General features: G+C 70.2%; 51 protein-coding genes and 1 tRNA gene. 37 read left to right on the top strand and 15 right to left on the bottom strand.

Translation table 11 applies throughout. The features are described from left to right. Positions 1-10: 10 nt before the first annotated feature. Positions 11-658, bottom strand: a complete 648-nt coding sequence (locus BT98_RS23155; RefSeq protein WP_019461604.1) for a hypothetical protein — start codon at positions 656-658, stop codon at positions 11-13. A 126-nt stretch (positions 659-784) separates the two neighbouring features. Beyond that, a complete protein-coding gene (locus tag BT98_RS0103875; RefSeq protein WP_019461603.1) occupies positions 785-1,090 on the bottom strand; it encodes a hypothetical protein in 306 nt (101 codons plus the stop codon). 250 nt (positions 1,091-1,340) lie between these two features. Here BT98_RS0103875 and BT98_RS0103870 point away from each other — a divergent pair, with 250 nt between their 5' ends. The 10 genes from BT98_RS0103870 to BT98_RS23150 all read left to right on the top strand — a co-directional run bounded on the left by BT98_RS0103870 (position 1,341) and on the right by BT98_RS23150 (position 12,171). Then, the gene (locus tag BT98_RS0103870; RefSeq protein ID WP_019461602.1) at positions 1,341-2,462 is read left to right on the top strand and encodes an extracellular solute-binding protein; all 1,122 of its coding nucleotides are present in this window, start codon (positions 1,341-1,343) and stop codon (positions 2,460-2,462) included. Continuing rightward, positions 2,459-3,502, top strand: coding sequence for an ABC transporter ATP-binding protein (locus BT98_RS0103865; RefSeq protein ID WP_019461601.1), 1,044 nt, complete (start codon positions 2,459-2,461; stop codon positions 3,500-3,502). Before BT98_RS0103870 ends, BT98_RS0103865 begins: the two co-directional genes overlap by 4 nt. Then, a complete protein-coding gene (locus tag BT98_RS0103860) occupies positions 3,502-4,335 on the top strand; it encodes an ABC transporter permease (protein ID WP_019461600.1) in 834 nt (277 codons plus the stop codon). The genes BT98_RS0103865 and BT98_RS0103860 overlap by 1 nt, the downstream gene beginning before the upstream one ends. After that, entirely contained in the window at positions 4,332-5,144 is an 813-nt protein-coding gene (locus tag BT98_RS0103855; protein ID WP_019461599.1) for an ABC transporter permease, read from the top strand. Before BT98_RS0103860 ends, BT98_RS0103855 begins: the two co-directional genes overlap by 4 nt. 44 nt (positions 5,145-5,188) lie before the next feature. Then, on the top strand, positions 5,189-6,391 hold the full coding sequence (locus BT98_RS0103850) for a pyridoxal phosphate-dependent aminotransferase (RefSeq protein ID WP_019461598.1): 1,203 nt from the start codon (positions 5,189-5,191) through the stop codon (positions 6,389-6,391). Between the two features lie 113 nt (positions 6,392-6,504). Further along, entirely contained in the window at positions 6,505-7,707 is a 1,203-nt protein-coding gene (locus BT98_RS0103845) for a pyridoxal phosphate-dependent aminotransferase (protein ID WP_019461597.1), read from the top strand. Then, positions 7,704-8,723 carry a GNAT family N-acetyltransferase gene (locus tag BT98_RS26485; RefSeq protein WP_019461596.1) on the top strand — a complete coding sequence of 340 codons (1,020 nt, stop codon included), beginning with the start codon at positions 7,704-7,706 and terminating at the stop codon, positions 8,721-8,723. Before BT98_RS0103845 ends, BT98_RS26485 begins: the two co-directional genes overlap by 4 nt. 154 nt (positions 8,724-8,877) lie before the next feature. Then, positions 8,878-9,714: an NAD kinase gene (locus BT98_RS0103835; protein WP_019461595.1), complete on the top strand. Its 837-nt coding sequence runs from the start codon at positions 8,878-8,880 to the stop codon at positions 9,712-9,714. Between the two features lie 73 nt (positions 9,715-9,787). After that, positions 9,788-10,552, top strand: coding sequence for a trehalose-phosphatase (otsB, locus tag BT98_RS0103830; RefSeq protein WP_019461594.1), 765 nt, complete (start codon positions 9,788-9,790; stop codon positions 10,550-10,552). Positions 10,553-10,668: 116 nt separating this feature from the next. After that, on the top strand, positions 10,669-12,171 hold the full coding sequence (locus BT98_RS23150; protein ID WP_081798527.1) for an alpha,alpha-trehalose-phosphate synthase (UDP-forming): 1,503 nt from the start codon (positions 10,669-10,671) through the stop codon (positions 12,169-12,171). Here BT98_RS23150 and aat read toward each other — a convergent pair. From aat to aroQ, 4 genes are all read right to left on the bottom strand, one after another. After that, entirely contained in the window at positions 12,060-12,725 is a 666-nt protein-coding gene (gene aat, locus BT98_RS0103820) for a leucyl/phenylalanyl-tRNA--protein transferase (protein WP_019461592.1), read from the bottom strand. The two genes, BT98_RS23150 and aat, sit on opposite strands and share 112 nt — an antisense overlap. 184 nt (positions 12,726-12,909) lie before the next feature. After that, complete coding sequence (gene accC, locus BT98_RS0103815) at positions 12,910-14,262, bottom strand: acetyl-CoA carboxylase biotin carboxylase subunit (RefSeq protein ID WP_019461591.1); 1,353 nt, start codon at positions 14,260-14,262, stop codon at positions 12,910-12,912. Between the two features lie 12 nt (positions 14,263-14,274). Next, positions 14,275-14,739 carry an acetyl-CoA carboxylase biotin carboxyl carrier protein gene (accB, locus tag BT98_RS0103810; protein WP_019461590.1) on the bottom strand — a complete coding sequence of 155 codons (465 nt, stop codon included), beginning with the start codon at positions 14,737-14,739 and terminating at the stop codon, positions 14,275-14,277. Then, the gene (gene aroQ / locus BT98_RS0103805; RefSeq protein WP_019461589.1) at positions 14,736-15,206 is read right to left on the bottom strand and encodes a type II 3-dehydroquinate dehydratase; all 471 of its coding nucleotides are present in this window, start codon (positions 15,204-15,206) and stop codon (positions 14,736-14,738) included. The genes accB and aroQ overlap by 4 nt, the downstream gene beginning before the upstream one ends. Before the next feature lie 155 nt (positions 15,207-15,361). Here aroQ and thiS point away from each other — a divergent pair, with 155 nt between their 5' ends. The 11 genes from thiS (at position 15,362) to puuE (ending at position 25,661) form a co-directional block, all read left to right on the top strand. After that, complete coding sequence (gene thiS / locus BT98_RS28585; RefSeq protein WP_019461588.1) at positions 15,362-15,598, top strand: sulfur carrier protein ThiS; 237 nt, start codon at positions 15,362-15,364, stop codon at positions 15,596-15,598. A 5-nt stretch (positions 15,599-15,603) separates the two neighbouring features. Continuing rightward, positions 15,604-16,395, top strand: a complete 792-nt coding sequence (locus BT98_RS0103795) for a thiazole synthase (RefSeq protein ID WP_019461587.1) — start codon at positions 15,604-15,606, stop codon at positions 16,393-16,395. A gap of 476 nt (positions 16,396-16,871) precedes the next feature. Next, positions 16,872-18,002, top strand: a complete 1,131-nt coding sequence (locus tag BT98_RS0103790; RefSeq protein WP_019461586.1) for a type III PLP-dependent enzyme — start codon at positions 16,872-16,874, stop codon at positions 18,000-18,002. Positions 18,003-18,118: 116 nt separating this feature from the next. Then, positions 18,119-18,583, top strand: a complete 465-nt coding sequence (locus BT98_RS0103785) for an Lrp/AsnC family transcriptional regulator (RefSeq protein WP_019461585.1) — start codon at positions 18,119-18,121, stop codon at positions 18,581-18,583. A 168-nt stretch (positions 18,584-18,751) separates the two neighbouring features. Continuing rightward, positions 18,752-20,323 (top strand): ABC transporter substrate-binding protein, encoded by a 1,572-nt coding sequence (locus BT98_RS0103780; RefSeq protein WP_037249768.1) that lies wholly within the window; start codon positions 18,752-18,754, stop codon positions 20,321-20,323. An 87-nt stretch (positions 20,324-20,410) separates the two neighbouring features. Beyond that, on the top strand, positions 20,411-21,385 hold the full coding sequence (locus tag BT98_RS0103775; protein WP_019461583.1) for an ABC transporter permease: 975 nt from the start codon (positions 20,411-20,413) through the stop codon (positions 21,383-21,385). Next, entirely contained in the window at positions 21,382-22,320 is a 939-nt protein-coding gene (locus BT98_RS0103770) for an ABC transporter permease (protein ID WP_019461582.1), read from the top strand. The genes BT98_RS0103775 and BT98_RS0103770 overlap by 4 nt, the downstream gene beginning before the upstream one ends. Further along, positions 22,317-23,330 (top strand): ABC transporter ATP-binding protein, encoded by a 1,014-nt coding sequence (locus BT98_RS0103765; RefSeq protein WP_019461581.1) that lies wholly within the window; start codon positions 22,317-22,319, stop codon positions 23,328-23,330. Before BT98_RS0103770 ends, BT98_RS0103765 begins: the two co-directional genes overlap by 4 nt. After that, a complete protein-coding gene (locus BT98_RS0103760; protein WP_019461580.1) occupies positions 23,327-24,376 on the top strand; it encodes an ABC transporter ATP-binding protein in 1,050 nt (349 codons plus the stop codon). The genes BT98_RS0103765 and BT98_RS0103760 overlap by 4 nt, the downstream gene beginning before the upstream one ends. Positions 24,377-24,381: 5 nt before the next feature. Next, positions 24,382-24,519, top strand: coding sequence for a hypothetical protein (locus BT98_RS27120; protein WP_155985195.1), 138 nt, complete (start codon positions 24,382-24,384; stop codon positions 24,517-24,519). Between the two features lie 197 nt (positions 24,520-24,716). After that, positions 24,717-25,661: an allantoinase PuuE gene (gene puuE, locus BT98_RS0103750; RefSeq protein ID WP_051004872.1), complete on the top strand. Its 945-nt coding sequence runs from the start codon at positions 24,717-24,719 to the stop codon at positions 25,659-25,661. Between the two features lie 23 nt (positions 25,662-25,684). Here the strand turns inward: puuE and BT98_RS0103745 are convergent, their stop codons facing one another. Genes BT98_RS0103745 through mprF form a run of 3 tightly spaced genes read right to left on the bottom strand, consistent with a single transcriptional unit; the run spans position 25,685 to position 29,992 of the window. Further along, complete coding sequence (locus tag BT98_RS0103745; RefSeq protein WP_019461577.1) at positions 25,685-26,653, bottom strand: TraB/GumN family protein; 969 nt, start codon at positions 26,651-26,653, stop codon at positions 25,685-25,687. After that, complete coding sequence (locus BT98_RS0103740) at positions 26,643-27,362, bottom strand: virulence factor family protein (protein WP_019461576.1); 720 nt, start codon at positions 27,360-27,362, stop codon at positions 26,643-26,645. The genes BT98_RS0103745 and BT98_RS0103740 overlap by 11 nt, the downstream gene beginning before the upstream one ends. Positions 27,363-27,373: 11 nt before the next feature. Continuing rightward, positions 27,374-29,992: a bifunctional lysylphosphatidylglycerol flippase/synthetase MprF gene (gene mprF / locus BT98_RS0103735; protein ID WP_237719379.1), complete on the bottom strand. Its 2,619-nt coding sequence runs from the start codon at positions 29,990-29,992 to the stop codon at positions 27,374-27,376. An 867-nt stretch (positions 29,993-30,859) separates the two neighbouring features. Here mprF and BT98_RS0103730 point away from each other — a divergent pair. Then, the gene (locus BT98_RS0103730) at positions 30,860-32,437 is read left to right on the top strand and encodes a 2-isopropylmalate synthase (RefSeq protein ID WP_019461574.1); all 1,578 of its coding nucleotides are present in this window, start codon (positions 30,860-30,862) and stop codon (positions 32,435-32,437) included. Positions 32,438-32,687: 250 nt separating this feature from the next. Here the strand turns inward: BT98_RS0103730 and BT98_RS26480 are convergent, their stop codons facing one another. Continuing rightward, entirely contained in the window at positions 32,688-32,927 is a 240-nt protein-coding gene (locus BT98_RS26480) for a YMGG-like glycine zipper-containing protein (protein ID WP_019461573.1), read from the bottom strand. Between the two features lie 216 nt (positions 32,928-33,143). On the opposite strand from BT98_RS26480, the gene BT98_RS0103725 reads away from it, so the two are divergent. The 10 genes from BT98_RS0103725 to BT98_RS23135 all read left to right on the top strand — a co-directional run bounded on the left by BT98_RS0103725 (position 33,144) and on the right by BT98_RS23135 (position 43,079). Then, entirely contained in the window at positions 33,144-34,187 is a 1,044-nt protein-coding gene (locus BT98_RS0103725) for a rod shape-determining protein (RefSeq protein WP_019461572.1), read from the top strand. 48 nt (positions 34,188-34,235) lie between these two features. Beyond that, positions 34,236-35,108: a rod shape-determining protein MreC gene (gene mreC / locus BT98_RS0103720; protein WP_019461571.1), complete on the top strand. Its 873-nt coding sequence runs from the start codon at positions 34,236-34,238 to the stop codon at positions 35,106-35,108. A gap of 52 nt (positions 35,109-35,160) precedes the next feature. Further along, positions 35,161-35,709, top strand: coding sequence for a rod shape-determining protein MreD (mreD, locus tag BT98_RS0103715; protein ID WP_019461570.1), 549 nt, complete (start codon positions 35,161-35,163; stop codon positions 35,707-35,709). A gap of 25 nt (positions 35,710-35,734) precedes the next feature. After that, positions 35,735-37,639 carry a penicillin-binding protein 2 gene (gene mrdA, locus BT98_RS0103710; RefSeq protein ID WP_019461569.1) on the top strand — a complete coding sequence of 635 codons (1,905 nt, stop codon included), beginning with the start codon at positions 35,735-35,737 and terminating at the stop codon, positions 37,637-37,639. A gap of 1 nt (position 37,640) precedes the next feature. Further along, a complete protein-coding gene (rodA, locus tag BT98_RS0103705) occupies positions 37,641-38,792 on the top strand; it encodes a rod shape-determining protein RodA (RefSeq protein WP_019461568.1) in 1,152 nt (383 codons plus the stop codon). A 105-nt stretch (positions 38,793-38,897) separates the two neighbouring features. Continuing rightward, a tRNA-Lys gene (locus BT98_RS0103700) sits at positions 38,898-38,973 on the top strand. 304 nt (positions 38,974-39,277) lie between these two features. After that, the gene (locus BT98_RS23140) at positions 39,278-39,637 is read left to right on the top strand and encodes a DUF6481 family protein (protein WP_019461567.1); all 360 of its coding nucleotides are present in this window, start codon (positions 39,278-39,280) and stop codon (positions 39,635-39,637) included. A gap of 225 nt (positions 39,638-39,862) precedes the next feature. Further along, positions 39,863-40,591 carry a gamma-glutamylcyclotransferase gene (locus BT98_RS0103690; protein WP_019461566.1) on the top strand — a complete coding sequence of 243 codons (729 nt, stop codon included), beginning with the start codon at positions 39,863-39,865 and terminating at the stop codon, positions 40,589-40,591. Between the two features lie 104 nt (positions 40,592-40,695). Continuing rightward, a complete protein-coding gene (locus tag BT98_RS0103685; RefSeq protein ID WP_037249766.1) occupies positions 40,696-41,040 on the top strand; it encodes a PsiF family protein in 345 nt (114 codons plus the stop codon). Between the two features lie 161 nt (positions 41,041-41,201). Further along, a complete protein-coding gene (locus BT98_RS23135; protein WP_019461564.1) occupies positions 41,202-43,079 on the top strand; it encodes an AI-2E family transporter in 1,878 nt (625 codons plus the stop codon). Positions 43,080-43,106: 27 nt separating this feature from the next. Here BT98_RS23135 and BT98_RS27115 read toward each other — a convergent pair whose 3' ends face one another. Continuing rightward, the gene (locus BT98_RS27115; RefSeq protein ID WP_155985194.1) at positions 43,107-43,253 is read right to left on the bottom strand and encodes a hypothetical protein; all 147 of its coding nucleotides are present in this window, start codon (positions 43,251-43,253) and stop codon (positions 43,107-43,109) included. Positions 43,254-43,609: 356 nt separating this feature from the next. Here BT98_RS27115 and BT98_RS0103670 point away from each other — a divergent pair, with 356 nt between their 5' ends. Then, positions 43,610-44,158 carry a DUF2141 domain-containing protein gene (locus BT98_RS0103670; protein ID WP_157223113.1) on the top strand — a complete coding sequence of 183 codons (549 nt, stop codon included), beginning with the start codon at positions 43,610-43,612 and terminating at the stop codon, positions 44,156-44,158. 177 nt (positions 44,159-44,335) lie between these two features. Then, the gene (locus tag BT98_RS0103665; protein ID WP_019461560.1) at positions 44,336-45,505 is read left to right on the top strand and encodes a multidrug effflux MFS transporter; all 1,170 of its coding nucleotides are present in this window, start codon (positions 44,336-44,338) and stop codon (positions 45,503-45,505) included. A 13-nt stretch (positions 45,506-45,518) separates the two neighbouring features. Here BT98_RS0103665 and BT98_RS0103660 read toward each other — a convergent pair whose 3' ends face one another. Beyond that, a complete protein-coding gene (locus BT98_RS0103660; RefSeq protein WP_019461559.1) occupies positions 45,519-46,154 on the bottom strand; it encodes a DUF938 domain-containing protein in 636 nt (211 codons plus the stop codon). Positions 46,155-46,294: 140 nt separating this feature from the next. Between BT98_RS0103660 and BT98_RS0103655 the strand changes: the two genes are divergently transcribed. The 3 genes from BT98_RS0103655 to BT98_RS0103645 all read left to right on the top strand — a co-directional run bounded on the left by BT98_RS0103655 (position 46,295) and on the right by BT98_RS0103645 (position 48,717). Continuing rightward, positions 46,295-47,002 carry an SDR family oxidoreductase gene (locus tag BT98_RS0103655; RefSeq protein WP_019461558.1) on the top strand — a complete coding sequence of 236 codons (708 nt, stop codon included), beginning with the start codon at positions 46,295-46,297 and terminating at the stop codon, positions 47,000-47,002. A gap of 99 nt (positions 47,003-47,101) precedes the next feature. Beyond that, positions 47,102-48,040 (top strand): 1-phosphofructokinase family hexose kinase, encoded by a 939-nt coding sequence (locus BT98_RS0103650; RefSeq protein WP_019461557.1) that lies wholly within the window; start codon positions 47,102-47,104, stop codon positions 48,038-48,040. A gap of 38 nt (positions 48,041-48,078) precedes the next feature. Then, a complete protein-coding gene (locus BT98_RS0103645) occupies positions 48,079-48,717 on the top strand; it encodes a hypothetical protein (RefSeq protein WP_019461556.1) in 639 nt (212 codons plus the stop codon). A gap of 83 nt (positions 48,718-48,800) precedes the next feature. Here BT98_RS0103645 and BT98_RS0103640 read toward each other — a convergent pair whose 3' ends face one another. The 3 genes from BT98_RS0103640 to BT98_RS0103630 form a co-directional block, all read right to left on the bottom strand. After that, positions 48,801-51,155 carry a xanthine dehydrogenase family protein molybdopterin-binding subunit gene (locus tag BT98_RS0103640; protein WP_019461555.1) on the bottom strand — a complete coding sequence of 785 codons (2,355 nt, stop codon included), beginning with the start codon at positions 51,153-51,155 and terminating at the stop codon, positions 48,801-48,803. Between the two features lie 160 nt (positions 51,156-51,315). Beyond that, on the bottom strand, positions 51,316-54,486 hold the full coding sequence (locus BT98_RS0103635; protein WP_019461554.1) for an efflux RND transporter permease subunit: 3,171 nt from the start codon (positions 54,484-54,486) through the stop codon (positions 51,316-51,318). A gap of 6 nt (positions 54,487-54,492) precedes the next feature. Beyond that, positions 54,493-55,902: an efflux RND transporter periplasmic adaptor subunit gene (locus BT98_RS0103630; RefSeq protein WP_019461553.1), complete on the bottom strand. Its 1,410-nt coding sequence runs from the start codon at positions 55,900-55,902 to the stop codon at positions 54,493-54,495. Positions 55,903-56,181: the final 279 nt, after the last annotated feature.

Genomic DNA, 56,181 nt, shown 5'->3' with positions numbered 1-56,181 from the left:
GGCAGGGGGGTCAGAGCAGCAGGCGGTCGCCGCTCTCGGTCAGGAGCGCGCCGCCCGCCTCGGCCAGCAGGCCGGGGCCCAGGCTCACGGAGAAGGCCGGGGACAGCAGGAACAGCGCGGGATCCGCGGCATCCTCGGCACGGACGCGGTAGCCCGTGCCGATCGCCGGGCTGTCCAGGCTCGCCATGGCCCGGCCGCCGCCGACCGCCGCCGTGACGGGGCCGGAGACCGTGCCGCCGCCGGCATCGACGATCCGGAACACCAGGCTCGCGACCGGCCCTTCCACGCTCGCGCCCAGGCTGATCGCCGTGCCCCGGGGAATGGGGGAGGCGACGGCATCGATGCGGATCGCGCGCAGCACCGGCAGCGCCGTGACGCCCAGGCCAAAGCGCATCGTCCCCTGCCGCGACAGGGCCAGCGGCGCCGTGCCCGTGTCCAGCACCAGCCCGGCGCCCACCGCCCTGCCCGTCCGGACCGGCAGCAGCGAGAGCCCGTCGCCGCCCTGCAGCAGGATCACGTCGCCTTCTCGCAGCCCGGCGGCCGCGGCGAAGTAGCCGGCGGCCAGCACCGCGCTCCGCGTGTCGGCGGTCCTGTAGTACCAGAGCGTCATGCTGCCCGTGCTGGCGAGCGTGAGCAGGCTGGGGCTCGCGAAGGCCATGCGATCTCCTCTTGCGGCACAGCGAGGCGGGGCGCGCCGTGGATGGCCATGCGCCCGGACATGCGGGATGGGATGGGCAAAGCCCCAGAAGGCGTGGCGGACCCGCCGGGGATCAGTCCGGAAGGGTCAGGACATGCGGGCGGTGACCGCGATGCCGAAGCGGCCGGCTGCCGTGCGGCTCAGACGCAGGGGCGCGGAGACCGAATCCAGCACCAGCCCGTTGCCCACGGCGCCCGCCTCGCGCATCGGCAGAAAGGACATCCCATCCGCCGAATGCAGGATCACCACATGCCCCGGCAGCAGCCGGTCCGTGGCGGCCGCGAAATACCCGCTCGCCAGCACGGCGGCCCGGCTGTCGCCGGTGCGGTAGTCCCAGATCGAGAAGGAGCCCGCACTGACCAGTGCGGTAAGCGAACTGGCATCGAAGGACATCGGCGCTCCCTGGACGGAAAGCCGCGCGCCCGCGCCCCGGCCGGCGCGCGGGCGCGCTCCGTCGGAAAAGGTGGGCAGCGGCGGGTGAGGGGGGTGCCGGGCGGACATGGCTCGCCCGTTGGCTGCTTCTCCCTAGAGGAACTAAATCCTCATGTCAACGAATTTATTCCTATGACGCGCACTGTTCCGCCCGCCTCGCCGCTGTTCTACGCTCGCCCCGCATCCCCCGACCACGGAGCCACAACGCCTCATGCGCCTGCCCGTGCGCCCACGCCGCCTCGCCCTCGGCCTCCTCCTGCCCCTGCTGGCCGCGCTGGCCCTCGTCCCGGCGGCCCGGGCGCAGGAACGCGTGATCAACGTCTACAACTGGACCGACTACATCGACCCGAAGGCCATCGAGCGCTTCCAGGCGGAAACCGGCATCCAGGTCCGCTACGACGTCTTCGACAGCCTGGAAACGCTGGAGGCCAAGCTGTCCGCCGGCCGGTCGGGCTATGACGTGGTGGTCCCGACCTCGGAGCCCACCTTCGCCCGCCTCGTCCGCGCCAAGGCCCTGCGCGCGCTCGACCGCGCGCAGATTCCGAACTTCGCCAACCAGGACCCGGCGCTGCTCCAGCGCGTCGCCAGCAGCGATCCCGGCAACGCGCATGGCGCCATCTATCTCTGGGGCACGATCGGCCTGGGCCTGCGTCCGGAGAAGATCCGCGCCCTGGCGCCCGACGCGCCGCTCGACAGCCTCGACCTGCTGCTCAGGCCGGAAAACGCGAAGCGCATCGCCGGCTGCGGCATCGCCTTCATGGACAGCGGCATCGACGTCATCCCCTCGGTGCTGCACTGGCTCGGAAAGGAGCCGAATTCCGGCGCGGCCGAGGACCTCGCGGCGGCGGAGAAGACGCTGCTGGCCATCCGCCCGCATGTGCGCGCCATCATCTCCTCCGGCGCCCTCGCCGACGCGCTGGCGAATGGCGAGTACTGCGCCGTCTTCGGCTATTCCGGCGACGTCATCCAGGCGCGCGTCCGGGCCGAGGCGGCGGGCCGTGCCGAGGGGTTGACCTATGTGCAGCCGAGGCAGGGCGCGCAGCTCTGGTTCGACATGCTGGCCATTCCCGCCGACGCGCCGCATCCGGAGGACGCGCAGCGCTTCATCGACTTCCTGCTGCGGCCCGAGGTCATCGCCGGCGTCACCAACCAGGTGCGCTATCCCAATGCGGTGCCCGCCTCGCGCCCCTATCTCAGCCAGGCGGTTCTGGCCGATCCCAACGTCATCCCGTCGCCCGAGACGATCGCCCGCACCTTCACCGTCACCGCCCCGCCCCCTGCCGCCGAGCGTGCCCGCGCCCGGCTCTGGACCCGCTTCAAGGCCGGACGTTGAGCGCACCGCTGCTGCGCCTGTCCGGCCTCACCCGCCGCTTCGGCGCGCTGGCGGCGCTGGACGGGCTGGACCTCGCCATGCCGGCGGGCGAGTTCCTGACCCTGCTGGGCGGCTCCGGCTCCGGCAAGTCCACGCTGCTGCGCGTGGTCGCGGGCTTCGAGCGGCCGGATTCCGGCAGCGTGCTGCTGGACGGCGCCGACCTCACCCCGCTGCCGCCGCACCGGCGCCCGGTGAACATGATGTTCCAGTCCTACGCGCTGTTTCCGCATCTCAGCGTCTTCGACAACATCGCCTATGGGCTTCGCCGGGAAGGGCAGGGGCGTGCGGCCGTCGCGCAGCGCGTGGAACGCCTCGTGGCCCTGCTGCATCTCCAGGGGCTGGAAAGGCGCCGCCCCGACGCGCTGTCCGGAGGCCAGCGCCAGCGCGTTGCCCTGGCCCGCGCCCTGGCCCGCCGCCCGCGCCTGCTGCTGCTCGACGAGCCCCTGGCCGCCCTCGATGCCAACCTGCGCGAGCGCACCGGCTTCGAGCTCCGCGCCCTGCAACGCGAGACCGGCGCCGGCTTCATCATGGTCACGCACGACCAGGCGGAGGCCCTGTCCCTCGCCGACCGCGTGGCCGTCCTGGCCCAGGGCCGCATCGTGCAGATCGGCCCGCCCGCCGAGGTCTATGCCCGCCCGGCCACGCGCTTCGTCGCGGGCTTCCTGGGTGCCGCCAATATCCTGGAGGGGCGCCGCACCGCCGGGGGCACGCTGGACAGCCCCGCCGCCGCCTGCACCCTTCGCGCCCCGGCGCCGCTGCCGGAGGGCACCACCGCCTGCGCCCTGCGGCCGGAAAGCCTGCGCCCGACGGAACGGCAGGGCGAGAACACCGCCGCCGGCACGGTCGAGGAAGCCGCCTTCCGGGGCGGCGACAGCCTGGTCCTGCTCCGCCTGCCCGGCGGCGCCACCCTCCGCGCCGCGCTGCCCGGCCCGCCGCCGGAACGCGGTGCCTTCCTGCGGCTGGGCTGGGATGCCGCCGCCGTGGTCCCGCTGGCCGGGTGATGCGCCGCCTCTTCCTGCCGCCCGTGGCGCTCTGGCTCGCCCTGCTGGTCGCGGCGCCGCTGGCCCTGCTGCTGGTCCTGGCCCTGTCCTGGCAGAGTGAGGGCCTGCCGCCCTTCGACCCGCCCTGGAACGGTCAGGGCCTCGACACGGACAACCTCGCCCTGATCCTGGGCGATCCCTATTACCGTGCCGCCTTCCGGCAATCGCTGGAACTGGCCGGCATCACGGCAACGCTCTGCCTCCTGCTCGCCCTGCCCATGGCGCTGGCCATCGCCCGCGCCCGCCGGTCCCGCCTGCTGCTGGGCCTCGTGCTCCTGCCGCTCTGGACGGGCTTCCTGCTGCGTGTCGGCGCCTGGATCGGGTTGCTGCGGGACGAGGGCTGGATCAACGGCCTGCTGCGCGGCCTCGGCCTGATCGAGCAGCCCGTGGCTCTGCTCTACACCCCGCTCGCCCTCTATCTCGGCATGGTCCATGCCTACCTGCCTTTCGCAGTGCTGCCGCTCTACGCCGCCTTCGCCCGCATGGACCCGTCGCTGGAGGAAGCCGCCGCCGATCTCGGCGCCGGGCCGACCCGTGCCTTCCTCACCGTGACCCTGCCGCTGGTCCTGCCCGGGGCGCTGGCGGGCTTCCTGCTGGTCTTCATCCCCGCCGCCGGGGAATATGTCGTCCCGGAGCTGCTCGGCCCGCCCGGCGCCCTGCCGCTGGGCCGCGCCCTCTTCATTGAGTTTTTCCAGAACCGTGACTGGCCTGTGGCCGCCGCCCTGGCATGCGCCCTGCTGGCGCTGTTGCTGTTGCCCATCCTGCTCTTCCAGCGCCTGGGAAACCGGGAATGAGCCTCCCCGCCTGGGCCCGCATCGGCCTCTGGCTCGGCCTCGCCTTCCTCTGGCTGCCGGTCCTGCTCCTGGTCCTCTATGCCTTCAGCGCCGATCCCGTGCCCTTCCGCTGGGGCGGCCTCTCCCTGCGCTGGTTCCGCGAGCTCGCCGCCGACGAGCGGCTGCTGGAGGCCGCCCTCCTCTCGCTCCGCATTGCCGCCGGCGCCGCGACCCTGGCCATGCTGCTCGGCGGGGCCACCGGCTGGCTGCTGGCACGCGGCGGCACCTTCCGGGGCCGCGCCCTGCTCGGTGCCCTGTCCGGCGCGCCGCTGGTGCTGCCGGAGGTCGTCACCGGCCTTTCCCTCCTCCTGCTCTTCGTCGCGCTGGAGGCCGCCACCGGCTGGCCGCAGGGCAGGGGCGCCGGCACCATCCTGCTGGCCCATGCCACGCTGGGCGCCGCCTATGCCGCGGTGATCGTCCAGGCCCGCCTGGCCCGCGGCGGGCGGGAGCTGGAGGAGGCCGCGGCCGATCTCGGCGCCACGCCCGCCACCGTCTTCCGCACCGTCACCCTGCCGCTGATGGCGCCCGCCCTGGCGGCCTCCTGGCTGCTCGCCTTCACCCTCTCGCTGGACGATGTGGTGCTGGCCAGCTTCCTGTCCGGTCCCGCTTCCACCACCCTGCCGGTGGCCCTCTTCTCCATGCTGCGCCTGGGCATGACGCCCAAGGTCAATGCCCTGGCGGTGCTGATCCTCGCCGCCGCCGGCCTCGCCCTGCTGCTCGCGGCAGGCCTGACGCGCGCGCGGGTTGCCCGGGGCAGGGGTGGCGACTAGGGTTCCGCCGCCTTTCCTCCGACCCCGAAAGCTCCGGAAGACCCATGACGCTGACCGCCGAGCGGATGGACCGCATCTCCCCGTCCCAGACCATCGTCGTCACCCAGAAGGCCCGCGCCCTGAAGGCCGCCGGCCGGGACGTGATCAGCCTCAGCGTCGGCGAGCCGGATTTCGAGACCCCGCAGAACATCAAGGACGCCGCGATCAAGGCGATCCAGGACGGCGAGACCCGCTATACCGACGTCGCCGGCACCATGGCGCTGCGCAAGGCGGTGGCGGCGAAGTTCGAGCGGGACAACGGCCTGACCTACAAGCCGGAGGAGATCGTCGTCTCCACCGGCGGCAAGCAGGTGATCTTCAACGCCATGCTCGCCACGATCGACGAGGGCGACGAGGCCATCGTGCCTGCTCCCTGCTGGGTCAGCTACCCCGACATCATCGCGCTGGCGGGCGGCAAGCCGGTGATCGTCCCGGCCGGGCAGAACCAGGGTTTCAAGATCACCCCGGAGCAGCTGGAAGCCGCGATCACGCCGAAGACCAAGTGGCTGATCCTGAACAACCCCTCCAACCCGACCGGCGCCGCCTATTCCGAGGCGGAGCTGAAGGGGCTGGCCGAGGTGCTGCTGCGCCACCCACAGGTCTGGATCTTCACCGACGACATCTACGAGAAGCTGGTCTATGGCGACTTCGCCTTCAGGACGATTGCCCAGGTGGAGCCGCGCCTGAAGGACCGCACCGTCACCATGAACGGCTGCTCCAAGGGCTATGCCATGACCGGCTGGCGCATCGGCTTCGCCGGCGCGCCGCTCGCGCTGATCAAGGCGATGGACAAGCTGCAGGGGCAGAGCACCTCCAACACCTCCTCCATCTCCCAGGCCGCCGCCGTCGAGGCGCTGAATGGCCCGCAGGAGAGCGTGGAGACCATGCGCCTGGCCTTCGAGCGCCGCCGCGACCTCGTCGTGCGCCTGCTGAACCAGGCCCCCGGCATCCGCTGCGCCACGCCCGATGGCGCCTTCTACGTCTTCCCCGACATCGCCGGCTGCCTCGGCAAGACCACCGCCTCGGGCAAGCGGATCGAGACGGACGAGGATTTCGTGACGGCGCTGCTGGAGGATGAGGGCGTCGCCGCGGTCCACGGCTCGGCCTTCATGTTCCCCGGCCATTTCCGCGTCTCCTACGCGACCTCCGACGCCGTGCTGGAAGACGCCTGCAACCGCATCAAGCGGTTCTGCGAAGGGCTGAACTAGGCCCCTGTCCGGCGAGACCCGCCTTCCGTCCGGGAGGCAGGTCTCGCCCGGTCCCACCACCTCCCGCGCGTCCCTCCGTTCCCAACCCGCCTCCTGCCGAGACTGATCCGACCATGCCCGCCCTCGCCACCCGCCTGACGGAAATCCCGGTCGCCCCCTCCGTGGCCATGTCCATCAAGGCGCGCGAGATGAAGGCCCAGGGCCATCAGGTCATCAGCCTCACCGTCGGCGAGCCCGATTTCGCCACGCCCCCGCACGCCATCGAGGCCGCGAACCGCGCCGCGCTCGAAGGGCTGACCAAATATCCGCCGCAGGATGGCATCCGCGCGCTGAAGGAGGCGATCCAGCGCAAGTTCCGGCGCGAGAACAAGCTCGACTACGCGCTGAACGAGATCATGGTCGCCAATGGCGGCAAGCAGATCATCACCAACGCCTTCCTCGCCACATGTGACGCCGGCGACGAGGTGCTGATCCCCTCGCCCTGCTGGATCAGCTACGCCATGCAGGCGAAGCTGGCCGGCGCCGACGCGAGTTTCGTCTCCTGCCCGCAGAACAACGGCTTCAAGCTGCGGCCGGAGGATCTGGAGGCGGCCATCACGCCGAGGACCAAGTGGCTGGTGCTGAACTTCCCGAACAACCCGACCGGCGCCGCCTGCTCCCGCGCGGAGATGCAGGCCCTGGCCGAGGTGCTGCTGCGCCACCCGCAGGTCTGGATCATGTCCGACGACATGTACGAGCACCTCGTCTATGACAACTTCGAGTTCTGCACCATCGCCGAGGTCGAGCCCCGGCTGAAGGATCGCGTGCTGACGCTGAACGGCGTCTCCAAGACCTATGCGATGACCGGCTGGCGCATCGGCTATGCCGGCGGCCCGGCGCCGCTGATCAAGGCCATGGTGACGATGCAGGGCCATCTCACCGGCGGCGTCTCCACCGTCGGCCAGGCGGCGGCCACCGCCGCGCTGGAAGGGCCGCAGGATCTGGTGGCCGAGCGCGCGCATGCCTATCGCGAGCGCCGCGACTTCCTGGTCGAGAGGCTGAACACGATCCCCGGCATCGCCTGTCACAAGCCCGAGGGCGCCTTCTACCTCTTTCCCAACATCGGAGGCTGTCTGGGCCGCACCACGGCGGGCGGCAGGCATCTGGAAACGGACACCGACTTCGCCATGGCCCTGCTGGAGGAACAGCACGTCGCCACCGTCGCCGGCGCGGCCTATGGCATGAGCCCTTATCTGCGCCTCTCCTATGCCACGGGCATGGAGCAGCTCGCCGAGGCCTGCGCCCGCATCGACCGCTTCTGCCGGGGCCTTTCGTGAGCGACGGCGGCGCCATCATCCGTCCCGTTCGGATCCGCGAGGGCGCCGACAGCGACGCGGAGGGCTTCATCCGCCTGATCGGCGAGGCCTGGGCGGAATACCCGAACTGCATCCTGGACGTGGACGGCGAGAATCCCGAGCTTCGTGCCCTGGTCACGCATTTCGGCAAGGTGGGCGGCGCCGTCTGGACGGCCGATCAGGGCGGCGAGGTGGTCGGCATGGTCGCCGTCCGCCCGCTCGGCTCCGACAATGCCTGGGAGATCTGCCGCGTCTATGTCCGCCGCGACCAGCGCGGCACCGGCCTGGCGCACCAGCTGCTCGACCTCGGCGAAAGGCGCGCGCTCGATGCCGGGGCGGAGCGCCTCGTACTCTGGACGGACACGCGCTTCGACGCCGCCCATGCCTTCTACGAGAAGCGGGGCTATGTCCGCTCCGGCTCGATCCGCATCCTGGACGACATCTCCAACTCGCTGGAATTCCGCTACGCCAAGCCGGCCCGCGGCCTCGTCGTGGAGGCCCTGGATGCCGCGGCCGCCGCCAGCGCCGAGCGCCGCCTCGCCGCCATCCTGGTGGCCTGCGTCGCTTCCGGCGCCTCGGTCTCCTTCCTGCCGCCGCTCCCGAAGGAGACGGCGCGCTCCTTCTGGCGTAACGTTTCCTCCGACGTCGCCACCGGCAAGCGCCTTCTTCTCGCCGCCTGGTCGGAGGGGCAGATCGCCGGCACGGTGCAGCTCGTCCTCGACACGCCGGCCAACCAGCCGCACCGTGCCGAGATCGCGAAGCTGCTGGTGGACCCGGCCTTCCGTCGGCGCGGCATCGCCCGCGCCCTGATGCGCAAGGCCGAGCAGGCGGCGCGCGGCGTCGGCCGCCGGCTGCTGACCCTCGACACCCGCAGCGACGGCCCGGCCGAGGCACTCTACCGCGAGATGGGCTGGACCGAGGCGGGCCGTATCCCCGGCTATGCGCTCGATGCCCAGGGCGTGCCGCACGGCACCACCCTGTTCTGGAAGGCCCTCTGAGCTACCCGCCCCCGGCCGCCGCCTTTCCCGGCCCGGCTGGCCCGCCGCCCGGGCTTGCGGGCGCCGTCCGGGCAGCGTCCTATGTCCCTGCCGCAGGAGCGAAGGACCCCGACCATGCGCCGATCGCCGCCGCCCGGATGCCGGGGCCGCTGAGATGGGACCCGATACCGGCCTCCTGAACGCCGGCCTGCCCGGTGGCGAACCCGTCTCCCCGCTGCCGCCGGACCTGACGGGCCGCATCTCTTTTCTCTGTGCCGGGTCGGAGAAGGCGGTCGCCGCCCGGACCCGCCTGATCGCGCGCTATGGCGATGCCCAGCCCGATGAGGCCGCCGTGGTCGTGGCGCTGGGCGGCGATGGCTGCATGCTGGAAACGCAGCACAAGCTGCTGGGCCGCAACCTGCCGGTCTATGGCATGAACTGCGGCAGCGTCGGCTTCCTGATGAACGAGTTCCGCGGGGACGACCTGCCGGAGCGCCTCGCCGCTGCCCAGGCGGCGGTGCTGCATCCGCTGCGGATGCTGGCCACCGACGCCAGGGGCGAGACGCAGACCGGCCTCGCCATCAACGACGTGAACCTGCTGCGCGAAACGCGCCAGGCCGCCAAGATCCGCATCACCGTGGACGGCAAGATCCGCCTCGCCGAGCTGATCTGCGACGGCATCCTCGTTTCCACCCCGGCCGGCAGCACCGCCTACAACCTTTCCGCGCATGGCCCCATCGTGCCGCTCGGCGCCAACCTCCTGCCGCTGACGCCGATCAGCGCCTTCCGCCCCCGCCGCTGGCGCGGCGCGCTGCTGCCCTCCGAGTCCGTGGTGATCTTCGACATCCTGGAACACGAGAAGCGCCCCGTCGCCGCCGTGGCGGACTACACCGAGGTCCGCGACGTGACCCGTGTCGAGGTGCGCGAGGACAGGAGCGTGGCGCTGACCATGCTCTTCGATCCCGATCACGGCCTCAGCGAGCGCATCGTCGCGGAACAATTCACGGTCTGACCCTACAAGAATCTGTCATTCCCGCCTCATTCGCCTTGCGCCCGCCACACTTCCCTCGGAAGAGGAACGCCTCATGGCTGACGTGATTCCAGAGGCTGGCCTGCCGCCTCTCCCCGGTCCCGAATCCGCCCTCTTCCTCGATTTCGACGGCACGCTGGTCGAGATCGCGGCGCGCCCGGATCTCGTGGTGGTGCCACCCGACCTGCCCTCGGTGCTCCAGCGCCTGTCCGTCGCGCTAGGCGGCGCGCTGGCGATCGTGACGGGCCGGGGGCTGGAGGTCGTGCGCGGCTTCCTGCCCGTTCCCGGCCTCGTCGTGGCCACCGAGCACGGGGCGGTGCTCGATCCGTCGGACGCGGCCTCGCCGCCGCTGCCATCCCCGCCCGCCGCCTGGCGGGAGGCCGCCGACCGCTTCGCCGCCGCCCATCCCGGTGCCCTGGCCGAGCACAAGCGCCACGGCTTGGTGCTGCATTACCGCCTGGCGCCCGAGGCCGGCGAGGCCGCCCATGCCCTGGCGGAAGCCATGGCGGCCGAGCTGCCGGAGGGCTTCCGCGTCGTCCCGGCCCATGCCGCCTACGAGGTCCGCCCGCGCTTCGCCGACAAGGGCAAGGCCGTCCACCGCCTCATGGCCCGTGCCGCCTTCGCGGGGCGCAAGCCGATCTTCGTGGGCGATGACGTGACGGACGAGGACGGGATCACCGCCGCCTATGCCATGGACGGCATCGGCTACCGTATCCCGGAGGACTTCTCCGGTCAGCCCGCGCGCTTCCGCGCCTGGCTCGCCCGGGCCGCGGATGCGCTGGAGGCGGGGCAGGGACCGCGTCCGGCCGGCGGGGGCTGACGCACCCCCATGACGCCGCCAATGCGAAACCGCGCCTGTCCGCGCGTCGTTCTTCCCATGGGGAAGCGGTTCATTTCACCGATCGGAATGATCAGGAAGATCTGGGAGGAGGGACTGTGGGACGCCTAGTCGTCGTATCCAACCGTGTGGCCGTGCCGAAGCGGGACGACCCCCCGGCGGCGGGTGGCCTCGCGGTTGCCCTCAAGGAGGCCTTCAAGGCCCGCGGCGGCATGTGGTTCGGCTGGAGCGGCCATGTCGTCGGCGAGGAACCCGGCCCGGCCAAGACGGTCCGGCGCTCCGGGGTGGACTACACCGTCTTCGACCTGACGGACGACCAGTACCGCGGCTTCTATGTCGGCCATGCCAACGGCGTTCTCTGGCCGCTCTTCCACTTCCGCCTCGGCCTCCTGACCTACGACCGGCAGCAGGCCGAGGTCTATCGCGACGTGAACCGCGAATTCGCCCGCCGCCTCCTTCCGCATCTGCGCCCGGACGACACGATCTGGGTGCATGACTACCAACTCATCCCCCTCGGTGCCGAATTGCGGGCCATGGGGGCGAAGCAGCGCATCGGCTACTTCCACCACATTCCTTTCCCTCCCTGGGCGCTCTTCTCCGCACTCCCCGATTCCGACCGGCTTCTGCACGACCTGCTGGCCTATGACCTCGTGGGCGTGCAGTCGCGCCGCGACCTCCAGGGCCTGATCGACTGCATGAACCAGGGCACCGGCATGCAGGTGCCGGCCGACGAGACGGTCCGCTTCCGGGGCCGCGAAACACGGCTGCAGGCCCATCCCATCGGCATCGCCACCCGGGAGTTCAACGAGACAGCCGCCCGTGCTGCGCGCGGGTCGGAAACCCGCCGCCTCGTCGCCAGCCTCGGCCACCGTGACCTCGTGATTGGCGTGGAGAGGCTGGACTACACCAAGGGCCTGCCGGAGCGGCTACGCGCCTTTGCCGCCCTGCTGGCGGAATACCCGCAGCATCGCGGCCACGTCACCTATCTCCAGATCGCCGCCAAGTCCCGCGACGACATCGAGAGCTACCGCGACCTGCGGCGGGAGATCGACCGCCTCGCCGGCACGATCAATGGCGACTATGCCGATCCGGACTGGACGCCCGTGCGCTATGTCGCCCGCGCCCTGTCCCGCGACTGCCTCGCCGGCTTCTATCGCGTCTCCAAGGTCGGGCTGGTAACGCCGCTACGCGACGGCATGAACCTCGTCGCCAAGGAATATGTGGCGGCGCAGGACGCGGAGAATCCCGGCGTCCTCGTGCTGTCCCGCTTCGCCGGCGCGGCCGAGAACATGCCGGAGGCCTTGCAGGTCAACCCGCTCGACCCCGTGGGCGTCGCCTCGGCCATCCACAACGCCCTGGAAATGCCCATTGAGGAGCGGCGGGAGCGGCACGCCGCCATGTATCGCAGGCTGGAAACCCAGAATGTCGGCGTCTGGGCCAGGGCCTTCCTGGAGGCGCTGGAAGACCCCGACGCGACGCGGGCCGAACCTCAGCCGGAACCGGATCTCAGGTCGCGGACCCAGTACTCGACCTCCTCGGCGGGCAGTTCGCGCTCCCACCGCGCCAGCACCCGCAGCGAACTCGCCAGTCGTGCCTTGTAGTCCGCCTGCGGCACCTCGACCGCGCCGAAGCGGGCGAGGTGCGAGGTCAGGAACTGTGTATCCAGCAGGGTGAAGCCGCCGCGTCGCAGGCGGATCACCAGATGTACCAGGGCGGTCTTCGAGGCATCCGTCTCGCGGGAGAACATGCTCTCCCCGAAGAAGGCCCCGCCCAGCCTGATACCGTAGAGACCGCCCACCAGCCTCCCGTCCTGCCATGTCTCGATGGAATGCGCATGGCCGAGCCGGTGCAGCTCGTTGAAGAGCGCCTCCACCTCCGCATTGATCCAGGAATCCTCGCGGCCGGGGGCCGGGGCGGCGCAGCCTGCCAGCACCTCGGCGAAGGCCCGGTCCGCCGTCACCGTGAAGCGGCCGGACAGCACCGTACGCGCGAGACGGCGCGGCAGGTGGAAATTCTCCAGCGGCAGGATACCCCGCTGCTCCGGGTCCAGCCAGAAGAGCCGGTTGGATGCCCGGCCCTCCGCCATCGGGAAAAGCCCTGCGGCATAGGCGCGCAGGACAAGGTCAGGGGTGATCGCGATCCCGCGCCGGCTCATCGGCGCCCATCCTGGCACGGTCCGCGCCGCACTGCACCACCTGCCGTGCTTCCCGATTCCGGGAGCCGCCCTCCGGCGCCGTGCCGCCCCGGAAAAGTCCCGGAGCCAGGGCTCCCGGAGCGAGGGGGCGCAAAGGCCCGCCTCCCGGGCGGCACCACGCGCGGCCCGCCCGGAAGCGGAGGGGTCAGGTCCCCTCGACCTCGCGCGCCACGAACTTCTCCAGCCAATGGATCGTGTAGTCGCCGGACTGGAATTCCGGGTCGTCCATGATCTTCTGGTGCAGGGTCAGCGTCGTGTTGATGCCGTCCACCACCGTCTCGTCCAGGGCGCGGCGGGCGCGGGCGATCGCCTCCTGCCGGTTCGCGCCATAGACGATCAGCTTGGCCACCAGGCTGTCGTAATAGGGCGGCACGTTGTAGCCGGCATAGAGCGCGCTATCCATGCGCACCCCCAGCCCGCCCGGCGCGTGGAAGGTCGTGACCCGCCCCGGGCTCGGCGCGAAGGTCAGCGGGTCCTCGGCCGTGATGCGGCACTCGATCGCATGGCCCTGGAAGCGGATGTCCTTCTGCTCATAGCCGAGCTTCTCGCCCGCCGCGATGCGGATCTGCTCCTTCACCAGGTCGATGTTGCAGACCATCTCGGTGACGGGATGCTCGACCTGCAACCGGGTGTTCATCTCGATGAAGGCGAACTGCCCGTCCTGCCACAGGAATTCCAGCGTGCCGGCATTGCGGTAGCCGAGCTGCTTCAGCGCCGCCGTCACCGTGGTGCCCAGGGCTTCCCGGTCGGCGGCGGTCAACACGGGGCTGCCCGCCTCCTCCACCAGCTTCTGGTGGCGCCGCTGCAGCGAGCAGTCGCGCTCGCCCAGATGCACCACATTGCCATGGTTGTCGGCCAGGACCTGCATCTCGATGTGCCGGGGCCGGTCGAGATACTTCTCCATGTACACGGCATCGTCACCGAAGGCCGCCTTGGCCTCGGTGCGCGCCACCTGCCAGGCTTCCTCCAGCTCGTCCGCCGAACGCGCCACCTTCATGCCGCGCCCGCCGCCGCCCGCCGCCGCCTTGATCAGCACCGGGTACAGGATCTGGTCGGCGATCTCGCGTGCCTCGTCGATGGAGGCCAGCGCGCCGGGCGAGCCCGGCACCAGCGGCACGCCCAGGCGCCGCATCGCGTCCTTGGCGGCGATCTTGTCGCCCATCATGCGGATATGTTCCGCGGTCGGGCCGATGAAGGTCAGGCCATGCGCCTCCACCATCTCGGCGAAGCGGGCATTCTCCGACAGGAAGCCATAGCCCGGGTGAATCGCCTCCGCCCCCGTGATGGTGGCCGCCGCCAGGATGTTGGCGACGTTCAGGTAGCTCTCGCGCGGCGAGGGCGGGCCGATGCAGACGCTCTCGTCGGCGAGGCGCACATGCATCGCCGTGGCGTCGGCGGTGGAATGCACCGCCACCGTGCGGATGCCCATCTCCTGGCAGGCGCGGTGGATGCGGAGCGCGATCTCGCCCCGGTTGGCGATCAGGATCTTGCGGAACACGTGGCCGCGTCCTTACTCGATCACCATCAGCGGCTCGCCGAATTCCACCGGGGTCCCGTTCTCGATCAGGATACGGGTCACGGTGCCGGATTTGGTGGCCTTGATCTGGTTGAAGGTCTTCATCGCCTCGATCAGCAGCAGCGTCTGCCCGGCGCTCACGTGCTGGCCCTGGGTGATGAAGGGTGCCGCCCCCGGCTCTGGCGAGAGATAGGCCACGCCCACCATGGGCGAGGTCACCGCATTGGCATGCGACAACGGCGCTTCGGCGGCAGCCGGCGGCGGGGCGGAAACGGGGGCCGGCACGGCCTGCATCGCCGGGGCAGCCATCTGGGTCACCACCGGGGCGGCCACGGTCACCTCTCGGGCCACGCGGATGCGGCTGTCCTTCTCGACCAGCTCGATCTCGGTCAGATCGGTCTGTCGCAGGATCTCGGCGAGTGCCTTGATGGCGTCGGGGGAGAAGGAAAGGCCGCTCATGCGTCGTCGTCCAGTTCGTTCTGTGCGGTCGCCAGCATGTCCGTCATGGCCCGGAGTGCCAGGGCATAGCCCTGGGGTCCCAGCCCGCAGATCACGCCGGTCGCCGCGCGGGAAACGTAGGAGACATGCCGGAACGCCTCCCGCCGGTGGATGTTGGTGAGGTGGACCTCGATCACCGGCAGCCGGACGGCCACGAGGGCATCCAGCAGGGCGATGGAGGTGAAGGAGTAGCCAGCAGGGTTGATCACGATCCCGGATGCCCGCCCGCGGCATTCCTGAACCCAGGACACCAGCTCGCCCTCGCCGTTGGTCTGGCGGAAGTCGATGGCCAGCCCTTCCTGGTCCGCGACCTCGGCGCACAGCGCCTCGATGTCGTCGAGCGTATCGGCCCCGTAGATCTTGGGCTCACGGGTGCCGAGCAGGTTCAGGTTGGGGCCGTTCAGAACGGCGATCAGGGGCGGGGACAAGGTTGTGACCTCTTGAACCGCGCGGGGCTAGCAGGGTGCGAGGGATGGGGCAAGCACGGCCTGCATCTTCGCATATGCGAGAAACCCGCGGAGCCGCCTTCCGGGCTGCATGCGGGGTGCTTGCGTCCCGCCCGGGAGCGCGCCACATCCGACCCATGTCAGAGATCACCTCCGCCACCCGGCCGGACACGATCCGGGTCACGGTCAACGGCGAAGCACGCCACCTTCCGCAAGGAGCCAGCCTGGTCGCGCTGCTGGCCGAGCTGGGCCTCGACACCCGCAAGGTCGCGGTGGAGCGGAACGAGGAGATCGTGCCGCGCTCCACCTATGCCGCGACGCGGCTGGAGGCGGGAGATTCCCTGGAAATCGTGCACTTCATCGGCGGAGGCTGAGGCATATGGACGGTATTCGGACGGCGGATGACAGCTGGGAGGTGGCCGGCCGCCGCTTCCGCTCCCGCCTGATCGTCGGCACCGGCCGCTACAAGTCGCTGGAGGAGACGGCCGAGGCCATCGAGGCCTCCGGCGCCGAGATCGTCACGGTGGCGGTGCGGCGGGTGAACCTGTCCGACCCCGGTGCGCCGATGCTGCAGGATTTCGTGCCTCCCGACCGCTATACCTATCTCCCCAACACCGCCGGCTGCCACACCGCCAAGGATGCCGTCCGCACCCTGCGCCTGGCGCGTGAGGCGGGGGGCTGGAACCTGGTGAAGCTGGAGGTGCTGGGCCCGCCACCCTTCCTCTACCCGGACATGCAGGCGACGCTGGAGGCTGCCGCGGCCCTGATCGCCGACGGGTTCGAGGTCATGGTCTATTGCGCCGACGACCCGGTGGCGGCGAAGCGGCTGGAGGAAATGGGCTGCGTCGCCATCATGCCACTCGGCGCCCCGATCGGCTCCGGCCTGGGCGTGGCCAACCCCTTCATGATCCGCGCCATCAAGGAGCAGGCCAGGGTGCCTGTGCTGGTGGATGCCGGCATCGGCACCGCCTCCGAGGCCGCTTTCGCCCTGGAGCTGGGTTGCGACGCCGTGCTGCTGAACAGCGCCATCGCCCATGCGAAGGACCCGGTTCGCATGGCGCGGGCCATGAAGGCGGCGGTGGAGGCCGGACGCCATGCCTTCCTCGCCGGCCGGATGCCGCGCAACTACGCCGCCGACCCTTCTTCCCCGACCGGTGGCCTGATCCGCTGATCCGTGGCCGGGGGAGGGGCTGCGCCCGTCTCCCGGCTGCCCTCGCGACGCCGCCTTTCTCCCGCCTGGATTGCCTCTGGACGCCCCGATTCCCGGTCGCCCGGAACAGGTTTGCACCAGTCTCGTGACAGACCTGCGATAGGCGCCGGTCCGACCGGAAGACCCCCGGCCAAAACTATGAACGGCCGGTGAATAAGCCGGACGGCCAAGGAAAACATGGGAGGGGTTTCCGGCCCGCTAGCTCGTTCTGCGGAAAAAAAACGGCTGGGGCCGGTTTTGCCACTTGTGCCCTGTGCCCGCCGCCTCTATCTGCCCCTCCAACGCAGTACGCACGTGCCTCTGGCCCTGGGTGGTTACGCAACGACGTCAAGCGTCCTGGCAACCTTTGGTCGCTGGTTCGTTCGACCGTTCGCAACGCTGACAGGGCCGGCCGCCGGAAAGGCGGCTGCCCTGCCGCTTTCTGGGAGGGTGCCGCGATGACCCCCAAGATCGCCCAATTCCTGCGCGACGCCGCGCCGGCCACTCCCTGCCTCGTCCTCGACGTGGATCGGGTGGAGGAGAACTACCGCCGCCTGCAGGCCGCCATGCCGCAGTCCCGGATCTACTACGCGGTGAAGGCCAACCCTGCCGCGCCGATCCTGGACCGCCTGGTCGGCCTGGGCTCCAGCTTCGATGCCGCCTCCTACGAGGAGATCTCGGCCTGTCTCGACGCGGGCGCGGCGCCGGAGTCCATCTCCTACGGCAACACCATCAAGAAGGAATCCGCCATCAAGGCGGCCTTCGACCGCGGCATCCGCATGTTCGCCTTCGATTCCGAGGGGGAGCTGAAGAAGCTCGCCCGCTCGGCCCCCGGCTCCCGCGTCTATTGCCGCATCCTGGTCGGCAATGACGGTGCGGAATGGCCGCTCAGCCGCAAGTTCGGCTGCGAGATCGAGATGGCGAAGGCGCTGATGATCCAGGCCGCCGAGCTCGGCCTCGACCCCTTCGGCCTCTCCTTCCATGTCGGCTCGCAGCAGACCAAGACCACCGCCTACGAGGCGGCGATCGCCAAGGCCGCCATGCTCTTCACCGACCTTCAGGAAGCAGGCGTGAAGGTGCGCATGGTGAACCTCGGCGGCGGCTACCCGGTCCGCTACCGTGCCGAGGTGCCGGAGATCGACACCTTCGGCGCCGCCATCATGGGCGCGATGGCACAGCATTTCGGCAATGCCCTGCCGGATATCGTGATCGAGCCGGGCCGCTTCATCGTCGGCGACGCGGGTGTGGTCTCCGCCGAGGTCGTGCTGGTCTCCCGCAAGGCCGAGGACGACCCGGTCCGCTGGGTCTATCTCGACATCGGCCGCTTCGGCGGCCTGGCCGAGACAGAAGGCGAGTCGATCAAGTACGACTTCCGTACCCCGCATGATGGCGAGGACGAGGGGCCGGTGACGATCGCGGGGCCGACCTGCGACAGCACCGACACCCTTTACGAGAAGTCCAACTACCGCCTGCCGCTGGCCCTCGATGCCGGGGACCGGATCGAGCTGCTGGCCACCGGCGCCTATGTGACGACCTATGCCAGCCAGCGCTTCAACGGCTTCGCGCCGCTGGCTGAGCACTACGTCTGACGCTGGCGGGGGAGGGGCTTCCCTCCCCGGCCCAGGACCCGTGGCCCGGCCTGCCTTTGCGGCAAGCCGGGCTGTTCGTCTTTTCCGAATGTGACAAGCCGGGCTAGGCTGTGGTCATGGACGAGATCGACCGCAATATCCTTATCGCCGTGCAACAGGATGGGGCGGCCGGGCTCGCGGAACTCGCCAAGATCGCCGGCCTGTCCGTTTCCGCCACCGCCGAGCGGGTCAAGCGGCTGGAGGAGCGCCACACCATCCGCGGCTGGCGGGCCGACCTGGACCCGGCCGCGATCGGCTGCCCGCTCCTCGCCTTCGTCTTCGTCGGCATGCGCGCCGGCCGCGACGCCGCCGATTTCCGGGAGGCCGTGCAGGCCCTGGAGCCGGTCCTCGAATGTCATGCGGTGACCGGCGGCTGGTCCTGGCTGCTCAAGCTGCGCCTGCCCGATCTTGCCACCCTGGAGCAGTTCGTGGACCGCGAGATCCGCACGCTTCCCGGCGTGGAGCGGACCGAGACCATCGTGGCCACCGCCACGGCCAAGGAAACCTCCATCCTGCCGGTGGCGGAAGCCGACGAGGACTGACCCTCCCCACCGCCGGCGTTCATGTTCGTCCGGAATGTTTCGCCCTGCGATCTTTTGACGATAATTTGTCCTCATTTCGTCCGAAAGCTGGCGACAGCATTGCAGGGCTGCTAGAACCCCGCAGCATAGACACATTCGCGTCCGAAGTTGTCGGGAGCTCCCTTGGACATGACAGTTCGTCTCGTGGCGGCGGGTTTCGCCGCCCTTGTGGCATTGACGGGCCCCGGCCGGGCGCAGGAGCTGAACCTCGCGGTCGGCGCCCCGGTCACTTCGCTCGACCCCCACTACCATGCGCTGTCGCCGAACTACGCCGTGGCGGACATGCTCTTCGACAGCCTGACCACCTTCGACGCCAAGGGCCGGCTGCAGCCGCGCCTGGCCGAGAGCTGGAAGCCGGTGGCCGAGGATGCCTGGGAGTTCAAGCTGCGCCCCGGGGTGAAGTTCCATAACGGTAACGACTTCACCGCCGAGGACGTGGCCTTCACGCTGGAACGCGTGCCCAACGTCCCCAACAGCCCCTCCTCCTATGCCATCTACACGCGCGGGGTGAAGCGGGTGGAGATCGTCGATCCGCTGACGATCCGCCTGCACACGGACGGCCCCTATCCGCTGCTGGCCACCGACCTCGCCCAGGTCGAGATGCTGGACCGCGAGACGCACCAGGGCGCCGGGACCGAGGATTTCAACAGCCTCAAGGTCGCCATCGGCACCGGTCCCTTCCGCGTCACCGCCTATCGCAACGGCGACCGCATCGTCTACGAACGCAACGACAACTATTTCGGCGAGAAGCCGGCCTGGAAGAAGGTCAACTACCGCATGATCTCGAATGACGGCGCCCGCACCGCGGCGCTGCTTTCGGGCGATGTGGACTTCATCGACCAGGTGCCGACCAGCGACATCGCCAAGCTGTCCAAGGACAGCCGCGTGCGGATGAGCGAGGCGGACGGGCTGCGCCTGATCTTCCTGTTCATGGACCACCTGCACGCCCAGTCGCCGGTCATCACCGACAATGCCGGCAAGGTGCTGGACAAGAACCCGCTCAAGGACCTCAAGGTCCGTCAGGCGCTGTCGATGGCCATCGACCGGCAGGCGATCGCCCAGCGCGTCATGGAGGGCGCCGCCGCCCCGACCGCGCAGTTCCTCTCCATCGGCGCCTTCGGCACGCTCCCTGGCCTGCAACCCGCCAAGGCGGATCCGGAGGGCGCGAAGAAGCTGCTCGCCGGGGCCGGCTATCCGGACGGCTTCCACATCGTGCTGAGCGGCCCCAACGACCGCTACATCAACGACGCCCGCATCATCCAGGCGATCGGCCAGATGTGGGCCCGGATCGGCGTCCGCACCCAGGTCGATGCCCAGCCCTGGGCCGCCTATGTGCAGAAGGCGGCCCGGCGGGAGATCGCGGTCGGCCTCGTCGGCTGGGGCATCTCCTCCGGCGAGGCGACCTCGCCGCTGCGCGCCCTGCTCGCCACCCCGACGCCGGAGAAGGGCTGGGGCACCTCCAACCGGGGCTCCTACAGCAACCCCGCCATGGACGCGAAGCTGGCACAGTCATTGCAAACGCTGGATGACGACAAGCGCGAGCAGCTGCTGCGCGAAGCCAGCCAGATCGCGCTCGACGACGTGGGGATCATCCCGATTCACATCCAGAAGAACATCTGGGCGATGCGCCCCGGACTGGTGCACGAGGCGCGCGCCGACGAGCTGACCCGGGCGCAGGATATCCGCCCCTCTGCCCAATAAATGGGCGGGTCGTGCACCTCCGCACGGAACTTCCAGCCCGGCGGCGTGGTCCATCCGCGCCGTCCGGGACCATGACGAGTTGAATCCATGACCGTTTACCTCCTGCGCCGGCTGATCCAGGCGGCCCTCGTGATGCTGGCGATGTCGGTGATCGTCTTTGTCGGCGTCTATGCCATCGGCGACCCCGTGGAGATCCTGATCAGCCCCGACGCGGACCAGATGGAGCGCGAGCGGGCGATCAAGGCGCTCGGCCTCGATCTGCCGCTCTGGATGCAGTACCTCTCCTTTCTCGGCAACGCCCTGCATGGCGACCTGGGCCGCAGCTTCGTGTTCAACGAGCCCGCCCTGCAACTGATCCTGCAGCGCATGCCCGCGACGCTGGAACTCGCCCTCGGCGCCACCTTCCTGGCGCTGGTCATCGGCATCCCGCTTGGCCTCTATGCCGGGCTGAAGCCGCACTCGCCGATCTCCTCGGGCATCATGGCCGGCTCCATCCTGGGCTTCTCGCTGCCGACCTTCTGGGTCGGGCTGATGCTGATCATGGTCTTCGCCGTGCAGCTCGGCTGGCTGCCCTCCACCGGCCGCGGCCAGACGGCGGAGCTGCTGGGGGTGCAGTGGTCCTTCCTGACCCGGGACGGGCTGGCGCACATGGCCATGCCGGCGCTGAACCTCGCCTTGTTCAAGATATCCCTCGTGGTGCGCCTGACCCGCGCCGGCGTGCGCGAGACCATGCTGATGGACTTCGTGAAGTTCGCGCGCGCCAAGGGCCTGACCAACAGCCGCGTGATCTTCGTGCACGTCTTCAAGAACATCCTGATCCCGGTGATCACCGTGGTCGGGCTGGAGCTCGGCTCCACCATCGCCTTCTCGGTGGTGACGGAAAGCGTCTTCGCCTGGCCGGGTATGGGCAAGCTGATCATCGACAGCATCAACGTGCTCGATCGTCCCGTGATCGTGGCCTATCTCATGATCATCGTCTTCATGTTCATCATCATCAACCTGACCGTGGATCTGATGTATTCCGCGCTTGATCCGCGCGTCCGGCTGGAGGGCAAGGCATGAGCGCCACCGCCGCCAAGCCCGGGGCCACCGCCCCGGCCGCCGCCCCGCCCGCGCCGAAGGTCGAGACCCCCTTCAAGCGCTTCGTCCGCGACTTCGCTGCCTCCAGGCTGGCGATGTTCGGGCTGATCGTCTTCACGATCATCGTGCTGCTGGCCATCCTCGCCCCCTGGATCTCCCCGCAGAACCCCTACGACCTCGCCCAGCTCGACATCATGGACGGAAGGCTGGAGCCCGGCTCGCAGAACGCCGACGGCACCATGACCTACTGGCTCGGCACGGACGACCAGGGCCGCGACATGCTCTCGGGCATCCTCTACGGCCTGCGCATCAGCCTGATCGTGGGCGCCGGCTCGGCCATCTGCGCCGCGCTGGTGGGGGCATCGCTCGGCATGCTCGCCGCCTATGCCGGCGGCCGCACCGACACCTTCATCATGCGGCTGGTGGACCTCCAGCTCTCCTTCCCCTCGATCCTCGCCGCGCTGATGATCCTGGCCTTCCTCGGCAAGGGCGTCATGAACGTGGTGCTGGCGCTGATCATCGTGGAATGGGCCTACTACGCCCGCACCGTGCGCGGCACGGCGCTGGTGGAACGGCGGCGCGAGTATATCGAGGCGGCGCAGTGCCTCGCCCTGCCGACGCACCGCATCATCTTCCGCCACCTGCTGCCGAACTGCCTGCCGCCGCTGATCGTGGTCGGCACCATGCAGGTGGCCCGCGCCATCGCGCTGGAGGCGACGCTGTCCTTCCTCGGCCTCGGCGTGCCCATCACCGAGCCCTCGCTCGGCCTGCTGATCTCCAACGGCTACGAGTACATGCTCTCGGGCAAGTACTGGATCTCCTTCTACCCCGGCATCGCGCTGCTGGTGACCATCGTCTCGATCAACCTCGTGGGCGACCATCTGCGCGACGTGCTGAACCCGAGGCTGCAGAAATGAGCGCCGCCATCCAAGTTCCGGCCACCAGTGCCGCCGCGACGCTGGAGGTCCGCGACCTCCAGACCCACTTCTTCACCCGTGCGGGCGTGATCAAGGCGGTGGACGGCGTCTCCTTCTCCGTCGGCCGCGGCAGGGTGCTGGGCCTCGTGGGCGAGTCCGGCTCCGGCAAGTCGGTCACCGGCTTCTCCATTATGCGCCTGGTCGATCCGCCGGGCCGCGTGGTGGGCGGTCACGTCCTGTTCCAGGGCCGCGACCTCGCCACCATCCCGGAGGAGGAGATGCGGCAGCTTCGCGGCAACCGCATTGCCATGATCTTCCAGGACCCGATGATGACGCTCAATCCGGTTCTGCGCATCGACACCCAGATGATCGAGACGCTACAGGCGCACGAGAAGATCTCGCGCGAGGATGCCCGGCAGCGGGCCCGCGACACGCTGGGCATGGTCGGCATCCCGAGCCCGGACGAGCGCCTGAAATCCTATCCGCACCAGTTCTCCGGCGGGATGCGGCAGCGCGTGGCCATCGCCATCGCCCTGCTGAACCGCCCGGAGCTGATCGTGGCGGACGAGCCCACCACCGCGCTCGACGTCACCATCCAGGGCCAGATCCTGGCCGAGGTGCAGAAGCTCGCCGCCAATACCGGCACCTCGCTGATCTGGATCACGCACGACCTCTCCGTGGTCGCCGGCCTCGCCGACGACTTGGCGGTGATGTATGCCGGCCGCGTCGTCGAATACGGCGATGTGGGGGAGACGCTGGACGCGCCCCTGCACCCCTACACGGTCGGGCTGCTGGGCTCCGTGCCCTCGCGCAACCGACGGGGCGAGCCGCTGCGGCAGATCCCGGGCATGACGCCCTCGCTGCTCAGCCTGCCGCCCGGCTGCCCCTTCCAGGCGCGCTGCCCCCGCGCGGCCGAGAAGTGCCGCGAATATCCGCTCCTGGACGAGAAGCTGCCCAACCGCTGGGCCCGCTGCTTCTTCCCCCATTTCGAACGCGCGGAGGCCGCATGAGCACCACGCTCGCCCGTCCCGACGCGGCTGCCCCGACGGCCCTGGAGACACCCATCATCGAGGTGAAGGGCGTTTCCCGCCGCTTCAGCAAGACCCTCGACTTCGCCGGGCGGATCGCGAAGAAGCTCGGCGCCCCGGTGCGCGAGGAAACCGTCCATGCCGTGGACAAGGTCGATCTCACCATCCGCAAGGGCGAGGTCGTCGGCCTCGTCGGCGAATCCGGCTGCGGCAAGTCCACGCTCGGCCGCATGGTGGCCGGCATCCTGCCGCCCTCGGATGGCGAGATCCTCTGGCGCGGCCGCAACCGCAGCACGCTCTCCGCCAGGGAGGCGCGCGAGGCCAAGCTGCGCGCGCAGATGATCTTCCAGGACCCGATGTCCTCGCTGAACCCGCGCCTGCGGGTCGCCGACATCGTGGGCGAGGCGCCGCTGGTCCATGGCATGACCACACGCTCCGGCCTCGATGCCTATGTGGACGATCAGCTCCGTCGCGCCGGCCTCGACCCGGCCTACAAGCGCCGTTACCCGCACCAGTTCTCCGGCGGCCAGCGCCAGCGCATCGGCATCGCCCGCGCGCTGGCGGTGCAGCCGGAATTCCTGGTCTGCGACGAATCCGTGGCCGCGCTGGACGTCTCGATCCAGGCCCAGGTGCTGAACCTCTTCATGCGCCTGCGGCAGGATCTGGACCTCACCTACCTCTTCATCAGCCACGACCTGGGCGTGGTGGAGCATCTGAGCGACCGGGTCGTGATCATGTATCTCGGCCGGGTGGTGGAGGAGGCGCCGGCCGAGGAGGTCTTCGCCCGCGCCAACCACCCCTATACCCAGTCGCTGCTCGGCGCCGTGCCGCGCATCGAGGCGCGCAAGAAGAGCTTCGCCGTGGTCCAGGGCGAGATTCCCTCGCCGCTGAACCCGCCCAAGGGCTGCCACTTCCACCCGCGCTGCCCGCACGCCTTCGAACGCTGCCGGCTGGAGGTGCCCGCGCTGAAGGAGGTTGCGCCGGGGCATCGTTCGCGCTGCCACCTGAACGACCTTCCGGCGGCGTGACCGGCATGGCATCCCGGCTCCTGCTGGCTCTCGCTGTCCTGGCTCTGGGGGTTCTGCCCCTGGCGGCCTGCCAGCGGCCCGCCAATGACGGCACGACACGTGGCGCCTATGTCGGCGGCGGCGCCGGCTTCAACGCGCGCTGAACCCTGGTGGACGGGCGGGCAGGGGCCTTGCGCTTCCCTCGCCAGCCCGACAGGAACAGGGTCCGGCCAGGCCGCCTTCCGGGGCGCCTGGCCGCCCCCATGAACAGGGTTCCGCCACAGGATTGCGGCCATGCCGCCGGGGGATGCACCGGCGGATGGGCCGGGACCCGACGGACGAGAACCCGAAGGACGAGAGCATGAGCGACGGCAAGACCGGCGGCACCATCCTGGCCGCCGAGAGCGGTTTCCCCCGGGATTTCACGGGCTATGGCCCCAACCCGCCCGATGCGCGCTGGCCCAACGGCGCCCGCGTCGCCCTGTCCTTCGTCCTGAACTACGAGGAAGGCGGCGAGAACACGCCGCTGAACGGTGACCCGATCACCGAGGCCTATCTGCACGAGGTCCCGGGTGGCCAGCCCCGACGCGGCATGCGCGACGAGAGCACGGAAAGCCAGTTCGACTACGGCGCCCGCGTCGGCGTCTGGCGCGTGCTGCGCCTGTTCCGCGAGCGCGGCCTGCGGCTCACCGTCTATGGCGTGGGCCGGGCACTGGAGCTGAACCCCGCCGCCGGCCAGGCCTTCGCCGAGGCCGGGCACGAGATCGCCTGCCACGGCTACCGCTGGATCAACTACGCCGAGGTGGACGAGGCCACGGAGCGCGAGCACATCGCCCGCAACATCGCGGCGGTGCAACAGACCACCGGCACCACCCCGGTCGGCTGGTACACCGGCCGCATCAGCGGCAACACCCGCCGCCTCGTCGCCGAGCATGGCGGCTTCCTCTACGACTCGGATGCCTATGACGACGACCTGCCGCACTACGTGCCGGTGAACGGCAAGCCGCACCTCGTCATCCCCTACACGTTCGACAACAACGACATGAAGTTCGCGGTGCCGCCCGGCTTCGGCACCACCGACGCCTTCACCGCCTATCTGAAGGACTCGCTGGATTTCCTGCGGGAAGAAGGCCGGACCACGCCGCGCATGATGAGCGTCGGCCTGCATTGCCGCCTCGTCGGCCGCCCCGGCCGCGCCGCCGCCCTGGCGCGCTTCCTGGACCACGTCGTGGCCTGTCCCGATGTCTGGGTCTGCACCCGCGCCGAGATCGCCCGGCACTGGTGGAAGGAACACCCGCCGGCCTGAGCCGCGCGGGAATGGCTGGCGCCCTATCCGGGCGCCAGCCGCATCCGGAAGGCCTCCAGCCGGAAACCCTGGGCCTGGAGCAGCGCGAGCATCCCGTCCGACCCCGCCAGATGCGCCGCGCCCACCACCGCCACCACGGGCAGGGCCGTGGCCGCCTCGGCCAGCCGCGCCGCCATCCGCCGGCTGCGGGCGCTGATCACGATGCGGTCGAAGGCCGCACGTCCGGCCTCGTTCCCACCCATGGCCGCCACGGTCAGGCGCCGGACCTCGTTCAGGTCGCCATCCTCATAGGCGCGCTGCAGCGCCCGGTCCTCCGCCGCCACGCTCGCGGGATCGGCCAGCGCCCGGCGCAGCGCGCCCAGATAGACCGCCTCCGGCACGGCATCCGCCGCCGCCATGCTCTCCCCCACGCTTTCCAGTGCCCCGGTGCGCAGGCCCATCGCCCGGGCCGCGCCGCTCAGCCAGTCCTCCGGCGAACGGCCCGCCCGGCCGGCGCCGGGGGCGGGGCAGGCTTCCCGGGCGACGGACAGCAGCAGGATCGGTCGCAGCCGCGCCACCCCCTCCTCCAGCCCCCGGCAGGCCGCGTTGCGCCGCAAGGCCGCCCATTCCGCCGGGCTCAGCGCCGCCAGCGCGGGCCAGTCCCCTTCCGGCCGGAACAGCTCGTCGCCCGCCTCCTCGCCGGGGGCATAGCCGCTCTCGGTCAGCACCAGCCGTACCCCGGCCAGGAGCCGCTCCACCGGCAGCCGTGGCAGCCTCGGGTCCGGGGCGTGCGAACTGGGCAGGACAAAGCTCACCGGCCCCTGCGGGGTTCCGGCACGATCCGGAGCGCCTCCCGGGCTGCCTCCCAGGGGCATCATGCGGAAGGCCAGCAGCCCCGTCTCCGCCGTCTTCCCGTCCGGCGCCCCGGCCCGGACCGTCCCCAGGCGGGAGGACCCGGCCAGCAGCGCCAGCGCCGCCCCGGCCTGCCACAGGCCGCGCCGGTCAGCTCGCATCGGCCAGCCTCGCCAGGATGCGGTCCGCCAGCCTGGCGTAGTCCTCGTCGAAATGATGCCCGCCGGCGGTGCGGATCACCTGGGCCTTCTTCGGGTCGAGCAGCAGGCAGCCTGTCTCGTCCGCCTCCTCCTCTCCATAGACGCACTGGACCTTGGTCTGGTCCATCCGCGCCATCTCCGGCCCGATCGGGATCTCGTCGGAACCGCCCATGCCGATGAACCCCGAGGCGGTCACCTCGTAATCGACGTCCTTGGAGGTGGAGAGCAGGGAGATCAGCGCCACCTTCTCCTGCGTTTCGGGCGGCAGGCGGTTATAGGCGGAGGGCATCACATCGGCCCCGAAGGAGAAGCCGATCAGCACCACGCGCGGCAGGTTCCACAGCTCGGAATAGGTGCGGATCGCCTTGTCGAGATCCTGCGCCACCTCCTCCGCCTTCCGGTGCTTCCAGAAGTAGTTCAGCGCATCCCAGCCCAACACGGACATGCCGCGGCTCTGCAGGATCTCGCCGAGCTGCTGGTCCAGGTCCGCCCAGCCGCCATCGCCGGAGATGATCAGGGCGAAGCTGTCGAAGCGCACCGGATCGGCCGGGATCTCCACCAGATACGGGAAGTGGTCCCGCGTCCCCGGCGACTGGGCCTCGCCGGCCAGGAGGCAGCCCGCCAGCACCGACAGCACCAGCGCCCGCCGCTGCACCGGGTCACGCGTCACGCCACGCCGTCTCATTTGCCCACCACTCCGCGCAAGCCGCCCGCCTGAAGCGCCGCCACATCGGCCAGCACGACCCAGGGGTCGAGCCCCCCGGCCGCGCAGAGGTAGCGCGGCTCCCAGACCGGGTCGAACTTCTCCTTGAAGGCGCGCAGGCCACGGAAATTGTAGAACCGCTCGCCCCGCCGGAAGACCCAGCCGCCGAGCCGGTGCCAGAGCGGCGCCAGCCGGTGCGCGGCCAGGCCAGACAGCGGCGCCATGCCCAGGTCGAAGTTCCGGTAGCCCAGCTCCTTGGCGCGCAGCAGGAGCCGTATGAACAGGAAGTCCATGGTGCCGCCCGGCGCGTCCGGCAGGTGCCGCATCAGGTCCACCGAGGCCTCCGCCCGGGTCACCGGCGTTTCAGACAGGGTGGCGAAGGCCACCATCCGCCCCGTGCCGTCCCGCACCACCGCCACCGGCTGGGCGCAGACGTAGTGCGGCACGAAGGCCCCGAGGGAGAAGGCCTTCTCCCGCGTCTCGTGCGATGCCAGCCAGGCATCCGACACGACGCGAAGCTCCGGCAGCAGGGCAGGGACCTCTGCCGGCGGCAGCACGGTGAGCGTCATGCCGTCCCGTTCCGCCCGGTTCAGTGCGTTCCGGAGATTGGCCCGCGCCCGTCCCTTGAGGTCGAAGCGCGACAGCTCCACCCGCGCCGCCTCACCCAGCTTGATCGGGCGGAAGCCGGCATCGAGATAGAGCGGCAGGCTGTCCGCCTTCACCTGGTAGAAGGCCGCCCGCGCGCCCTGGGCGTCCGCCGCCTCCACGAAGCTCCAGATCAGGTCCGGCCAGCGGGCGCGCGGCCCGATCGGGTCGAAGAGCGCGATCCAGGAACGCCCGCGCTGCCCGTACATCACGAAGGCATCGCCAGCCTCCGAGAAGAGCAGCGACTTGTCGCCCATCCGCACCAGCTGTGCGTCGGCGCGGTCCTGGGCATCGGCGATCTCCGCCGCCCGCTCCAGCATCGCCGGGCTCGGCTCCTCCTGCCGCCCCTGGGCATGGCGCAGCAGGCTCCAGAGCCCCACCGCGCCCAGCCCCATGGCCGCCGCCAGGGTCACGCGCAGCCCACGCGGCGCGTCCTCGTCGAACTCGAAGCGCCACCAGAGCTCGTTGGAATAGGGCACGTCCCGGTTGGCGAAGAAGAGCAGCCAGACCGCCGCCGCCACCACGCAGCCCACGGCGACCAGCCAGCGCAGGGTGAAGGGTTGGGCGAAGAGCCGGGTGCGCCGGTCGAAGCGGTGCCGCGTCGCCAGCAGCGCCAGCAGCAGCAGCAGCAGCGAGCCCATCTCCAGGAGCCCGCCGCCGCGCGCGGCCGAGAGCACCAGCCCGCCGATGGCGCAGAGCGTGGTGACCCACCAGGCGGCGTCCAGCCGGTGCACCAGCCGGTCCGCGACCAGCAGCAGCACCAGCCCCGCGACGCTGGAGATCAGGTGCGAGGCCTCGAAGAGCAGCCCCGGCAGGGCAGGGGCCAGCATCCCCGGCCCGTCCTCGCCGCTGGGCGCCACGCCGCCGATCAGCAGCGCCGCCCCGGCGATGAAGGCCAGCGCCCCCAGGAAGCGCGGCGCCAGCCGCGTCGCCGCCCGCACCGGGCGGGACCGTCCGGCCAGGCTGGCGCCCCGCCGCGCCTCCGGCAGCACCAGCAGCGCCACCGCCAGGGCCAGGGGCAGCACGTAGTAGACGATGCGATAGAGCAGCAGCGCCGCCGCGACCTCGTCCAGCGAGACGGGCGAGTCGCGGAAGGCCAGCAGCACCACCGCCTCGAAGACGCCGATGCCGCCGGGCAGGTGGCTGATCAGCGCCAGGGCCAGCGCGATGGCATAGATCGGCAGGAAGGTGGACAGGCCCACCGCCCCTTCCGGCAGCAGGACCCAGAGCACCGTGGCCGCGGCGCAGACATCCACCACCGAGACGGCCATCTGCGCCAGGGCCAGCCGCGCCGAGGGCAGGCGTAGCGCGAAGCGGCCGAGGGAGAGCGTGTCGCCCCGCGCGCAAAGGCCCAGGAACCCGGCCAGGGCCAGCAGCGCCGCCCATCCGATGCCGCGCAGCAGCCCGGCCGAGGTGCCCAGCCAGGCCGCCACATGGCCCGCGCCCGCGATCAGCCCCGCCGCCCCCACGGCCACCACGCCCAGCCCGAAGGAGACGCCGATGAAGCCGATGACGCGCGTGATCTGCGAGGGCCGCAGCCCGGCCGCGGTATAGATCCGCCAGCGCACCGCGCCGCCGGTGAAGGCGCCGACGCCCACCGTGTTGCTCAGCGCGAAGCCTGTGAAGGAGGCCAGCGCCGCCACGCGCAGCGGCACCGGCGTGCCGGGCGCGCCATAGCGCAGTGCCGCGCGGTCATAGCCCACCATGCTGGCATAGCTGACCGCCGTGGCGAGGAGGGCGGCCGCCAGCACGCCCGGCCGTGCGCCCGACAGCGCCTCCACCACGGCATCGTAGTCCAGCTCGGCCGAAAGGCTTCGCACCGCGAGGATGACCAGAACCGCCAGGGCCAGGAAGACTGCGCCGAGCAGCCAGTTCCGGGCCCTGGCCAGCCGCCGCCCCCAGGCGGAGCCGGGCGAGGCCGGAGCCAGGGCGGGCGCCGTCGCATCCGGCACCACGGCCGCCTCGTCGTCCGGAATCTTTCCCCGGGCCAAGCCCCCGGACAAGGCCCCCGGGGCACCGCCGCTGCCGGCGCCCGGAGGCGCATCCCGCCCGGCGGTATCGCCTGCCGGCGGGGCCTGCGGCTCCCGACCGGGCTGATCCGTCATGGGACCATCATTCCCGGCCTCGCCCCCGTCTTTCCGGTGCTGCGCCAGATCCCCGATTCCCGCCTTGCTTCGCATCGCACTCCTGGTCCGGCCAGGCCTGCCGGGGGCCGGGCCGAGTTCTCATCCCCGCGAATCATGGACTTCGCCCGTCACGGTCCGTCCGCGTATGGCGCCCCGGTATCCTTCCGGCAGCCATGCTCCGTTGCCCGGGCTGGTCCCCCTCCTTCCCCCGGGACGGATCCCGCTTCCCTCGCGCGGCTGCATGGCCCTCGGCCTTTCCCATCGCAAGGGCGCCTGCCCCATAGCGGACAACGCCACACCAAAGTTTTCCGCCCCCATGACAACACCGGATGCCCAGTCCGGGCGGAACCGGCGGTCCGCTCCGGCGCGGACAGAAGCCGCAAGGGAAGTGGTTGTCCAGCCCGGCAAGTGCTGCTAACGCTGGCGTCATGACCGCGCGCGGCCACATCGCTGCCTTTTCCGTGGGCCTTCCGGCCTGCGATGGCGCGCGCCTCCTTCTCCTTCGACTTACCGGCCCCTGGGCGTAACCCCGGCGGGACACCGCCGGCCGCGTTCAGGGGATCTCCCCTCGGGTTCATTCCCGGGGATCAGGGGCCGGTGCGACGCGCGAGATGCCGCGTCCCGGCCCACCCGCCACCGGAAACCACGCCCCGGCGGCGGCCCAGCCACGGTAGAACAGTCGAGAATCTCCCGATGTCCATCACCCATCCCTCCTTCGGCACCATCCCGGGCGAACGGGTCATCATCTTCGACACCACGCTGCGCGACGGCGAGCAGTCCCCCGGCTTCTCCATGAACCTGGAGGAGAAGCTGCGCATGGCGGACGCCCTGGCCGAGCTGGGCGCCGACGTGCTGGAGGCAGGCTTCCCCATCGCCTCGCCCGGCGACTTCGACAGCGTGAAGTCCATCGCCGACCGCTTCGCGAAGTCCGGCCCCGTGATCTGCGGCCTGTCCCGCTCCGCGCCCAAGGACATCCTGCGCGCTGCCGAGGCGGTGAAGACCGCCGCCCGCCCGCGCATCCACACCTTCATCTCCACCTCCGAGCTGCACATGCGCGCCAAGCTGCGCATGACGCAGGAGCAGGTGCTGGAGGCCGTTGCTGCCTCCGTCACCCTGGCCCGCCAGCACGTGGCCGATGTGGAATGGTCCGCCGAGGATGGCAGCCGCACCGAGGACGACTTCCTGTGCCGCTGCGTCGAGGCCGCGATCCGGGCCGGCGCCACCACCATCAACATCCCCGACACGGTCGGCTATGCGGTGCCCGAGGACATGGCCCGCATCTTCACCATGCTGCGGGAGCGCGTGCCGGGCGCCGACACGGTGATCTTCTCCACCCACAACCACAATGACCTGGGCCTGGCCGTGGCGAACACCCTGGCCGCCATCCAGGCCGGGGCGCGGCAGGTGGAGTGCACCATCAACGGCATCGGCGAGCGCGCGGGCAATGCCAGCCTGGAGGAGGTCGCCATGGCGATCCGCACCCGGCAGAACGCCCTGAACAAGGTCACCGGCATCAACACGTCGAACATCCTCAAGACCTCGCGCCTGCTGGCCACCATCACGGGCTTCGACGTGCAGCCCAACAAGGCCATCGTCGGCCGCAACGCCTTCGCGCATGAATCCGGCATCCACCAGGACGGCATGCTGAAGGACCGCGGCACCTACGAGATCATGACGCCGGAAAGCGTCGGCTGGACCAACTCCTCCCTGGTCATGGGCAAGCATTCCGGCCGCGCCGCTTTCCGCGACAAGCTGAAGGCCCTGGGCTACGAGGTCGGCGACAACCAGCTCAACGACGCCTTCGCCCGCTTCAAGGAAATCGCTGACCGCAAGAAGGTCGTCTATGACGAGGACATCGTCGCGCTGGTGGACGACCAGATCCTGCGCACCCATGACCGCATCAAGCTGACCGCGCTGACCGTCACCGCCGGCCTGCACACCCATCCCATGGCGACGCTGAAGCTGGAGGTGGATGGCGAGGCGCATGAGGGCATGGCGGTCGGCGACGGCGCGGTGGACGCCACCTTCAATGCCATCCGCGCCGCCTTCCCGCACGAGGTGGGCCTGCGCCTCTTCGCCGTGCAGTCCGTCACCGGCGGCACCGATGCCCAGGCCCGCGTCACCGTGCGGCTGGAGGAAGGCGGCAAGCTGGTGGACGGGCAGGGCTCCGACACCGACACCATCGTCGCCTCCGCCCGCGCCTATATCCACGCGCTGAACAAGCTGCTGGTGAAGCGCGAGCGCACCGCTCCGGCAGCGATGACGGCCTGACCGGCGGCGCGCGGGCGGAGCGATCCGCCCGTGACGCCCTTTTCATCTCGGGGGGGGCTGTCCGGTCCGACATGGGTGCGGCCGGACCCCTCTGCCCCCTGGCTGCACTCGCCAGCGGGACGGTTCCGGCCGTTGAACCGCAACCGGTTCCTTCCGCATGCCAGGAAGCAGAAACGACAAAGGCACTGCCTCCGGCCGTTGGGCCGGAGGCAGTGCCTTTCTGAACGGAAGCCTGGGTTGTGGCGTTTACCTACCGCCAGACCGGCCGGCCGAGATTGACGTCGTTGCCACTGGTCGCGGCACCGCCGATCGCACCCGCGCCCGCGCCGATCAGCGCACCGGTCCCCGCATTACCGGACAGTGACCCGATGCCCGCACCAGCCAAGCCGCCCAGCGCACCACCGGACAGCGCCCTGTCTCCCGTGCTGTAGCCGCAGGCTCCCAGGGTCAGTCCCGCCAGGGCCAGGACGGTGAGGGTGGACTTACGCATGGCTTCGCTCCATCGTTGCATTCTTGCAGCCAAATCCCTGTTTGGCTTTCCGGCCCGGTAACGTGCCGCACAGTGCGCGGTTGCATTTTCGAGACACGCCGAGACGCCCTGCCATGCCGGCAATGGGTGCGACAAGGGCTTGAGCCTGGGCGCCAGGGGGGTTAGTCAGGCGCGCTTCCCCGCTACCCCCTTCCTTACGCACGAGGCGTCAAGCGCATGTTCTCCCGCATGTTCGGCTTCCTTTCGGCCGACATGGCCATCGATCTTGGGACCGCCAATACCCTCGTCTACGTGAAGGGCCGCGGCATCGTTCTGAACGAGCCCTCCGTGGTGGCCATCGCCGATCTCCGTGGCCGCAAGCAGGTCCTCGCCGTGGGCGAGGAAGCCAAGCACATGCTCGGCCGTACCCCCGGCAACATCGCCGCCATCCGCCCGATGCGCGACGGCGTGATCGCGGATTTCGAGGTGGCGGAGGAGATGATCAAGCACTTCATCCGCAAGGTGCACAACCGCCGCTCCTTTGCCTCGCCGATGATCGTGATCTGCGTGCCCTCCGGCTCCACCGCCGTCGAGCGGCGCGCGATCCAGGAGAGCGCCGAGAGCGCCGGCGCCCGCAAGGTGCTGCTGATCGAGGAGCCGATGGCGGCCGCCATCGGCGCCGGCCTGCCGGTGACCGAGCCTTCCGGCTCCATGGTCGTGGATGTCGGCGGCGGCACCACCGAGGTCGCGGTGATCTCGCTGGGCGGCATCGTCTATGCCCGTTCCGTCCGCGTCGGCGGCGACAAGATGGATGAGGCCGTGATCAGCTACATCCGCCGCCAGTTCAACCTGCTGATCGGCGAAAGCACGGCCGAGCGCATCAAGATGGCCATCGGCGCCGCCGCCGTGCCCGATTACGGCGAGGAAGGCCCGGTCATCGAGGTCCGCGGCCGCGACCTGATGAACGGCGTGCCGCGCGAGGTCTGGGTCAGCCAGCGCCAGATCTCCGAGAGCCTGAGCGAGCCGGTGACCGCGATCGTCGAGGCGGTGAAGGTCGCCCTGGAGAACACGCCGCCGGAACTGGCCGCCGACATCGTGGACAAGGGCATCGTCCTCACCGGCGGTGGCGCCCTGCTGTACCGGCTGGACCAGGTGCTGCGCGATGCGACCGGCCTGCCCGTTTCCGTGGCGGACGAGGCCCTGTCCTGCGTCGCGCTCGGCACCGGCCGGGCCCTTGAGGAAATGAAGCGGCTTCGCCACGTCCTGTCCTCGATGTATTGAGGACTCCCATCGCGGGGCCATGCCGGGCGCCCGCCAGGACTCGTGTGAATGATCCGACTGAGCATCCCGCTCCGGCAGGCCCTGTCACGGCTCACTCTGCCCGTGCTGATCGCGGCGGCCTTCGGGGCGATGCTCCTGGGCAAGGCCGATCCGCTGCTGGTGGAGCGCCTGCGCATGTCGCTGGCCGATTCGCTCGCGCCGTTCTACGCCGTGCTGTCGCGGCCGGTGGAGGCCGCGCAGGGGCTGGCGCAGGAGGCCAGCGAGCTCTGGCAGATCCGCGGCGAGAATGCCCGGCTGCGAGAGGAGAACGAGTTCCTCCTCCGCTGGCAGAATGCCGCCCTGGCGCTGGAGGCCGAGAACGCCCAGCTCCGCCGCCAGCTCTCCTTCGTCTCCACCGCCTCCGCCACCTACCACACCGTGCGCGTGGTGGCCGATGCCGGCGGCATCTATGCCCGGGCGGTGCTGGTGGCCAAGGCGCCGGGACTCGGCCTGCGCAAGGGGCAGGTGGCGCTGGACGAGCGCGGCCTGGCCGGCCGCATCACCGAGGTGGGCGAGCGTTCCGCCCGCATCCTCCTGGTCACCGACATCAACAGCCGCATCCCGGTGGTGCTGGAGGGCTCGCGCTCCCGCGCCATGATGATCGGCACCAATGGCGCCCGCCCGCGCCTGCAGCACTGGCCGGAGGGCACGCCGCCGCAGGAGGGTGAGCGGGTGGTCACCAGCGCCGAGGCCGCCGCCTTCCCGACGGGGCTGCCTGTGGGCGTGGTCCACTGGTCGGAGGATTCCGGCGCGCCGGAGGTGGAGCTCTTCGCGCAGCTCGGCCGGCTGGACATGGTGCGCATCTTCGATTTCGGCCTGGCCGGCATCCTGCCGCCGGAGGCGGTGGTCCGCCCCGAGTCCCGGCCGGAGCCCCGGAAGTAGCGCCGATGCCCGTCTCTTTCCCTTCGTCCTTTCCCGGCCCGGCCTCCCTCTGATGTGGCGGCATCCCCCCCTGGGGCAGCCGGACCCGGCGCCCGGCCTGCTGCGCCGGCTGGACGCCGTCGCGCGTGCCGCCATTCCGGTGGCCGGCACCGCCCTGGTCCTCATTCTCGCCGCCACCCCGGTCGGGCTGCCGACGCTGGGGCCCGGCCTGGTGCTGGGCTGCGTCTTCTTCTGGACGGTCTTCCGCCCCTCGGCCATGCCGGCCCTGGCGGTCTTCGGCCTGGGCTTCCTGCAGGACCTGCTGAACTTCGCCCCGCTCGGCCAGGGCATCCTGACCCTGCTGCTGGTGCACGGCACCGCCTTCCGCCTGCGCCGCTTCGTCGCCCGGCGCTCCTTCGCCACGGTCTGGCTGATCTTCTGCGCCTTCGCCCTTGCGGTGGCGGGGCTCTCCTACCTTCTTCAGACGGTGCTCAGCTGGCAGCTCTCCCCCCCCATGGCCGCCCTGGTGCAGGCCGGCCTCGCCGCCGGCGCCTACCCGGCGGTGGCGGCCATCCTGACCCGCATCCACGTGGCCATGCAGCAGGCGGAGAGCCTGGCATGAGCATCCGGCACCCGGGAGGGCAGCCATGAGCCGCCGGGGCGAGGAGGAGCGGCGGCGCTCCATCTTCACCCGTCGCGCCCTGGTGCTGGGCGGCATCCAGCTCGGCGGGCTGGGCTTCCTCGGCTACCGCCTGCACCGGCTGCAGGTGGACGAGGGCGACCGCTACGCCACGCTGGCGGAGGAGAACCGCATCTCCACCCGCCTCCTGGCGCCGCCGCGCGGCCGCATCATGGACCGCAACGGCGAGATCGTCGCCGCCAACCGGCTGAACTGGCGCGCCCTGTTGACCGCGGAATCGGCGGGCGACGTGCCGGCGGTGCTGGAGACCTTCTCGAAGCTGCTGCCCTTGCAGGACCACGAGAAGGCCCGCATCGAGCGCGACATCCGCCGCCGCCGCCGCTTCATCCCCGTCACCGTCCGCGACTTCCTGACCTGGGACGAGATGGCGCTGCTGGAGATCAACGCGCCGGACCTGCCGGGCATCAGCGTCGATGTCGGCACCACGCGCGACTATCCGGAGCACGAGCAGCTCGCCCATGTGGTGGGCTACGTCGCTCCGCCGGCGGAACGCGACATCGGCAACGACCCGCTGCTGGAACTGCCGGGCATCCGCGTCGGCCGCGCGGGGATCGAACGCTACCACGACACCATCCTGCGCGGCCGTGCCGGGTCCCAGCGCCTGGAGGTGAACGTCGTCGGCCGCGTGATCCGCGAGCTGGACCGCCGCGAGGGCGTGCCGGGCCAGGACATCCAGATCAGCGTCGATGCCCAGCTCCAGCGTAGCGTGCGCGGCCGCTGCGAGGAAGGCACCAGCGCCATCGTGCTCGACGCGAAGTCGGGCGAGGTCCTGGCCATGGCGAGCCAGCCCTCCTTCGACCCCGCTCTCTTCGATTCCGGCGTCTCCGCCGCGCAATGGAAGGAGTGGACCAGCAAGCGCTCCACGCCGCTGATCAACAAGGTGACGAACGGCCTCTACGCGCCGGGCTCCACCTTCAAGATGGTGGTGGGCATGGCGGCGCTGGACGCCAAGGTGGTCACGCCGGAGGACCGGGTCTTCTGCCCCGGCTACTACGACCTGGGCGACACGCGCTTCCACTGCTGGTCGCGCTACGGCCATGGCTCGATCAACATGCGCAACGCGCTCAAACTCTCCTGCGACGTCTTCTTCTACGAGATGGCCAAGCGCACCGGCATCGACCGCATCGCCGCCATGGCCAAGCGCTTCGGCATGGGGGTGGACCTGCAGATCGAGCTGCCGGGCACGCGCAGCGGCTTCGTGCCCACCCGCGAATGGCGCCTGAAGCAGGGCAAGCCCTGGAACCTGGGCGACACCATCGTGCATGGCATCGGCCAGGGCTTCTATCAGCTCACCCCGCTCTCCCTGGCCACGATGACCGCCCGCCTCGCCACCGGCAGGGCGGTGCAGCCCCACCTGACCCACGCGATCGGCGGCAAGCTGATCCGGGGCGTGAAGGCGGAGGACTGGCCCTCCCTGGGCATGTCCGAGCGCGACCTGCGCCTGATGCGGGAGGGCATGTACGCCGTGGTGAACGAGGAACGCGGCACCGGCGCCGCCGGGCGACTGCCCGGAGGCTATGGCATCCTGGCCGGCAAGACGGGTAGCGTGCAGGTCAAGCGCGTGACCCGCGAGCAGCGGGAGCGCGGCTTCCGGGCCGAGAACCTGCCGCGCGAATGGCGCCCGCACGCGCTCTTCGTCTGCTTCGCTCCCTATGAGGACCCGCGCTACGCCGTGGCCGTGGTGGTCGAGCACGGCCTCGCCGGCTCCGCCGCGGCCGCCCCTCTGGGCAAGCAGATCATGATGGACACCATCGAGCGCTTCCGGCAGGTGCCGACCCCCGCCGGGCCCCGCGTGGCCGATGCCGGCCCCCTGGAAGACCCCAGTCCCCGGCCCCCGGGGGGGAGACGCTGAGATGTCCGGCCTCTACGAGCGCCGCCTGCTGCGCGTCGAGCGCGGCTTCGGCGTCCTGGAGAAGCTCTGGGCCATGCCCTGGATCTTCATCCTCATGCTCTGCGCCCTGGCCGGTGTCGGCTATGTCGCCCTCTACTCGGCGGGTGGCGGCAACCCGGCCATCTATGCCAGCAAGCACGCCATCCGCTTCGCCTTCGGGCTGATCCTGATGGTCTGCATCGCGCTGGTGGACATCCGCGTGATCGCGAAGCTCTCCTGGCTCGGCTATGCCTTCGGCCTGGGCCTGCTCGTGCTGGTGATGCTGCACGGGCAGGTGGGCAAGGGCGCGCAGCGCTGGATCGATATCGGCCCGATCCAGCTCCAGCCCTCGGAGCTGATGAAGATCCTCCTGGTCCTGGCGCTCGCCTCCTGGTTCCACCGCGCCTCGTGGGAAAGGATGGGCAACCTCTTCTTCCTGGTCCCGCCCGCCATCGCCGTGCTGGTGCCGATGGCGCTGATCCTGAAGCAGCCGAATCTCGGCACGGCGCTGATCACCGGCGCCATCGGCCTGGCGATCTTCTGGGCCTCCGGCGCGCGCTGGTATCTCTTCGCCTTGCTCTTCGCCGCCATCGGCACCGCCGCGCCCATCGCCTACGACCACCTGCACGACTACCAGAAGGCGCGCATCACAACCTTCCTCGACCCCGAGAGCGACCCGCTCGGCGCGGGCTACAACATCATCCAGTCCAAGATCGCGCTCGGCTCCGGCGGGCTCTGGGGCAAGGGATTCCTGCAGGGCACCCAGGGGCACCTGAACTTCCTGCCCGAGAAGCAGACCGACTTCATCTTCACCATGATCGCCGAGGAATTCGGCTTCTTCGGCGCGATCGCCACGCTGGGGCTGCTCGCGCTGATCGTCGTCTTCGCCTTCCTTGTCGCGATCCGCTGCCGCCACCAGTACGGCCGGCTGGTCGCGATCGGGCTCGGCACCAACTTCTTCCTCTACGTCTTCATCAACATCGCCATGGTCACCGGCTCCATCCCGGTGGGCGGCGTGCCGCTGCCCCTGATCAGCCATGGCGGCTCGGCGATGATCACCGCCATGGTCGGCTTCGGCCTGCTGGCCAGCGTCTGGGTGCATCGTGACGCCGAGTTCGCGGCGGCAAAGGAATAGCGGCAAAGAATTGGGGCAGGGGGGTTGACCCTGCCGCGGAAGACGGTAAATAGGCGCCACCGACACGGACGGCACCGCTGAAAAGCGGAGCGGTTCGAAACGGTCGGGCGCATAGCTCAGTTGGTAGAGCAGCTGACTCTTAATCAGCGGGTCCTAGGTTCGAGCCCTAGTGCGCCCACCATTCCTTCCCAATCCTCGATCTGGTATTCGACCCACTGTCACTGTGGACGGCACATCCGGGGTTCCATCGGGATCCTCGCCCGGGCGAAAAGCCCCAAGCCCTGTCCTCGCGGGTCGCTGAACCGTTTCTTTTCCGGAACCGATATTCCTGGGCTATGCTGAAGCGGCATGGTCCCTCCGGCTCGTCCTATGCTTTCGCCGCCCTGTCGCGGCAGGCAGGGGCCGGAAGGCACCGCTCATCCGTGCCCGGCGGGATCGTGCCGGACCATTCCATTTTCACACAGCAAGGAGGCTGAAGCCTGAGCATGAGCAAGCATACCCCAGGAAGCCTGACCCAGCGGCTTGAGGATCAGGCCAAGGCGAAGCAGGCGATGCTGGAGGCTTTCCGTGCGCGCCCGACCCAGGATGATCCCGAACTCGCCGCCCGCCGCGCCGAACGCCTCGCCGCGGAGCAGGCCCGCGATGCCCGCATGGCCGCCCGCCGCGCCGAGCGTCTGGCCGAGATCGAGCGCCAGAAGGAGGAGCGCAAGGCCAAGGCCGAAGCCCGCGCCGCCGCCCTGCGCGAGCAGAGCCAGCGCAAGCCGATGACCCGTTCGCGCGTCGCCTCCATCCTGGCCGGCCATCAGGCGGCGCGGGATGCCCGCAAGGCGCAGCACCAGCGCTGAGTTGCTTGGTCGCCCCGGTGCTGCCGCGCAGCCCGGGAAAGACCTCCGGGGCGGTCCGGACTGGCCAGCGTGATCGGCCTGCCAACGGCGACGGCCCCGCGAAACATCGGTTTTCGTGATGGCCTGGATCGGGTTTTGGCCCGTTCCCAGGACGAGGCGGCCGTTGCATAGGGGGCCGCGTAACTTCGCGCCGGCGAAAGGCGTGGCGACGCGGACCCGGAGCCCATGTCCCTGACCGATCCATCTTCCCTGGCCGCGCCTGACGAGGACATCCCGCTCTCCGATGTCCTGACGCGAGACCTGCTGCGTTCGGGGAAGCTGGACCGGATGGTCGCCGCCGCAGTGCCTGACCTGCGCCTGATGAGCGACGCCGAGCGCGAGGCGTCGCTGCGGCAGACCCTGGCGGCACGGCCCGCGGCGGAAGAAGGAGCCTGGGTCTTCGCCTATGGCTCCCTGATGTGGAACCCCACCATCCATCATGTGGACCGGCGCGTGGCGAGGGTGGAGGGATGGCACCGCTCCTTTTGCCTTTCGACCCCGATCGGCCGGGGCACGCCTGAGAATCCCGGCCTCGTCCTGGCTCTCGACGAGGGCGGATGGTGCGACGGCGTCGCTCTTCGCCTGGACGAGGGCAATCTCCTGGACGAGCTTTCCCTGCTCTGGCGGCGGGAAATGCTGACCGGCGCCTATCGCCCTGTCTGGGTACCGCTGCACGATTCCCGGGGGGAGGTCTTCGGACAGGGCATCGCCTTCGCCATCGACCCCGCCGGACCACAATGCGTACGGCTTGGCGAGGCCGAGACGGTGCGCCGGCTCGCCACCGCGCGGGGCCAGATCGGCTCCTCCGCCGACTACCTGTTCCGCACGCGGGAGGGCCTGGAGGCCCTCGGGCTGAGCGATCCGGCCATCGAGCGCCTCGCCGCGCTGGTGGCGGGGTTCGGCGCCGCCGCCTGAAGAGCCGTTCCGCGGCCGGACGAGAAGGCTTGCCTGCCTCGGCCAAACCTGTTTCTGCTGCGCCGGACGGGTACGAGCCTGTCGCAACGGAGAATCTTCCAGCCATGCGGTTGTTCCCGACTCTCCTGGCTTCGGCGGCCCTTTTGGGCCTGTCCGGCGCCTGTTCGGCCTCCTTTGCCCAGCCGTCGGTCCCATCGTCAGCCCAGGCGGCGCAGCAGCAGCGCATGAAGGACTGCAACGCCACGGCCAAGACCCGTTCCCTGGCCGGCGACGGCCGGAAGCAGTTCATGAGCGCATGCCTCTCCGGCAAGGCGGACAGCGTGCAGAGCGCCGCCGCGCCCGCCACCCAGCAGGACCGTATGCGGAGCTGCAACGCCGAGGCCGGCACGAAGAAGCTGGCGGGCGACCAGCGGCGCAGCTTCATGAGCGCCTGCCTGTCCGGCCACTAGCGCGCAGCTTCACCCCGGCCATTGCCCGAATGGCCCGGCCTGTGGTGCGATGCGTCAGGGCCGGGTAGCCCGCCTGAACCCGGATGGCCGGCCCGCGTTGCCTCCGCATCCCGCGCCCGTCGCGGCGGGGGCCAGGGCGGGGCGGCATAGCAGGCGGTTGCATGAGCATGTTCGAGACCAGACGGCCGCCTCTGCCGGTCGCCATCCCGGCGCGGGGCATCATGACCCTGATCGCCTGCGCCATCGTCATCGCCGGCCTCTATTTCGGCCGTGATCTGCTGGTGCCCATCGTGCTGGCGGTGCTGCTGGCCTTCGTGCTGGCCCCGGTGGTGCGCGTCCTGCGCCGCTTCCGCCTGCCGCGCGTGCCCGCCGTGCTGATCTCGGTGCTGCTGGCCTTCGCCCTGCTGCTTGGCATCGGCCTGGCGGTCAGCCGCCAGGGGGCGCAGCTGGCCGGGAACTTCTCGACCTACCAGGAGGCGATCCAGCGCAAAGTCAATGCGCTGCGCCTGGACGAACTGGTGCGGCAGGTGGACATGCTGCTGCGCGGCATGGGCAACCTGGAGGACACCTCGCGCACCATCCACCGCCCGCCGCCCGCCTCAGGGCAGTCCGACCTCACACCGCTGGAACTGGCCCGTGGCGTGGCGGAGCCGCTGTTCAGGCCGATCGCCACCACCGGCATCGTGGTCGTCTTCACCATCTTCGTCCTTCTGTACCGGGAGGACCTGCGCGACCGGCTGATCCGCCTCGCCGGCACGCGGGATCTTCACCGCACCATGACGGCGATGACCGACGCGGCCTATCGACTGTCGCGTTACTTCCTGGCTCAAGTCGCGCTCAATGCCAGCTACGGCATCTTCGTGGGCACCGGCCTCTGGCTTATCGGCCTGCCCAATCCCGTCCTGTGGGGCATCCTGGCCGGGGTGATGCGCTTCGTGCCCTTCGTCGGCACGCCCATCGCCGTGGTGCCGCCGGTTCTGCTGGCCCTGGCGGTCGATCCCGGCTGGTCCATGGCGGTCTATGTGCTGCTGCTCTTCGCCTGCAGCGCGCCCCTGATGGGACAGGCGCTGGAGCCGCTGCTCTATGGTCACAGCACCGGCCTCTCGCCGGTGTCGGTGATCGTCTCCGCCACCTTCTGGGCCTTCATGTGGGGGCCCATCGGCCTGCTGCTGGCGACGCCGCTCACCGTCTGCCTCGTGGTGCTGGGGCGGCATGTCGAGCGTATGCAGTTCCTCGACATCATGCTGGGGGACGGGCCGCCGCTGCGGCCGGAGGAGACCTTCTACCAGCGGGCACTGGAAGGGGACGTGGACGGGCTGGTGGCCCAGGCGCGGCAGATGCTGCGGCACACGCCACTCGCCGTCTATTACGACGAGGTTGCCCTGCGCGGCCTGACCCTGGCGCAGGAGGACCGTATGCGCGAGGAGCTGGGTCCCGAGCAGTTCGGGCAGCTGCGCCAGCACGTGGCCATGCTGCTGGAGGATCTGGCCATGGGGGTCGAGGACCCGCCGGTCCGCCTGTCCGCGCCCACCCCCGTCTCGGCCCTGGGCGACGAGTTCGTGGAACCTGATGCGATCCCGATTCGCCAGGGATTGCCGGCGCCGTCCTGGCGCACAGATGGTGCCATGGTGGTGATCGCCGGGCGTGGGGAGCTTGACGACCTCGCCGCGGAAATGGCGGTGCAGATCTTCCGGCGCCACGGCTTCGGCGCGCGGGCGGAAAGCAACAACGTGCTGGAGACGGCGAATCTGGAGCGGCTGGACCCTGCGGCGATCCGTCTCTGCTGTCTGTCGGTTCTGGAGGAAGGCAGCAGCGCTGCGGGGGTGCGGCATTTCCTGCGCCGTATCAGGCGACGCCTGCCGGAAACCCGGATCGTGGTGGCGCTCTGGCACGCACCGGCCGGGAGCCTGATGCTTTCCGCCTTGCGGAGCGAGAATCCCGGCGAAACCATCACCACGTCCCTGCGGGAAACCGTGGCACTCTGTCAGGCCGTGTCGGCCTGGGCCCTCAAGGATGAGGAGGAGCAGCCCGCCGGCTGAGAAGCCGGCGGCTGTTGCTCGGTCGGATCAGCGATAGACGGCGTCCGCGGCGGAGCGGGCGGCACGGATATGGCTGAAGAAGTTGCGCAGCTTGGCAAAAAGCATCTCGGCGAGCTGGCGCTGGCCCTCATGGGCCAGGATCATCGACTCACCCATCTCACGGAAAGTGTTCATCTCGATTTCCCTCATCTGCGGAAGGGGGGCGCCTGACTGCGCCCGTTTCCCTGTTTCGCTGCATTGCAAGATGGACCCTCCCAGCATCCGATTCAAGTCAAAAGCGATGATGCCAAAGTATGTCTGGTAGGTTTTTCTAGTGATTATGTGTCTTGCACAAGAATTCATTGGACCTCTGGCAAATTATGTAACTTTCATAAGACTTGCTTCCGGGCCATGGCTCGGTCGCGCCATCGACAGCAGACAAGCTGGTGGCGAAGGGGTATCGCCCTGCCGGACGACACCGGATGACAGCCCGGGCTCCGGCCCCGCCGGCCACGCACTCGGGTCACGCGAGATCAGGGGACAGGTCCGCCATGACGAAGCGATCCACAATCCCGGGCCGCCGCACCGCCCGGAGCCTGGCCTGGACAAGACTGGCCCTGACATGCGCCGGGGCGATGCTCTGGGCCTCCGTGTCTGCGGGACAGGTCCGTGCCGAGGGCCCGGGCTCCGCCGAGCAGAGCGCCATGCCCTGCAACGCCACCAGCCAGAACCCGAGGATCATGGTCCATGTCGTCGGTGCGCGCAGCGGCAAGGGCGAGGTGGCCGTCACCCTCTATGGTTCGCAGCCCGACCGCTTCCTCGCCAGCGGCGGCTCGATTGCGCGGCAGCGCGTGCCGCTCAATGGCGCAACCCAGCTGGGGGCCTGCTTCGCCATCTCCGGCCCGGGGCTCTATGCCGTCTCCATCTATCATGACGAGAACGCCGACCATCACTTCAACCGTTCCCTGCTCGGGCTGCCGGAGGAGGGCTACGGCTTCTCCAACGACGCCCCGACTCCGTTGCGCGCGCCGACCCTGCGCGAGGCCGGTTTCCAGGCGGGGCCCGGCCTGACCGAGGTGACGGTCGGCCTGCGCTACTGAACCTCCGAAACGAACCGGGCGGCGGCAGGCCGGAACGCGAATAACCCCCAGGCGTCCGGGCGAATCCATGATCGCGCCCATGGTCACGGCGGCCCGTTTGCGGCAGGGTCCGGGCTTCGCCTCCTGCCTTGCCCCGATGCCGCCGCATCGCTGCCCTCCACCGGTGCCCGTGCCCTGATGCCTTCCTGGCTTCCCCTGCTTCTCGGCTTCCTGACCGCCATCGGTCCGATCTCGACGGACATGTACCTGCCGGCCTTCCCGGCGATCGAGGAGAGCCTGGGAAGCGGTGCCGGCTCGGCGCAGGTCACGCTTGCCACCTGGTTCATGGGGCTGGCCGTGGGGCAGATCACCCAGGGCACGCTGTCCGACCGCTTCGGCCGTCGTGGGCCGCTGCTGGTGGGAACGGCGATCTACACCCTGGCCTCGGTCGGCTGCGCCGTCGCGCCGGACCTCGCCACCCTGTCCATCTGCCGCGCCCTGGCGGCCTTCGGCGGCTCGGCCAGCATGGTGATCCCGCGCGCCGTGATCCGCGACAAGGCCGAGGGGCTGGAGGCCACGCGCCTCATGTCCCGCCTGATGCTGATCATGGGCGTGGCGCCGATCCTGGCACCCTCCCTCGGCGGGCTCCTGCTCGGCGTGGCGGACTGGCGCATGATCTTCTGGGTCTCGGCCTTCTACGGCATCCTGTCCTGCCTGCTGGTCTGGCGCTTCCTGCCGGATACGCTGCCGCCGGAACTCCGCGTCTCGCTCGGCGCCGCCAGCCTGCTCGCGCGCTACATCGCGATCCTGCGCGATCCCAGCTTCGTCACCCACATGCTGATGGGCGGCTTCATGATGTTCGTGATGTTCGCCTATCTCGGCGGCGTGCCGCCGGTCTTCATCGAGATCTTCGGCGTCAGCCCGCAGGTCTTCGGCATGCTCTTCGGCATCAACGCCATCGGCTTCATCGGCATGTCCCAGGTCAATCCCTGGCTGGTCGGGCGCTACGGCCACCACCGGGTGATGAGCTGGGCGGCGCGCTTCTCCTGCGCCGCCATTCTCGTCCTGGTCGTGGTCACGCTGACCGGGCCCTTCGGCCTGCTCAGCGTCTTCCTTCCGATCTTCTTCGCCATCGCCGCCTCCTCGCTGATCATGCCCAACGCGGCGGTGGGTGCCCTGTCGCGGCAGGCCACGCGGGCCGGCTCGGCCTCGGCGCTGATGGGGATGCTGCAGTTCACCATCGCCGCCAGTGCCTCGCTCGTGGTCGGTGTGCTCAGCGACGGCACGGCCCGGCCGCTCGCCTTCACCATGCTGTTCGGCGTCTGCGGCGCCCTGGTCGCGGACTGGTTCCGCCGCCGCGCCGCCTGAAGGGCGCTGCGGCTCAGCCACCCTCGCGGCGAAACACCAGGCAGAGATTGTTCGCCGGCATTTCCGCAACCTCCTGCCGGCGCAGGCCCTGCCTCTCCGCCTCCGCCGTCACGTCCTCCAGGCGCCGCAGGCCCCAGGCGGGATCGCGGAGCCTCAGGCTGCGGTCGAATGCCTCGTTGCTGGGCGCGGTCTCCACCCCATCCCGCCGGTAGGGACCGTAGAGCACCAGCACCCCGCCCGGCGGCAGCACCCGCGCGGCCCCTGCCATCAGGCCCAGCGTCGCGGCCCAGGGCGAGATGTGGATCATGTTGATGCACAGCACTGCCGCGGCGCGCAGCGCGGGCCAGTTCCGGCCGCCGCTGGCATCCAGCTCCAGCGCCGGACGCAGGTTCGGCAACCCGCTCGCCGCGGCCCAGGCATCGATGCTCGCCCGCGCCGAAGGGTCCGGGTCGCTCGGCTGGAAGACCAGCCCGGGCAGGGCCTCGGCGAAATGCACCGCGTGCTGCCCCGTGCCGCTCGCCACCTCCAGCACCAGCCCTTCCGCCGGCAGGTGGCGCCGCAGCACCGCCAGGATAGGCTCCCGGTTGCGCTCCGCCGCCGGAGCGTGCCGCCGGGCATCCTCCGCGCCATTCATGCCGCCATCGCTCATGCGCCACGATCCTTCTGCTCCATTCCGCGCATCATGAGCCTCGCGGCCAGGCATCCGGCAAGCCGCTCCGTTCCGGGGCGGCGGATGCAGCCGCCACGCCTGCCGGGCGCTTCATGGACGGCAGACAGGAGGGCAGGATCATGCGGCAGGAGCAACGCGTCGCGCTGGTGACGGGCGCCGCCCATGGCATCGGGCTGGCGGTGGCCCGGCGACTGGCGAAAGACGGCTACCGGGTGGTGATCGCCGACCGCGCGGAGGCGCCGCCGGATGTCGCGGCGCGCTTCGTCCGGGCGGATGTCGCGGAAGAGGAGGCAGTGCGGGCACTGGCCGAGAGCATCCGGCGCGGGGAGGGGCGCCTCGATGCGCTGGTCTGCAACGCAGGCTTCATGATCCGCAAGCCGATCCGGGAGCTCAGCCTCGCCGAATGGTCCTCGGTCCTGGCCACGAACCTGACCAGCACCTTCCTGCTGGTGAAGGCCGCCGAGGAGATGCTCCGCGCGGCGAAGGGCGCGGTGGTCACGGTCGCCTCCACCCGCGCGCACCAGTCGGAGCCGGACACCGAGAGCTATTCCGCCAGCAAGGGCGGGCTGCTGGCGCTGAGCCATGCCCTGGCCATCAGCCTGGGCCCCGATGTGCGGGTGAACTGTGTCAGCCCGGGCTGGATCGACACGAAAGGCGAGGCCCTGCGCCCCGAGGACCATGCCCAGCACCCGGTGGGGCGGGTCGGCCGCCCGGAGGACACGGCGGCGCTGATCGCCTGGCTCCTGGGCCCGGAAAGTGGCTTCGTCACCGGGGCGGAGTTCGTCACCGACGGCGGCATGACCCGGAAGATGATCTATACGGAGTAGTGGGCGGAGTAGCGGCATCGTGGCCGCCCCCGGGTTTGGATGGGGCGGCCGGGCCGTGGCATGCTCCGGCGGGAAACCCCAGGATCAGGACACGCGCCATTGACGAAGTCCCGCATCGTGACGCTGACGCTGAACCCGTCGGTGGATCTGACCAGCGTCGCGGAGAAGATCCGCCCGATCCACAAGATCCGCACCGAGTCCGAAGCCCATGACCCCGGCGGCGGCGGCATCAACGTGTCCCGTGTCGTGAAGGAGTTCGGCGGCGAGACGCTGGCGCTGATGCTGGCGGGTGGCGCCACGGGCCATCTGCTGGAGGAATTGCTGGACGAGGCCGGGGTGCCGCGCCAGTCCATCGCCGTGCAGGGCTTCACCCGCATCAGCCAGACCGTGCTGGAGCGTTCCACCGGCCTGGAATACCGCTTCGTGCCCGAGGGGCCGCTGATCGCCGCTTCCGAATGGCAGGCGGCGCTGGGCGTGCTGGAGACCGTGGAGGGCGACTGGCTCGTCTGCAGCGGCAGCCTGCCGCGCGGCGTGCCGATGGATTTCTATGCCCGGGCCGCGCGGATCGCCGCCGGGCGCGGGCTGCGCTTCGTGTTGGACACCTCCGGCCAGGCGCTGATCCAGGCGCTGGAGGCGCCCGTCGATCTCATCAAGCCCAGCCTGAGCGAGTTCCAGACCCTGGCGGGACGCGAGCTGAAGGACCTGCGCGAGCAGGAAGCGGCCGCCACCGAGATCGTCCGTTCCGGCAGGACGCGCATCCTGGCGGTCACGCTGGGCGCCGATGGGGCGATCCTGGCCACGGAGAAGCGCACCATCCGCCTGCCGGCGCTCAAGGTCGAGGTGAAGGGCGCAGTGGGGGCCGGCGACAGCTTCCTGGCGGCCATGGTGATGGCGCTGTCGCGGGGCGCGGAACCGGAGGAGGCCTTCGCCTGGGGCATGGCCGCCGGCGCCGCCGCCGTGTCCAACCCCGGCACCGCGCATCCGCGAGAGGCGGATGTCCGGATGCTGCGCCAGCGCATTGCCCTGCCGCCGGGCTGAACCGGCCCGTTGCGCACAGCAAGGCAAGGAACGGGGAGATGATCGGACCTTTTTCCATTCCGGCCACCCTTCGGACCACCCTTCTGGAGACCACCCTTCTGGGCGCCGCGCTGCTGGCCTCCGCGGGTCCCGCCCGCGCCCAGGAAAACGCCTTCACCCTGCTCAACCGGACGGGGCAGCCGATCCGCTCCGTCTATGCGACGCCGGCCCAGGTGCCGAACTGGGGACCGGAGCGGCTGCGCGGCGGAGTGCTGCCCGATGGCGGCAGCCGCCGCATCCGCCTGGATGGGGCGGGCGGCTGCGTGCTGGACCTGCGGGCCGTGACCACAGCGGGCATGGTGCTGGACCGGCGCGGCGTCGATGTCTGCCGGGACCGGCAGGTAGTCTTCCCGCCTGCCTCGCCCATGGCCGGCGCGGTTCCCGGCGATGCGGCCTTCAGCCTGGTGAACCGCTCCGGCCGCGTGATCGCCCAGCTCTACGCCACGCCTTCCACCTTGGGGAACTGGGGGCCGGAGCTTCTGGGGCCGCGCGGCGCTGTCCCGCCCGGGGCGGCGCGCTCGGTGCCACGGGAGCCGGGCACCTGCGTCTATGACCTCCGGGTTGTCTATGCCGATGGCGGGGTGGAGGAACGGAAGGGCCTCGATACCTGCGCCACGCCCCGCATCGGCCTGCCATGAGGGGGCCGCCCGGCACGCGCCGGGCAAAGTGAGCGGCCCTCCGTTCCCCGCGCCGCCGTTGGGCAATCCGGCGCCGCCGGGGCTCAGGCCGCCCGGGACAGGGCTTGCCCCAGGGCCCGCCAGACCCGCTCGGGCGTGGCGGGCATGTCCAGATGGGTCACGCCATCCGGGGCCAGGGCATCGACCAGCGCGTTCATCACCGCGGGCGGCGAGCCGACGGCGCCCGCCTCTCCGGCACCCTTCACGCCGAGCGGGTTGGTCTCGCAGGGGATCTCGACGAGGTCCACCTCAATGGCGGGCAGGTCCTCGGCACGCGGCAGGGCGTAGTCCATGAAGGAGGCCGAGAGGAGCTGGCCGCTCTCCGGGTCATAGACCGTATGCTCGTGCAGCGCCTGGCCGACGCCCTGGGCCACGCCGCCATGCACCTGCCCGCGCACGATCAGCGGGTTGATGGCATGGCCCACATCGTCGACCACCAGGTAGCGGGCGATCCCGATCAGGCCGGTCTCCGGGTCCACCTCGACCTCCGCGATGTGGCAGCCATTGGGGAAGGTGCCGAAGGGCACCTCCGCGACCTCGGCGGCGTCGAGCAGCGTCGCCTGCTCGCCGCGCGCGGCGGCGGCGCGCTGGCGGGCGGCGAGTTCCAGGATGCCGATGCCACGGTCGGTGCCGGCGATGGAGAAGCGGCCCCCGCCATCAAGCGCGCCGGTGGTGGTGAACTCGATATCGGCGGGGGAGGCCTCCAGCGCCTCGCCCGCGGCCTGCCGGCCGCGCTCCAGCACGGTGGAGGCGGTGGCGAGCAGGGCCGTGCCCTCGGAATAGAGCGAGCGGGCGCCGCCGGTGCCGCCGCCGGTCGGGATCTCGTCGGAATCGCCCTGGCGGACGCGGATCCTGTCCACCGGCACGCCCAGGCGCTCGGCGATGATCATGGTATAGGCGGTCTCGTGCCCCTGGCCAGTGGACTGGGTGCCGACCAGCACCTCGACATGGCCGTCCTCGGTGAAGCGGACCTCGGCACGCTCGCTCGGGTCGCCGCCCGTGGCCTCCAGGTAGTAGGCGAGGCCGATGCCGCGCCGCTTGCCGCGGGCGCGGGCCTCCGCCTGCCGGGCAGGGAAGCCGGCCCAGTCGGCGCGCCGCAGCGCCTCGTCCAGCACCTGGGCGAAGTCGCCGCTGTCGTATTTCTGGCCGACCGGGGTGGTGTGCGGCATGGCGCTGGGCGGCACCATGTTGCGGCGGCGCAGCTCGGCGCGGTCGATGCCCAGCTCGCGGGCCGCCGCGTCGATCAGCCGCTCGACGAGGTAGTTGCTTTCGGGCCGCCCGGCGCCGCGATAAGCGTCCACGGGGGTGGTGTGGGTCAGCGCGCCGATGACATGGGCGTGGATGGCCTGGAAGCCATAGACGCTGGCAAGCACCTTGGTGCCGGCGGCGGTGGGGATGAATCCGGCGAACTGCGAAAGATAGGCGCCCATGTTGGCGAGGTTGCGGGTGCGCAGCGCCAGGAACCTGCCGTCCTTGTCCAGCGCCAGCTCGCCCAGGGTGATGTTGTCGCGGCCATGCGTGTCGGACAGGAAGGCCTCGCTGCGCTCCGCCGTCCATTTCACCGGGCGGCCGAGCTTGCGCGCGGCGTAGCAGGCCAGCCCGTACTCGACATAGCAGAAGAGCTTCATGCCGAAGCCGCCGCCGACATCGTGGGTGACGACGCGGAACTTTTCCTTGGGCAGCTTGAAGACGTGTTCGGCCAGCATGTCCTTGAGGTGCCAGGCGCCCTGGCTGGTGGCCTGGAGGGTGAAGCGTTCCGTCGCGGCATCGTATTCCGCGAGCGCCGCCCGGCCTTCCATCGAGGCGACGACGATGCGGTTGTTCACCACGGTCAGGCGCGTGACATGCGCCGCCGAATCGAAGAGCGCGTCGGTCTTCGCCTTGTCGCCGATTTCCCAGTCGAAGACGCGGTTCTCGGGCACGTCGTCGAAGACCTGCGGCTGGCCGGGCTCGTTGGCCGCGGCGAGGTCGGTGCAGGCGGGCAGCGGGTCGTAGTCCACCAGGATCGCCTCGGCCGCATCCTTGGCGGCATCCAGGCTTTCCGCCACCACGAAGGCCACCGGATCGCCGACATGGCGCACCTTGCCGCTGGCGAGCAGGAAGCGCGGGGCATTGGCGGAGCGCGAGCCGTCGCGGTTCTTCAGGCTGCCGGCATGGGGCAGGGGGCCGATCCCGTCCGCCGCCAGGTCCTCCGCCGTGTAGATGGCGAGCACGCCGGGCATGGCCCGCGCATCGGCGGTGTCGATGGAGAGGATCGTCGCATGGGCGTGAGGGCTGCGCAGCAGGTAGCCCGTGGCCGTGCCGGCGACGGCGAGGTCGTCCGTGTAGCGGCCCTCGCCCTTCAGGAGACGAGGGTCCTCGACGCGACGCAGGGACTGGCTGAGGCCGAATTTGGCCATGGTTCTGATCCTCCCACCCGGAAACGTGGCGGCATCATCGGCCGGGAGCGGGGTGCCTGGGAAGGGGGAAGGGCGCCCCGGTGAGACGGCCGGCAAACGGGGCGCCCAAAGGAAAAGGGCCGGAGAGGTCGCCCTCTCCGGCCCTTCCTGGCCTGCGTCCCTACGCCGCCGGCTGGGCCGGCGGGCGGTCGCTCCCGCTGCTGCCCATCCAGCCCTTCACCTTCTCGCGGAACGACTGGATGGTCACGTAGAGCATCGGGATGAAGAAGATGCCGACCAGCGAGGCGGCGAGCATGCCCCAGAAGACGGGCGTGCCCACCGCGCGGCGGGAGGCGGAGGCGGCGCCGTGCGCCGTCACCAGCGGCACGAGGCCGAGGATGAAGGCGATCGACGTCATCATGATCGCGCGGAAGCGCAGGCGCGATCCCTCGATGGCGGCCTCCCGGATGCTCTTGCCGCCCTCGCGGGCCTCCTTGGCGAATTCCACGATCAGGATGCCGTTCTTCGCCGCGAGGGCGATAAGCACGACGAGGCCGATCTGCGCGTAGATGTCCAGCGACAATCCGCTGAACAACAGGCCGAGGAAGGCGCCGGTGATGGCCACGATCACCGAGAGCAGCACCGGCACCGGGATGGCCCAGCTCTCGTAGAGGGCCACGAGGAAGAGGAAGGCGAAGAGCACGGACAGTGCCAGGATCATGCCGGTCTGGCCGGAGGCGAGGCGCTCCTGATAGGCGGTGCCGGTCCATTCGAAGCCGTAGCCGGCGGGCAGGGTGCGGCCCGACAGCTCCTGCATCGCGTTCAGCGCATCGCCCGAGGAGACGCCGGGGCGAGGCGCGCCCTGGATGGTGATGGCGCGGTAGTTGTTGTAGCGGCCGATGGTCTGCGGCCCCAGCACCACCCGGGCCGTGGCCAGGGCGCTGAGCGGGACCATGTCGCCGTTCGAGTTGCGGACAAAGATGCGCCACAGGTCCTCGACATTGGCGCGGTCGGGGAACTCGGCCTGCAGGTTCACCTGCCAGGTACGGCCGAAAAGGTTGAAGTCGTTGATGTAGTAGCCGCCGAGGGTCGCCTGCAGCGTGGAGAAGATGCTGCTGATCGGCACCTGGAGGGACTGCGCCTTGTCGCGGTCCACATCGAGGTAGAGGCTCGGCGTGTTGGCGGTGAAGGTGGTGAAGATCGCCGACAGGCGCGGGTCCTGGTTCGCCGCCGCGATCAGCCCCATGGCGGCGGAGCCGAGATCGGCGGGCGAGCGGCCCTCGTAGTCCTGCAGCACGTACTCGAAGCCGCCGCCGGTGCCGAGGCCCTGGATGGGCGGCACGTTGAAGGCGAAGGCATTGGCCGTGCGGATCGACTGCACCTGGCCGAAGACGCGGCCGATGGCGGCCTGGACGCTGCCCATGGCGCCTTCACGGTCCTCGAAGGGCTTCATGCGCACCACGACGAAGGCGGAGTTGGACTGCGCGCCGCCGTCGATCAGCGAGAAGCCGACCACCGAGAGGGTGCCCAGCACCGCCGGGTTCTGCCGCACCATCTCCTCGATCTGCTTCGCCACCTCGCGCGAGCGGGAGACGCTGGCGGCGGGGGGAAGCTGGGCCTGGACGAAGAAGGCGCCCTGGTCTTCCTGCGGCAGGAAGCCCGTGGGGGTACGGCGGGAGAGTTCCCAGGTGCCGAAGGCCAGCACCGCGATCAGCAGCAGCGACAGGGCGGAGACCCGCACGAGCCGCGCCACGATCCCGGCATAGCGGTCGCGCGTCCAGTCGATGCCGTTCAGGATGCGGCCCATGATGCCGCGCCGCCCGCCGCCATGGGCCGCATGGGGGCTGGGCCGCAGCAGGATGGAGCACAGCGCCGGCGAGAGCGACAGGGCGTTGAGCGCCGAAATCAGCATCGCGGCGGAGATGGTCACCGCGAACTGGCGGAACATCTCGCCCGACAGGCCGGGGATGAAGGCGATCGGCACGAAGACCGAGAGCAGCACCAGGGTGATGGCGATGATCGGCGCGGTGATCTCGCTCATCGCCTTCTTGGTGGCCTCGGCCGGGGTGAGGTGCGGCTCCTCCTCCATCACGCGCTCGACGTTCTCGACCACCACGATGGCATCGTCGACCACGATGCCGATGGCCAGCACCATGGCCAGCAGCGAGATGGTGTTGGCCGAGTAGCCGAGGCCGAGCAGCACGATGAAGGCGCCGATCAGGCTGACCGGCACGGCGATGGTCGGCACGATGGTGGCGCGCCAGGAGCCGAGGAAGAAGAACACCACCGCGACGACGAGGACGAAGGCCTCGACCAGGGTCTTGATGACCTCGTGGATGGTGTCGTTCACGAAGTCGGTGGTGTCGTAGAAGACGTTGGTCTTCATGCCCTCCGGGAAGCGCCCGGTGAGCTCCTCCAGCGTCTTGCGCACGGCGGCGGCGACGTTCACGGCATTGGCGCCGGGGGAGAGATAGATCGCGAAAGCGACGGCCGGCTGGCCGTTGTAGCGGTTCTCCGTCTCCATGCTCTGGGCGCCGAGTTCGAGCCGCGCGATGTCGCGCAGCCGCAGCACCGAGCCGTCCGTGTTGGCACGGATGATGATGTTGCCGAATTCCTCGGGGCTGGTCAGGCGCCCCTGGGTCTGCAGCGTCATCTGGAACTGCTGGGTGTCCGGCGCCGGCCGGCCGCCCAGCCGGCCCACCGCGGCCTGCACGTTCTGCGCCTGGACCGCCGAGACGATGTCGGAGGGGGTGAGGTTCAGGCTGACCAGGCGGTCCACGTTGAACCAGACGCGCATGGAATAGTCCTGCGAGCCGAAGATCGACACATCGCCCACGCCGGGCACGCGGGCCAGCGTGTCCTTCATGTTGATGGTGAAATAGTTCGACAGGAACAGCGGTGCCTGCGCGTTGCCCTCGGAATAGAGCGTGCCGAAGAGCAGCACCGAGGAGGATCGCTTGCGCACCGTCACGCCGTTTCGCTGGACCTCCTGCGGCAGCCGCGCCAGGGCGGCCTGGACGCGGTTGTTCACGTTCACCGTGGCGATGTCGCCGTTGGTGCCGAGCGTGAAGGAGACGGTGAGGCTGTAGGTGCCGTCATTGGCGCTCTTCGAGGACATGTAGATCATGTTCTCGACGCCGTTGATCTGCGCCTCCAGCACCTGGGCGACGGTGCTCTCGATCACCGCGGCGTTGGCGCCCGGATAGGTGGTGCTCACCTGCACCTGGGGCGGCACGATGTCCGGGAACTGGGCCACCGGGATGCGCATCAGCGAGATGGCACCCGCGATGGTGATCACGATGGAGATGACGAAGGCCAGCCTGGGCCGGTCGACGAAGAGGGAGGAGATCATCGTCGGTCAGCCGGGGTTGCGCTGGTTCTGCGGCGTGGGCTGCGAGCTGGGCGGTGCCGAAGGTGGTTGGCCGGAGGGCGAGGGGCCCTGGTTCGGGCCGGGCGCCGGGCCCGTGGTGGTGGCGTTCGGCGCCTGGTTCCGCGCGGCGCCGCCGGGGGAGCCCGGCTCGACCGGGCCGGCGGCGGGCGTCGTGGCCTCCGCCGCCGGGGCCGGGTTCACCGGCTGCCCGGGGCGGACGCGCTGGATGCCCTCGGTCACCACGGTATCGCCGGGGTTCAGGCCTTTCTCCACCACCGTGTCCGCGCCGAGCGCGCGGCCGAGGGTGATGTCGCGGCGCTGGGCCTTCTTCTCACCATCCAGCACGAAGACGTAGGATCCCTGCTGGTCCTGCAGCACCGCGGCGCGGGGCACCACGATGGCCTGGACCGGCTCCACGCCCTCGACATAGACGTTGACGAACTGGCCGTCGATCAGCGAGCGGGCCGGTATCGTGCCGCTGCTGCTGTTGCCGCGCACCGGATTGGCGATCAGGGCGCGCACCAGGATCGTGTCCGTGTTGCGGTTGATCTGGTTGTCGATGAACTCGATCTTCCCGCTCTCGGGATACAGCTCGCCGGTGTTCAGGCGGACGCGCACGCGTATGGCATCGATGCCGCCGCGGTTGGCATAGCGTTCGTAGAGCTGGGTCGCGGCGCGGGAGCTGATGGGGAAGGAGACACGCATCGGGTCCTGCGACACGATGGTCGCCAGGGTGCCGACATCGGGGCTCACCACGTTGCCGATGGTCAGGTTGGTGCGGCCGATGCGGCCGTCGATCGGCGCGATGATGTTCGTGTAGCCGAGGTTGATCTGCGCCACCCGCAGCTGGGCCTGGGCGGAGAGCAGGTTGGCGTTGGCGGTGCGTTCCTGGGCGGTCGCCGTATCCAGGTTGGCGCGGGTGCCGAAGTTGCTGCGCGCGAGGTCCTGGGCGCGGGTCAGGGAGACACGGGCATTGGTCAGCTCGGCCTCGGCCGAGGCGACGGAAGCCTGGGCCTGGGCCACCTGGGCCTCGAAGGGCGGCCGTTCCAGCCGGTAGAGCACGTCGCCGCGCTTCACCTCCTGGCCTTCCTGGAACAGGCGCTCCTGCATGAAGCCGGTGACGCGGGCCTTGAGGTCCACGCGGTCGGTGGCCTCGATGCGGCCGACGAATTCCGTGCTTTCCGTGACCGGGCGCGGCTGCACCTGGATCACCCCGACCGCCGGCGGGCCCTGCGGCGCGCCCTGGGCCCAGGCCGTGGCGGCCCATGGGGCAGAGATGCCGAGCGGCGAAAGCAGGACCGGCACGGCGAAGGTGGAAGCGACGAGGGTTGCTGGCGCAACAAGCGCCGACCAGCCCAGCGACAGGCCGAGCGAGCCCTTGGCGATACGTCCCAACATCGTAGCTACTCCAGGCGTATCCGCGGACAACCGGGAAGGGGCCCGGGTGCGGTCTGATGGGGCTCCGGACGGCACCGCCCACAGAACCATGGGGGTTCGCGGGCGGGATTCCGGCATTGTTCCTGCCCGCCCCCGGCTGCGGACAGATTCGGGGCAGGGCGTCACACGGAGGGATGGCCCGGCGAGGGCCGCTGGTCAAGACTTACATTCGTGAATGATTGTGCGGCCGTATGTTTCATGGCCGGCTTCACCGCGGCTTTCTCCGGGACCCTTTCCAGC

It is taken from the genome of Roseomonas mucosa ATCC BAA-692 (assembly GCF_000622225.1).
Classification (GTDB): domain Bacteria; phylum Pseudomonadota; class Alphaproteobacteria; order Acetobacterales; family Acetobacteraceae; genus Roseomonas; species Roseomonas mucosa.
This window is presented reverse-complemented; position numbering and strand designations above follow the sequence as displayed.

What these genes read in the sequence shown, in the direction of transcription:
- BT98_RS23155 (WP_019461604.1), bottom strand. Translation starts at nt 658, where the DNA reads ATGGCCTTCGCGAGCCCCAGCCTGCTCACGCTCGCCAGCACGGGCAGC.
- BT98_RS0103875 (WP_019461603.1), bottom strand. Translation starts at nt 1,090, where the DNA reads ATGTCCTTCGATGCCAGTTCGCTTACCGCACTGGTCAGTGCGGGCTCC.
- BT98_RS0103870 (WP_019461602.1), top strand. Translation starts at nt 1,341, where the DNA reads ATGCGCCTGCCCGTGCGCCCACGCCGCCTCGCCCTCGGCCTCCTCCTG.
- BT98_RS0103860 (WP_019461600.1), top strand. Translation starts at nt 3,502, where the DNA reads ATGCGCCGCCTCTTCCTGCCGCCCGTGGCGCTCTGGCTCGCCCTGCTG.
- BT98_RS0103855 (WP_019461599.1), top strand. Translation starts at nt 4,332, where the DNA reads ATGAGCCTCCCCGCCTGGGCCCGCATCGGCCTCTGGCTCGGCCTCGCC.
- BT98_RS0103850 (WP_019461598.1), top strand. Translation starts at nt 5,189, where the DNA reads ATGACGCTGACCGCCGAGCGGATGGACCGCATCTCCCCGTCCCAGACC.
- BT98_RS0103845 (WP_019461597.1), top strand. Translation starts at nt 6,505, where the DNA reads ATGCCCGCCCTCGCCACCCGCCTGACGGAAATCCCGGTCGCCCCCTCC.
- BT98_RS0103835 (WP_019461595.1), top strand. Translation starts at nt 8,878, where the DNA reads ATGGGACCCGATACCGGCCTCCTGAACGCCGGCCTGCCCGGTGGCGAA.
- otsB (WP_019461594.1), top strand. Translation starts at nt 9,788, where the DNA reads ATGGCTGACGTGATTCCAGAGGCTGGCCTGCCGCCTCTCCCCGGTCCC.
- aat (WP_019461592.1), bottom strand. Translation starts at nt 12,725, where the DNA reads ATGAGCCGGCGCGGGATCGCGATCACCCCTGACCTTGTCCTGCGCGCC.
- accB (WP_019461590.1), bottom strand. Translation starts at nt 14,739, where the DNA reads ATGAGCGGCCTTTCCTTCTCCCCCGACGCCATCAAGGCACTCGCCGAG.
- thiS (WP_019461588.1), top strand. Translation starts at nt 15,362, where the DNA reads ATGTCAGAGATCACCTCCGCCACCCGGCCGGACACGATCCGGGTCACG.
- BT98_RS0103795 (WP_019461587.1), top strand. Translation starts at nt 15,604, where the DNA reads ATGGACGGTATTCGGACGGCGGATGACAGCTGGGAGGTGGCCGGCCGC.
- BT98_RS0103790 (WP_019461586.1), top strand. Translation starts at nt 16,872, where the DNA reads ATGACCCCCAAGATCGCCCAATTCCTGCGCGACGCCGCGCCGGCCACT.
- BT98_RS0103785 (WP_019461585.1), top strand. Translation starts at nt 18,119, where the DNA reads ATGGACGAGATCGACCGCAATATCCTTATCGCCGTGCAACAGGATGGG.
- BT98_RS0103780 (WP_037249768.1), top strand. Translation starts at nt 18,752, where the DNA reads ATGACAGTTCGTCTCGTGGCGGCGGGTTTCGCCGCCCTTGTGGCATTG.
- BT98_RS0103775 (WP_019461583.1), top strand. Translation starts at nt 20,411, where the DNA reads ATGACCGTTTACCTCCTGCGCCGGCTGATCCAGGCGGCCCTCGTGATG.
- BT98_RS0103770 (WP_019461582.1), top strand. Translation starts at nt 21,382, where the DNA reads ATGAGCGCCACCGCCGCCAAGCCCGGGGCCACCGCCCCGGCCGCCGCC.
- BT98_RS0103765 (WP_019461581.1), top strand. Translation starts at nt 22,317, where the DNA reads ATGAGCGCCGCCATCCAAGTTCCGGCCACCAGTGCCGCCGCGACGCTG.
- BT98_RS0103760 (WP_019461580.1), top strand. Translation starts at nt 23,327, where the DNA reads ATGAGCACCACGCTCGCCCGTCCCGACGCGGCTGCCCCGACGGCCCTG.
- BT98_RS27120 (WP_155985195.1), top strand. Translation starts at nt 24,382, where the DNA reads ATGGCATCCCGGCTCCTGCTGGCTCTCGCTGTCCTGGCTCTGGGGGTT.
- puuE (WP_051004872.1), top strand. Translation starts at nt 24,717, where the DNA reads ATGAGCGACGGCAAGACCGGCGGCACCATCCTGGCCGCCGAGAGCGGT.
- BT98_RS0103745 (WP_019461577.1), bottom strand. Translation starts at nt 26,653, where the DNA reads ATGCGAGCTGACCGGCGCGGCCTGTGGCAGGCCGGGGCGGCGCTGGCG.
- BT98_RS0103730 (WP_019461574.1), top strand. Translation starts at nt 30,860, where the DNA reads ATGTCCATCACCCATCCCTCCTTCGGCACCATCCCGGGCGAACGGGTC.
- BT98_RS26480 (WP_019461573.1), bottom strand. Translation starts at nt 32,927, where the DNA reads ATGCGTAAGTCCACCCTCACCGTCCTGGCCCTGGCGGGACTGACCCTG.
- BT98_RS0103725 (WP_019461572.1), top strand. Translation starts at nt 33,144, where the DNA reads ATGTTCTCCCGCATGTTCGGCTTCCTTTCGGCCGACATGGCCATCGAT.
- mreC (WP_019461571.1), top strand. Translation starts at nt 34,236, where the DNA reads ATGATCCGACTGAGCATCCCGCTCCGGCAGGCCCTGTCACGGCTCACT.
- mreD (WP_019461570.1), top strand. Translation starts at nt 35,161, where the DNA reads ATGTGGCGGCATCCCCCCCTGGGGCAGCCGGACCCGGCGCCCGGCCTG.
- mrdA (WP_019461569.1), top strand. Translation starts at nt 35,735, where the DNA reads ATGAGCCGCCGGGGCGAGGAGGAGCGGCGGCGCTCCATCTTCACCCGT.
- rodA (WP_019461568.1), top strand. Translation starts at nt 37,641, where the DNA reads ATGTCCGGCCTCTACGAGCGCCGCCTGCTGCGCGTCGAGCGCGGCTTC.
- BT98_RS23140 (WP_019461567.1), top strand. Translation starts at nt 39,278, where the DNA reads ATGAGCAAGCATACCCCAGGAAGCCTGACCCAGCGGCTTGAGGATCAG.
- BT98_RS0103690 (WP_019461566.1), top strand. Translation starts at nt 39,863, where the DNA reads ATGTCCCTGACCGATCCATCTTCCCTGGCCGCGCCTGACGAGGACATC.
- BT98_RS0103685 (WP_037249766.1), top strand. Translation starts at nt 40,696, where the DNA reads ATGCGGTTGTTCCCGACTCTCCTGGCTTCGGCGGCCCTTTTGGGCCTG.
- BT98_RS23135 (WP_019461564.1), top strand. Translation starts at nt 41,202, where the DNA reads ATGAGCATGTTCGAGACCAGACGGCCGCCTCTGCCGGTCGCCATCCCG.
- BT98_RS27115 (WP_155985194.1), bottom strand. Translation starts at nt 43,253, where the DNA reads ATGAACACTTTCCGTGAGATGGGTGAGTCGATGATCCTGGCCCATGAG.
- BT98_RS0103670 (WP_157223113.1), top strand. Translation starts at nt 43,610, where the DNA reads ATGACGAAGCGATCCACAATCCCGGGCCGCCGCACCGCCCGGAGCCTG.
- BT98_RS0103665 (WP_019461560.1), top strand. Translation starts at nt 44,336, where the DNA reads ATGCCTTCCTGGCTTCCCCTGCTTCTCGGCTTCCTGACCGCCATCGGT.
- BT98_RS0103660 (WP_019461559.1), bottom strand. Translation starts at nt 46,154, where the DNA reads ATGAGCGATGGCGGCATGAATGGCGCGGAGGATGCCCGGCGGCACGCT.
- BT98_RS0103655 (WP_019461558.1), top strand. Translation starts at nt 46,295, where the DNA reads ATGCGGCAGGAGCAACGCGTCGCGCTGGTGACGGGCGCCGCCCATGGC.
- BT98_RS0103645 (WP_019461556.1), top strand. Translation starts at nt 48,079, where the DNA reads ATGATCGGACCTTTTTCCATTCCGGCCACCCTTCGGACCACCCTTCTG.
- BT98_RS0103640 (WP_019461555.1), bottom strand. Translation starts at nt 51,155, where the DNA reads ATGGCCAAATTCGGCCTCAGCCAGTCCCTGCGTCGCGTCGAGGACCCT.
- BT98_RS0103635 (WP_019461554.1), bottom strand. Translation starts at nt 54,486, where the DNA reads ATGATCTCCTCCCTCTTCGTCGACCGGCCCAGGCTGGCCTTCGTCATC.
- BT98_RS0103630 (WP_019461553.1), bottom strand. Translation starts at nt 55,902, where the DNA reads ATGTTGGGACGTATCGCCAAGGGCTCGCTCGGCCTGTCGCTGGGCTGG.